The 56,313-nt window shown below is 41.4% G+C and carries 65 protein-coding genes and 3 pseudogenes (1 of these 68 only partly in view); 56 read left to right on the forward strand and 12 right to left on the reverse strand.

The window, feature by feature from the left end:
* Nucleotides 1-149: 149 nt before the first annotated feature.
* From ruvB to EAI83_RS17270, 10 genes are all read left to right on the forward strand, one after another.
* Nucleotides 150-1,160 (forward strand): Holliday junction branch migration DNA helicase RuvB, encoded by a 1,011-nt coding sequence (ruvB, locus tag EAI83_RS11555; RefSeq protein WP_015524888.1) that lies wholly within the window; start codon nucleotides 150-152, stop codon nucleotides 1,158-1,160.
* A 130-nt stretch (nucleotides 1,161-1,290) separates the two neighbouring features.
* Nucleotides 1,291-1,698: a cell division protein ZapA gene (locus tag EAI83_RS11560; RefSeq protein WP_015524889.1), complete on the forward strand. Its 408-nt coding sequence runs from the start codon at nucleotides 1,291-1,293 to the stop codon at nucleotides 1,696-1,698.
* An 88-nt stretch (nucleotides 1,699-1,786) separates the two neighbouring features.
* Nucleotides 1,787-3,946 (forward strand): peptidase U32 family protein, encoded by a 2,160-nt coding sequence (locus tag EAI83_RS11565; RefSeq protein WP_021651505.1) that lies wholly within the window; start codon nucleotides 1,787-1,789, stop codon nucleotides 3,944-3,946.
* A gap of 6 nt (nucleotides 3,947-3,952) precedes the next feature.
* A complete protein-coding gene (locus EAI83_RS11570; RefSeq protein WP_015524892.1) occupies nucleotides 3,953-5,332 on the forward strand; it encodes an FtsW/RodA/SpoVE family cell cycle protein in 1,380 nt (459 codons plus the stop codon).
* Nucleotides 5,235-6,728, forward strand: coding sequence for a peptidoglycan D,D-transpeptidase FtsI family protein (locus EAI83_RS11575; protein ID WP_118753142.1), 1,494 nt, complete (start codon nucleotides 5,235-5,237; stop codon nucleotides 6,726-6,728). Before EAI83_RS11570 ends, EAI83_RS11575 begins: the two co-directional genes overlap by 98 nt.
* A 100-nt stretch (nucleotides 6,729-6,828) precedes the next feature.
* A complete protein-coding gene (locus EAI83_RS11580) occupies nucleotides 6,829-7,284 on the forward strand; it encodes an NUDIX hydrolase (protein WP_015524893.1) in 456 nt (151 codons plus the stop codon).
* Nucleotides 7,285-7,347: 63 nt separating this feature from the next.
* Nucleotides 7,348-7,659 carry a hypothetical protein gene (locus tag EAI83_RS11585; protein ID WP_110103921.1) on the forward strand — a complete coding sequence of 104 codons (312 nt, stop codon included), beginning with the start codon at nucleotides 7,348-7,350 and terminating at the stop codon, nucleotides 7,657-7,659.
* 4 nt (nucleotides 7,660-7,663) lie between these two features.
* On the forward strand, nucleotides 7,664-8,725 hold the full coding sequence (locus EAI83_RS11590) for a DUF2953 domain-containing protein (RefSeq protein WP_110103923.1): 1,062 nt from the start codon (nucleotides 7,664-7,666) through the stop codon (nucleotides 8,723-8,725).
* Entirely contained in the window at nucleotides 8,709-9,080 is a 372-nt protein-coding gene (locus tag EAI83_RS11595) for a GerW family sporulation protein (protein WP_015524896.1), read from the forward strand. The genes EAI83_RS11590 and EAI83_RS11595 overlap by 17 nt, the downstream gene beginning before the upstream one ends.
* Before the next feature lie 59 nt (nucleotides 9,081-9,139).
* Nucleotides 9,140-9,277, forward strand: a complete 138-nt coding sequence (locus EAI83_RS17270) for a hypothetical protein (RefSeq protein ID WP_173740860.1) — start codon at nucleotides 9,140-9,142, stop codon at nucleotides 9,275-9,277.
* 97 nt (nucleotides 9,278-9,374) lie between these two features.
* On the opposite strand, the gene rpmB is transcribed toward EAI83_RS17270, so the two are convergent.
* Nucleotides 9,375-9,563, reverse strand: coding sequence for a 50S ribosomal protein L28 (gene rpmB / locus EAI83_RS11600; protein WP_015524898.1), 189 nt, complete (start codon nucleotides 9,561-9,563; stop codon nucleotides 9,375-9,377).
* A 392-nt stretch (nucleotides 9,564-9,955) separates the two neighbouring features.
* Here rpmB and EAI83_RS11605 point away from each other — a divergent pair, with 392 nt between their 5' ends.
* The 9 genes from EAI83_RS11605 (at nucleotide 9,956) to EAI83_RS11650 (ending at nucleotide 21,205) form a co-directional block, all read left to right on the forward strand.
* Nucleotides 9,956-10,330, forward strand: coding sequence for an MmcQ/YjbR family DNA-binding protein (locus EAI83_RS11605; protein WP_110103925.1), 375 nt, complete (start codon nucleotides 9,956-9,958; stop codon nucleotides 10,328-10,330).
* A complete protein-coding gene (locus EAI83_RS11610) occupies nucleotides 10,327-10,758 on the forward strand; it encodes a flavodoxin family protein (RefSeq protein ID WP_129975405.1) in 432 nt (143 codons plus the stop codon). The genes EAI83_RS11605 and EAI83_RS11610 overlap by 4 nt, the downstream gene beginning before the upstream one ends.
* A 202-nt stretch (nucleotides 10,759-10,960) precedes the next feature.
* Nucleotides 10,961-11,320, forward strand: a complete 360-nt coding sequence (locus EAI83_RS11615) for an Asp23/Gls24 family envelope stress response protein (protein ID WP_015524900.1) — start codon at nucleotides 10,961-10,963, stop codon at nucleotides 11,318-11,320.
* 20 nt (nucleotides 11,321-11,340) lie between these two features.
* The gene (locus EAI83_RS11620; RefSeq protein WP_129975407.1) at nucleotides 11,341-12,993 is read left to right on the forward strand and encodes a DAK2 domain-containing protein; all 1,653 of its coding nucleotides are present in this window, start codon (nucleotides 11,341-11,343) and stop codon (nucleotides 12,991-12,993) included.
* A gap of 12 nt (nucleotides 12,994-13,005) precedes the next feature.
* Nucleotides 13,006-15,066: an ATP-dependent DNA helicase RecG gene (gene recG, locus EAI83_RS11625; RefSeq protein ID WP_129975410.1), complete on the forward strand. Its 2,061-nt coding sequence runs from the start codon at nucleotides 13,006-13,008 to the stop codon at nucleotides 15,064-15,066.
* 78 nt (nucleotides 15,067-15,144) lie between these two features.
* Nucleotides 15,145-18,600 carry a BspA family leucine-rich repeat surface protein gene (locus EAI83_RS11630; RefSeq protein WP_161206365.1) on the forward strand — a complete coding sequence of 1,152 codons (3,456 nt, stop codon included), beginning with the start codon at nucleotides 15,145-15,147 and terminating at the stop codon, nucleotides 18,598-18,600.
* A gap of 95 nt (nucleotides 18,601-18,695) precedes the next feature.
* On the forward strand, nucleotides 18,696-19,295 hold the full coding sequence (locus EAI83_RS11635) for a DUF6465 family protein (RefSeq protein WP_192926489.1): 600 nt from the start codon (nucleotides 18,696-18,698) through the stop codon (nucleotides 19,293-19,295).
* A gap of 158 nt (nucleotides 19,296-19,453) precedes the next feature.
* Entirely contained in the window at nucleotides 19,454-20,077 is a 624-nt protein-coding gene (locus tag EAI83_RS11640) for a GDSL-type esterase/lipase family protein (RefSeq protein ID WP_015524905.1), read from the forward strand.
* A gap of 459 nt (nucleotides 20,078-20,536) precedes the next feature.
* A complete protein-coding gene (locus tag EAI83_RS11650) occupies nucleotides 20,537-21,205 on the forward strand; it encodes a DUF4417 domain-containing protein (RefSeq protein WP_129975414.1) in 669 nt (222 codons plus the stop codon).
* A gap of 876 nt (nucleotides 21,206-22,081) precedes the next feature.
* Here EAI83_RS11650 and EAI83_RS11655 read toward each other — a convergent pair.
* The 4 genes from EAI83_RS11655 to EAI83_RS11670 form a co-directional block, all read right to left on the reverse strand.
* Complete coding sequence (locus EAI83_RS11655) at nucleotides 22,082-22,474, reverse strand: hypothetical protein (RefSeq protein WP_129975416.1); 393 nt, start codon at nucleotides 22,472-22,474, stop codon at nucleotides 22,082-22,084.
* Nucleotides 22,474-22,704, reverse strand: a complete 231-nt coding sequence (locus EAI83_RS11660) for a hypothetical protein (RefSeq protein ID WP_129975418.1) — start codon at nucleotides 22,702-22,704, stop codon at nucleotides 22,474-22,476. The genes EAI83_RS11655 and EAI83_RS11660 overlap by 1 nt, the downstream gene beginning before the upstream one ends.
* Nucleotides 22,705-22,793: 89 nt before the next feature.
* On the reverse strand, nucleotides 22,794-22,997 hold the full coding sequence (locus tag EAI83_RS11665; RefSeq protein WP_129975420.1) for a hypothetical protein: 204 nt from the start codon (nucleotides 22,995-22,997) through the stop codon (nucleotides 22,794-22,796).
* A 72-nt stretch (nucleotides 22,998-23,069) separates the two neighbouring features.
* Nucleotides 23,070-23,441: a hypothetical protein gene (locus tag EAI83_RS11670; protein WP_129975422.1), complete on the reverse strand. Its 372-nt coding sequence runs from the start codon at nucleotides 23,439-23,441 to the stop codon at nucleotides 23,070-23,072.
* Between the two features lie 357 nt (nucleotides 23,442-23,798).
* On the opposite strand from EAI83_RS11670, the gene EAI83_RS11675 reads away from it, so the two are divergent.
* The 6 genes from EAI83_RS11675 (at nucleotide 23,799) to EAI83_RS11700 (ending at nucleotide 27,353) form a co-directional block, all read left to right on the forward strand.
* Complete coding sequence (locus EAI83_RS11675) at nucleotides 23,799-24,017, forward strand: helix-turn-helix domain-containing protein (protein ID WP_129975424.1); 219 nt, start codon at nucleotides 23,799-23,801, stop codon at nucleotides 24,015-24,017.
* A gap of 213 nt (nucleotides 24,018-24,230) precedes the next feature.
* Nucleotides 24,231-24,503 (forward strand): hypothetical protein, encoded by a 273-nt coding sequence (locus EAI83_RS11680; RefSeq protein WP_129975426.1) that lies wholly within the window; start codon nucleotides 24,231-24,233, stop codon nucleotides 24,501-24,503.
* Nucleotides 24,504-24,521: 18 nt separating this feature from the next.
* Nucleotides 24,522-24,815, forward strand: a complete 294-nt coding sequence (locus EAI83_RS11685; protein ID WP_129975428.1) for a hypothetical protein — start codon at nucleotides 24,522-24,524, stop codon at nucleotides 24,813-24,815.
* Nucleotides 24,802-25,146: a hypothetical protein gene (locus EAI83_RS11690; protein ID WP_129975430.1), complete on the forward strand. Its 345-nt coding sequence runs from the start codon at nucleotides 24,802-24,804 to the stop codon at nucleotides 25,144-25,146. The genes EAI83_RS11685 and EAI83_RS11690 overlap by 14 nt, the downstream gene beginning before the upstream one ends.
* The gene (locus EAI83_RS11695; protein ID WP_129975432.1) at nucleotides 25,143-25,835 is read left to right on the forward strand and encodes a hypothetical protein; all 693 of its coding nucleotides are present in this window, start codon (nucleotides 25,143-25,145) and stop codon (nucleotides 25,833-25,835) included. Before EAI83_RS11690 ends, EAI83_RS11695 begins: the two co-directional genes overlap by 4 nt.
* 924 nt (nucleotides 25,836-26,759) lie before the next feature.
* Nucleotides 26,760-27,353 (forward strand): hypothetical protein, encoded by a 594-nt coding sequence (locus EAI83_RS11700; RefSeq protein WP_129975435.1) that lies wholly within the window; start codon nucleotides 26,760-26,762, stop codon nucleotides 27,351-27,353.
* 621 nt (nucleotides 27,354-27,974) lie between these two features.
* Here the strand turns inward: EAI83_RS11700 and EAI83_RS11705 are convergent.
* Nucleotides 27,975-28,208: a DUF6471 domain-containing protein gene (locus EAI83_RS11705; protein WP_158526498.1), complete on the reverse strand. Its 234-nt coding sequence runs from the start codon at nucleotides 28,206-28,208 to the stop codon at nucleotides 27,975-27,977.
* Nucleotides 28,209-28,349: 141 nt separating this feature from the next.
* Here EAI83_RS11705 and EAI83_RS11710 point away from each other — a divergent pair, with 141 nt between their 5' ends.
* The 7 genes from EAI83_RS11710 (at nucleotide 28,350) to EAI83_RS11740 (ending at nucleotide 33,046) form a co-directional block, all read left to right on the forward strand.
* Nucleotides 28,350-28,934, forward strand: a complete 585-nt coding sequence (locus tag EAI83_RS11710; protein ID WP_129975437.1) for a recombinase family protein — start codon at nucleotides 28,350-28,352, stop codon at nucleotides 28,932-28,934.
* Nucleotides 28,934-29,401, forward strand: a complete 468-nt coding sequence (locus EAI83_RS11715) for a hypothetical protein (RefSeq protein ID WP_129975439.1) — start codon at nucleotides 28,934-28,936, stop codon at nucleotides 29,399-29,401. Before EAI83_RS11710 ends, EAI83_RS11715 begins: the two co-directional genes overlap by 1 nt.
* A gap of 171 nt (nucleotides 29,402-29,572) precedes the next feature.
* The gene (locus EAI83_RS11720; protein WP_129975441.1) at nucleotides 29,573-30,001 is read left to right on the forward strand and encodes a hypothetical protein; all 429 of its coding nucleotides are present in this window, start codon (nucleotides 29,573-29,575) and stop codon (nucleotides 29,999-30,001) included.
* Nucleotides 29,998-30,243 (forward strand): hypothetical protein, encoded by a 246-nt coding sequence (locus tag EAI83_RS11725; protein WP_129975443.1) that lies wholly within the window; start codon nucleotides 29,998-30,000, stop codon nucleotides 30,241-30,243. Before EAI83_RS11720 ends, EAI83_RS11725 begins: the two co-directional genes overlap by 4 nt.
* Nucleotides 30,244-30,305: 62 nt before the next feature.
* Nucleotides 30,306-30,509 (forward strand): hypothetical protein, encoded by a 204-nt coding sequence (locus tag EAI83_RS11730; RefSeq protein ID WP_129975445.1) that lies wholly within the window; start codon nucleotides 30,306-30,308, stop codon nucleotides 30,507-30,509.
* A 378-nt stretch (nucleotides 30,510-30,887) separates the two neighbouring features.
* Complete coding sequence (locus EAI83_RS11735; RefSeq protein WP_129975447.1) at nucleotides 30,888-31,286, forward strand: hypothetical protein; 399 nt, start codon at nucleotides 30,888-30,890, stop codon at nucleotides 31,284-31,286.
* A 344-nt stretch (nucleotides 31,287-31,630) separates the two neighbouring features.
* The gene (locus EAI83_RS11740; protein WP_129975449.1) at nucleotides 31,631-33,046 is read left to right on the forward strand and encodes a GH25 family lysozyme; all 1,416 of its coding nucleotides are present in this window, start codon (nucleotides 31,631-31,633) and stop codon (nucleotides 33,044-33,046) included.
* 223 nt (nucleotides 33,047-33,269) lie between these two features.
* Here EAI83_RS11740 and EAI83_RS11745 read toward each other — a convergent pair whose 3' ends face one another.
* The 3 genes from EAI83_RS11745 to EAI83_RS11755 all read right to left on the reverse strand — a co-directional run bounded on the left by EAI83_RS11745 (nucleotide 33,270) and on the right by EAI83_RS11755 (nucleotide 36,063).
* Nucleotides 33,270-33,971: a LytR/AlgR family response regulator transcription factor gene (locus EAI83_RS11745; protein ID WP_129975451.1), complete on the reverse strand. Its 702-nt coding sequence runs from the start codon at nucleotides 33,969-33,971 to the stop codon at nucleotides 33,270-33,272.
* A 244-nt stretch (nucleotides 33,972-34,215) separates the two neighbouring features.
* Nucleotides 34,216-35,046 (reverse strand): hypothetical protein, encoded by an 831-nt coding sequence (locus EAI83_RS11750; protein ID WP_129975453.1) that lies wholly within the window; start codon nucleotides 35,044-35,046, stop codon nucleotides 34,216-34,218.
* A 657-nt stretch (nucleotides 35,047-35,703) separates the two neighbouring features.
* Nucleotides 35,704-36,063 carry a helix-turn-helix domain-containing protein gene (locus tag EAI83_RS11755; RefSeq protein ID WP_161206366.1) on the reverse strand — a complete coding sequence of 120 codons (360 nt, stop codon included), beginning with the start codon at nucleotides 36,061-36,063 and terminating at the stop codon, nucleotides 35,704-35,706.
* 165 nt (nucleotides 36,064-36,228) lie between these two features.
* On the opposite strand from EAI83_RS11755, the gene EAI83_RS17275 reads away from it, so the two are divergent.
* Entirely contained in the window at nucleotides 36,229-36,384 is a 156-nt protein-coding gene (locus tag EAI83_RS17275) for a hypothetical protein (protein WP_161206367.1), read from the forward strand.
* A 69-nt stretch (nucleotides 36,385-36,453) separates the two neighbouring features.
* Here EAI83_RS17275 and EAI83_RS11760 read toward each other — a convergent pair whose 3' ends face one another.
* Entirely contained in the window at nucleotides 36,454-36,993 is a 540-nt protein-coding gene (locus EAI83_RS11760; RefSeq protein ID WP_129975457.1) for a hypothetical protein, read from the reverse strand.
* Between the two features lie 49 nt (nucleotides 36,994-37,042).
* On the opposite strand from EAI83_RS11760, the gene EAI83_RS11765 reads away from it, so the two are divergent.
* The 14 genes and pseudogenes from EAI83_RS11765 to EAI83_RS17605 all read left to right on the forward strand — a co-directional run.
* Nucleotides 37,043-37,807 (forward strand): phage antirepressor KilAC domain-containing protein, encoded by a 765-nt coding sequence (locus EAI83_RS11765; protein WP_129975459.1) that lies wholly within the window; start codon nucleotides 37,043-37,045, stop codon nucleotides 37,805-37,807.
* Between the two features lie 31 nt (nucleotides 37,808-37,838).
* Nucleotides 37,839-38,015, forward strand: coding sequence for a hypothetical protein (locus EAI83_RS17280; RefSeq protein WP_158526463.1), 177 nt, complete (start codon nucleotides 37,839-37,841; stop codon nucleotides 38,013-38,015).
* Entirely contained in the window at nucleotides 38,012-38,314 is a 303-nt protein-coding gene (locus EAI83_RS11770) for a hypothetical protein (RefSeq protein WP_129975461.1), read from the forward strand. The genes EAI83_RS17280 and EAI83_RS11770 overlap by 4 nt, the downstream gene beginning before the upstream one ends.
* Nucleotides 38,314-38,475 carry a hypothetical protein gene (locus EAI83_RS17285; protein WP_161206368.1) on the forward strand — a complete coding sequence of 54 codons (162 nt, stop codon included), beginning with the start codon at nucleotides 38,314-38,316 and terminating at the stop codon, nucleotides 38,473-38,475. Before EAI83_RS11770 ends, EAI83_RS17285 begins: the two co-directional genes overlap by 1 nt.
* Before the next feature lie 134 nt (nucleotides 38,476-38,609).
* Complete coding sequence (locus EAI83_RS17290) at nucleotides 38,610-38,759, forward strand: hypothetical protein (protein ID WP_161206369.1); 150 nt, start codon at nucleotides 38,610-38,612, stop codon at nucleotides 38,757-38,759.
* Entirely contained in the window at nucleotides 38,756-39,007 is a 252-nt protein-coding gene (locus EAI83_RS17295) for a hypothetical protein (protein ID WP_161206370.1), read from the forward strand. Before EAI83_RS17290 ends, EAI83_RS17295 begins: the two co-directional genes overlap by 4 nt.
* Nucleotides 38,964-39,587, forward strand: a complete 624-nt coding sequence (locus EAI83_RS11775; RefSeq protein WP_161206371.1) for a single-stranded DNA-binding protein — start codon at nucleotides 38,964-38,966, stop codon at nucleotides 39,585-39,587. The genes EAI83_RS17295 and EAI83_RS11775 overlap by 44 nt, the downstream gene beginning before the upstream one ends.
* Complete coding sequence (locus tag EAI83_RS11780; protein WP_129975465.1) at nucleotides 39,553-41,547, forward strand: hypothetical protein; 1,995 nt, start codon at nucleotides 39,553-39,555, stop codon at nucleotides 41,545-41,547. The genes EAI83_RS11775 and EAI83_RS11780 overlap by 35 nt, the downstream gene beginning before the upstream one ends.
* Before the next feature lie 25 nt (nucleotides 41,548-41,572).
* Entirely contained in the window at nucleotides 41,573-42,019 is a 447-nt protein-coding gene (locus EAI83_RS11785) for a hypothetical protein (RefSeq protein ID WP_129975467.1), read from the forward strand.
* A gap of 996 nt (nucleotides 42,020-43,015) precedes the next feature.
* On the forward strand, nucleotides 43,016-43,699 hold the full coding sequence (locus EAI83_RS11790) for a hypothetical protein (protein ID WP_129975469.1): 684 nt from the start codon (nucleotides 43,016-43,018) through the stop codon (nucleotides 43,697-43,699).
* A 291-nt stretch (nucleotides 43,700-43,990) separates the two neighbouring features.
* Nucleotides 43,991-44,191: a hypothetical protein gene (locus EAI83_RS11795; protein WP_129975471.1), complete on the forward strand. Its 201-nt coding sequence runs from the start codon at nucleotides 43,991-43,993 to the stop codon at nucleotides 44,189-44,191.
* A gap of 2 nt (nucleotides 44,192-44,193) precedes the next feature.
* Nucleotides 44,194-44,676, forward strand: a complete 483-nt coding sequence (locus EAI83_RS11800) for a hypothetical protein (RefSeq protein ID WP_129975473.1) — start codon at nucleotides 44,194-44,196, stop codon at nucleotides 44,674-44,676.
* Nucleotides 44,669-44,884 (forward strand): hypothetical protein, encoded by a 216-nt coding sequence (locus EAI83_RS11805; protein ID WP_129975475.1) that lies wholly within the window; start codon nucleotides 44,669-44,671, stop codon nucleotides 44,882-44,884. Before EAI83_RS11800 ends, EAI83_RS11805 begins: the two co-directional genes overlap by 8 nt.
* A gap of 308 nt (nucleotides 44,885-45,192) precedes the next feature.
* Nucleotides 45,193-46,302 (forward strand): annotated as a pseudogene (locus EAI83_RS17605) (recombinase family protein); the annotation flags it as partial.
* 494 nt (nucleotides 46,303-46,796) lie between these two features.
* Here the strand turns inward: EAI83_RS17605 and EAI83_RS17905 are convergent.
* Nucleotides 46,797-46,982: pseudogene (locus tag EAI83_RS17905) on the reverse strand (small, acid-soluble spore protein, alpha/beta type); the annotation flags it as partial.
* A 475-nt stretch (nucleotides 46,983-47,457) separates the two neighbouring features.
* Here EAI83_RS17905 and EAI83_RS11815 point away from each other — a divergent pair.
* From EAI83_RS11815 to EAI83_RS11835, 5 genes and pseudogenes are all read left to right on the forward strand, one after another.
* Nucleotides 47,458-48,087, forward strand: a pseudogene (locus EAI83_RS11815) (DNA/RNA non-specific endonuclease); the annotation flags it as partial.
* Between the two features lie 172 nt (nucleotides 48,088-48,259).
* Nucleotides 48,260-48,655 carry a methylglyoxal synthase gene (locus tag EAI83_RS11820; RefSeq protein ID WP_129975479.1) on the forward strand — a complete coding sequence of 132 codons (396 nt, stop codon included), beginning with the start codon at nucleotides 48,260-48,262 and terminating at the stop codon, nucleotides 48,653-48,655.
* Complete coding sequence (gene rsmD / locus EAI83_RS11825) at nucleotides 48,652-49,200, forward strand: 16S rRNA (guanine(966)-N(2))-methyltransferase RsmD (protein ID WP_015524909.1); 549 nt, start codon at nucleotides 48,652-48,654, stop codon at nucleotides 49,198-49,200. Before EAI83_RS11820 ends, rsmD begins: the two co-directional genes overlap by 4 nt.
* Before the next feature lie 15 nt (nucleotides 49,201-49,215).
* Entirely contained in the window at nucleotides 49,216-49,710 is a 495-nt protein-coding gene (coaD, locus tag EAI83_RS11830) for a pantetheine-phosphate adenylyltransferase (protein WP_015524910.1), read from the forward strand.
* 12 nt (nucleotides 49,711-49,722) lie between these two features.
* Nucleotides 49,723-50,361: a hypothetical protein gene (locus EAI83_RS11835; RefSeq protein WP_015524911.1), complete on the forward strand. Its 639-nt coding sequence runs from the start codon at nucleotides 49,723-49,725 to the stop codon at nucleotides 50,359-50,361.
* Here the strand turns inward: EAI83_RS11835 and EAI83_RS11840 are convergent.
* On the reverse strand, nucleotides 50,338-51,273 hold the full coding sequence (locus EAI83_RS11840; protein ID WP_021651491.1) for a sporulation integral membrane protein YlbJ: 936 nt from the start codon (nucleotides 51,271-51,273) through the stop codon (nucleotides 50,338-50,340). The genes EAI83_RS11835 and EAI83_RS11840 overlap by 24 nt on opposite strands.
* Nucleotides 51,274-51,355: 82 nt before the next feature.
* Here EAI83_RS11840 and EAI83_RS11845 point away from each other — a divergent pair, with 82 nt between their 5' ends.
* From EAI83_RS11845 to EAI83_RS11860, 4 genes are all read left to right on the forward strand, one after another.
* The gene (locus EAI83_RS11845; protein ID WP_129975481.1) at nucleotides 51,356-52,801 is read left to right on the forward strand and encodes an aminoacyl-histidine dipeptidase; all 1,446 of its coding nucleotides are present in this window, start codon (nucleotides 51,356-51,358) and stop codon (nucleotides 52,799-52,801) included.
* Nucleotides 52,802-53,079: 278 nt separating this feature from the next.
* Nucleotides 53,080-53,892 (forward strand): GTP pyrophosphokinase, encoded by an 813-nt coding sequence (locus tag EAI83_RS11850; RefSeq protein ID WP_015524915.1) that lies wholly within the window; start codon nucleotides 53,080-53,082, stop codon nucleotides 53,890-53,892.
* Nucleotides 53,893-53,938: 46 nt separating this feature from the next.
* A complete protein-coding gene (locus EAI83_RS11855) occupies nucleotides 53,939-55,813 on the forward strand; it encodes a YgiQ family radical SAM protein (protein WP_022426339.1) in 1,875 nt (624 codons plus the stop codon).
* A protein-coding gene (locus tag EAI83_RS11860) for a hypothetical protein (RefSeq protein WP_021651487.1) crosses the window boundary here: on the forward strand, nucleotides 55,776-56,313 show its 5' portion. The gene runs 83 nt beyond the window's last position; the window shows 538 of its 621 coding nt (coding positions 1-538); its start codon is at nucleotides 55,776-55,778; its stop codon lies beyond the right edge, outside the window. The genes EAI83_RS11855 and EAI83_RS11860 overlap by 38 nt, the downstream gene beginning before the upstream one ends.

A 56,313-nucleotide genomic window follows, 5' to 3' on the forward strand; every position in this document is an offset into this window, starting at 1 on the left:
GGATAGCCTGTTTTAGCTTTGCCCTAAAGGGTAATCGAGCAGGAAGCCCCCACTTCAAAATCGTAAGATTTAAGTGGTGGGAGCATGTCACCGCCGTGAGTAAGAGCAAACATGCTCGCACTGAAATGAAATAGAACGGAGCATAGCAAATGGAGAACAGGATCATTACAACAGATGTTACAGAAGAGGATTTTTCCCTGGAGGGAAATTTAAGGCCTCAGAGTCTGGATGAGTATATTGGTCAACAGAAAACAAAAGATACCCTGAAAATTTATATCGAAGCAGCAAAGCAGCGTCATGATTCACTGGATCATGTGCTGTTTTATGGACCTCCGGGGCTGGGAAAGACTACACTTTCCGCGATCATTGCCAATGAGATGGGAACACATATGAAGGTAACATCAGGTCCTGCGATTGAAAAGCCAGGCGAAATGGCTGCGATCCTGAACAACCTTCAGGAAGGAGATGTGCTGTTTGTAGATGAGATACACAGACTGAATCGACAGGTAGAAGAGGTTCTTTACCCGGCAATGGAAGATTTTGCTATCGATATCATGATCGGCAAGGGAGCATCCGCCCGTTCCATTCGTCTGGATCTTCCGAAGTTTACATTGGTAGGTGCAACAACGAGGGCAGGTCTTCTTTCCGCGCCGCTTCGTGATCGTTTTGGCGTAACACAGAGACTGGAGTTTTATGATAAAAAAGAACTGACGACGATCATTCTACGTTCCGCTCAGGTGCTTGGCGTGGAAATCGAACCCAATGGAGCTGCCGAGATCGCCAAGCGTTCCAGAGGAACCCCCCGTCTGGCCAACCGTCTTCTGAAGAGAGTACGTGATTTCGCCCAGGTGAAGTATAATGGTGTGATCACCTACGATGTTGCCTGCTTCGCATTGGATCTTCTGGAAGTAGATCAGTATGGCCTTGATAAAACAGACCGCCGCATTCTCCAGACCTTGATCCTGAATTTTCAGGGCGGACCAGTGGGGCTTGAAACACTTGCCGCATCAATCGGAGAAGACTCCGGAACACTGGAAGACGTGTATGAACCCTATCTTTTGCAGACAGGTTTCCTTAACAGAACTCCACGTGGAAGAATGGCTTCCGTGCTGGCATATACCCATCTTGGATATCCTCGTCCTGATTTATCGACAAAATAATAGAAAAACTTCTATACATTTTTGCGGGAATCAGTTATAATAAAAGAAATTGCGGGTTGTAAGACCGGCAATGCAGAGGAATGTTATTGAGGAAATTACCAGTAACAGATAAATTCAGGAGGCTTTACGAATGGCGGTAAAGAATACAGCACAGGTTGTTATCGATGGAAAGATCATTACTCTGGGCGGGTATGAGTCCGAGGAATATTTTCAGAAGGTTGCAGCCTATATGAATAATAAGATCAGTGAGCTGAGTCAGATGCCGGGATACTCCAGACAGGCCATGGAGACCAAGCATACACTGCTCAGTCTGAATATTACAGATGATTATTTTAAGGCAAAAAAACAGGCGGAGATTTTTGAACAGGATCTGCAGCAGAAAGACCAGGAGATGTATGATCTGAAACATGAACTGATCTCTTTGAAAATGCAGATTGAAGAGGCGAAGAAGGCAGAACAGGAAGCTCAGGAACAGAAGAATCTTCTGGACGGTAAGGTGAAGGAGCTGGAGAAAGAACTTGATGAACTGCTTAAATAAGGAGGGGGGATTGCTTCGGTAATCCTCTTTTGTTTTATGGTCATCGGATTGATTAACAGATGGGAGATGAGGGAATACTGTGAAAAATATGATAACAGAACTGCTCTCGCCGGCAGGTTCTTATGAAAGCTTTGAGGCAGCTATTGGTGCCGGGGCTGATGCGGTATATGTAGGGGGACCGGCTTTTGGAGCAAGAGCTTATGCGCAGAACTTCACCCAGGAAGAGCTGATCACTGCCATTGAGACCGCACATATCCATAACCGTAAATTATATCTTACTGTGAATACACTTTTGAAGAACCGTGAACTGGATGATCAGCTGTTTGAATATCTGCTTCCGTATTATGAGGCAGGGCTGGATGCGGTGATCGTACAGGATCTGGGAGTATTTTCTTTTATACGCCGGAATTTTCCGGATCTGGATATTCACGCAAGCACACAGATGACAGTAACCGGACCGGAGGGAATGCGGTTTCTGGAGGAAAAGGGAGCAACGCGTGTGGTTCCGGCCAGAGAGCTTTCCCTGGAAGAGATATCTGCCATGCATAAGGCAAGTCCTCTGGAAATAGAGACTTTTATCCATGGAGCTCTCTGTTACAGCTATTCCGGCCAGTGTCTGATGAGCAGTATTTTCGGTGGAAGAAGCGGAAACCGTGGCCGCTGTGCACAGCCATGCAGGCTTCCTTACAGTGTAACCATGGATCACAGAAAATATAAAGGAGACAAGGATTTTTGTGCATTAAGCCTGAAAGATATCTGCACTCTGGATATTCTTCCGGATATCCTGGAGGCGGGTGTTATGTCTCTGAAGATCGAAGGGCGTATGAAACAGCCGGCGTACACAGCGGGCGTCACGGCAGTATATCGAAAATATCTGGATATGTATTTAAGTGGAAAAGAATATCACGTTCAGGAAAACGATCGGAAGTATCTTCTTGAGCTTTTCAGTCGGGGAGGATCCTGCAAAGGATACTATGATATGTATCGCGGGCCGGAAATGATGGCTTTTGCCAATGAAAAAAAATCCGGTAATATCCAGCCGGAGATCAGAAAAATAAAAGAAAAAATTCATGGGAATTTAATACTTTCTCCTGAAAGTCCTGTTATACTGGAAATAACCTGCAAGGGCCAGACAGTAACTGCTATGGGCGGTGAGGTACAGTTTGCTAAAAATCAGCCAATGGAAGAACAGAGGATCCGTCAGCAGATGGAGAAACTGGGAAATACAGATTTTCAGTGGGAGGATCTGAACATTGAAATAAATGGAAGGATTTTTGTTCCGGTTAAAGTTCTCAATGAAGTACGAAGAGATGCTCTGAGTCAGCTGCGAGAAGCACTGATCGGATGTCAGAAGAGAGCACAGGTTACGAAGCAGCCGACGAAATCTAAGGATCAGGCTGCCTGCCACAGAAGGGTAACAGACAGCCTGCCTGTGTATGTATCCTGTGAACGTTCGGATACTGCGGAAGTACTTTTGAACGAACCGGGGATTACAGGTTTTTATTTTCCTTTTGATACTATGGAAAAATATTTTTCACCGGAACTTGCTGCAAGCAGTGAATTATATCTTTCTACTCCACATATCCATCGCGGAGAAATCCCCGAAAAGTGGCTTCGATCAGCTCAAAAATGGTTGGAGCAGGGTATGAAGGGCTTTCTGGTAAGAAACCTGGAATCTTACGCCGTACTGAAAAAAATGGGATATGGCGAAAAATGTATCCTGGATGCATCCATGTATACCTGGAATGATCAGAGTGTTGATTTCTGGCGGGAAGAGGGAGTTCTTCGAAATACAGTCCCCCTTGAGTTGAATGAGGGTGAACTGAAACATAGAGATAATACTTCTTCGGAGCTGCTTTTATATGGTTATATCCCACTGATGCTTTCCGCGCAGTGTGTAAGGAAGAATCTTTTCGGATGTACAGGAAAATATGAGACGGCTTATCTGAAAGACCGCTATAACAGTGAATTTCCGGTAAAATGCAGTTGTGATCCATGGGGAAAAAACATCTCCGAAAAAGCAAAATACTGTTATAATATCATTTATAATAGCATTCCTTACGGACTTCCGGGTGAAAAAGATCAGGTAAAAAAACTGAACCTTCACTCTTTGCGACTGGCATTTACGATCGAAGAGCCAGAGAAAGCAAAAGCGATCCTGAAAGAATTCCGGACGGTTTATCAGGAAAACGGAAAACCTTCCGGACGCAGGTATACAAAAGGCCATTTTAAAAGAGGAGCCGAGTAAAAGTGTATGATTAATGTAATTACAGAATTATCTAAGTATGTGATCCTCACATTGATGATCGTCTATACCTTTCATTGTTTTTATATGGTGTGGCGGCAGGATGAGGAAGAAAAGAGAGAACTGCTCCATCAGCAGCTGACCATGATCTTTTTTATTGATTTTACAGCATTTCTTGTGATCTATTTAAAAAGCATGGATTTCAGGGTCATCCTGTTCTATATCGAAATGATGATCTTTTTTGCAGCGATCCAGATCCTTTATCGAATTATTTATCAGAATGCATCGCTGCTTCTTTTAAATAATATGTGTATGCTCCTGAGCGTAGGATTTATCATGCTCTGCCGGCTTTCACTTCCGTCTGCAACTAAGCAGCTTCTGATCGTGGCCGCAGGTAGTGCAGTATCACTGGTAATACCGGTAATGATACGAAAAATGAAATTTTTAAAGGATCTTACATGGGCTTATGCCGGAATTGGTATTGTACTTCTGGCGGCAGTTCTTGTTCTGGCAAGCACAAGCTACGGTGCAAAGCTTTCTCTTATGGGAATCCAGCCTTCCGAGGTGATCAAGATAACCTTCGTATTTTTTATGGCATCACTTCTGTGTACCAAGGTGGATTTTCGCAAAGTAGTACTGGCTACGATCGTTGCAGTGATCCATGTAGGGATCCTGGTTCTTTCCAGGGATCTGGGTAGTGCAGTAATCTTTTTTGTCACCTACCTTGTACTGATCTATGTGGCAACCAGGAATCCGAGCTATTTATTTTTGGGACTTGGCGGAGGATGCGTTGGTTCGGTGATCGCATATCATCTTTTTGGACATGTCCGTCAGCGAGTCAGTGCCTGGAAGGATCCGATGGCTGTCTATCAAAATGAAGGTTATCAGATCGTGCAGTCTCTGTTTGCAATCGGAACCGGAGGCTGGTTTGGAATGGGACTTTGCCAGGGCTCTCCGGAGAAGATTCCGGTCGTAAAAAATGATTTTATCTTCAGTGCTATTTGTGAGGAACTGGGTGGCATTTTTGCCATCTGCCTGATTCTTGTATGCACAAGCTTTTTTCTGATGATCGTTACTATTGCACTAAAGATCAGGAATCCGTTTTATAAACTGATCGCACTGGGGCTCGGAACGGAATATGCTTTTCAGGTATTTCTGACCATTGGCGGTGCAACCAAGTTTATTCCAATGACAGGAGTTACACTTCCGCTGGTGAGTTACGGAGGCAGTTCTGTCATGTGTACCATCCTGATGCTTGCGATCATTCAGGGACTGTATATTCTGAGGGAAGATGAGGACGAACAAATTGAAACGCAGCGAAAAGAAACGATTGAAAGAAGAGGAAAGAGAGCAACGCCTGAGAGAAAGAGAAATCGCCAGACTCCGTAGAAAAAAGAACCGGCCTTTAACTTTTGTATCGGCCTTCTTTATATTGATCTTTGTCAGTTTGATCGGATATCTGGTCTATTTTGACGCCATAAAAAGCGAAGATTTTATCAACAGCCCGTACAACACCCGTCAGGATACATTTTCGGACCGTGTAGTACGTGGAAGTATCCAGTCTTCGGATGGTGAGGTCCTGGCACAGACCAATGTGTATGAAGATGGAACAGAAGAGAGAACGTATCCGTTTTCCAATATTTTTGCACATGCAGTAGGATATGATACCAATGGTAAGAGTGGTTTGGAATCGGAAGCAAATTTCCAGCTTCTCACTTCCCATTCATTTTTTCTGGAACAGATGAAAAATGAATTCCTGGGAAAAAAGAATCAGGGTGATACCGTGATCTCCAGTCTGAATGCAGATCTTCAGACAACGGCATACAATTCTCTGGGAGACCGCAGAGGAGCGGTAGTTGTACTGGAACCATCCACCGGACGTATCCTGGCTATGGTGAGCAAACCGGATTTTGATCCGAACACGATCGCACAGAACTGGGATACCCTTGTTAATGATGAAAGTAACAGCAGCCTTTTAAACCGTGCAACCAATGGAGCTTATCCTCCGGGATCAACATTTAAGATTGTCACGGCACTGGATTATTTCAGGCAAAAGGGATCACTGGAGGGATATTCCTATCTGTGTCAGGGAAGTATCACAGTGGATGACCACACGATCCAGTGTTACAATGGTGCAGTACATGGACAGGAGGATTTTTATTCCGCATTTGCACATTCCTGTAACTGTGCATTTGCAGATATGGGACTTGGTCTGGGAGGAGGTACTCTGAAAAGTACTGCAGAGGATCTGCTCTTTAATAAGGCTCTTCCGCTGAATTCCTATAAAACCAGCCGTTTTACCCTGGATAATGATTCTCCGAACGCACTTGTGATGCAGACCTCGATCGGCCAGGGTAACACTCTTGTTTCTCCGATGCATATGGCATTGATCACAAGTGCCATCGCCAATGATGGTGTACTGATGAAGCCAACTATGATCGATAAGATCGTGAATAATTCCGGTGATACGGTCAGGGAAACAGAAAAAACAGAATACAAACGTCTGATGACAAGAAATGAAGCCAATATCCTTGGAAAACTAATGAAAAATGTAGTTGAAAACGGTACGGCTTCCGCATTGAACGGACGAGGATATACTGTTGCCGGAAAGACCGGTTCTGCGGAGTTTGATGAAAATGGCTCCAGTCATTCCTGGTTTGTGGGTTATTCTAATGTAGATGACCCGGATATCGCCATTGCAGTGATCGTGGAAAACGGCGGAACCGGAAGTGAAGCGGCAGTTCCCATTGCGGCAGATGTTTTTGATGCATATTATTTCGATTAAATTGAGAACAGTATCTGCTTCTTGCCCCTTGCCTATAAGGTAAAAAAGAGGTATACTATAGCCAGTGCAAAAGACACACGCATTACAGGAGGATTGCAATATGATAGAAGCAACAAGCTGTGGCGGTGTGGTAATTCATCGGGGTAAGATTCTGGCATTGTATAAATCCTACAGGAACCGTTATGAAGGATGGGTGCTTCCCAAAGGAACTGTAGAAAAAGGAGAGACTTTTGAACAGACTGCTTTACGTGAAGTAATGGAAGAAGCAGGTGTTCGGGCCTCTATCGTGAAATATATCGGTAAGAGCCAGTATAATTTCACCGTTCCGGAGGATGTGGTAATGAAAGAGGTACACTGGTATCTCATGATAGCTGATAATTATCATAGCAAACCCCAGCGAGAGGAATATTTTGTAGATTCCGGATACTATAAGTTTCATGAGATCTATCATCTTCTCCGTTTTTCCAACGAGAAGCATATCGTGGAACAGGCCTATCAGGAGTATCTGGAAATGCGAAGTGAAGGCGTCTGGGCGAAACAGCAGAAGTATTTTTAACAACAGGACAGGGCTGTGTACATACGCAGCCCTGTTTGGCATTATAACGGAGGTGAGGGCAGATTGCTGAAATGGATGAAAAACTATTACATAGGAAATGATGTAAAAAATCCTACTAGAATAAGAACCAGGATCACTGCTGGTAAATTCGTGCCGGATATCTACGTTGTTACTTTGTCTGATAATCCCGGAAATATTTTGGAAATTCTTCCCGCAGGCATGCTTGTACAGCGAAGCGCCAGAGCCACCTGTCCTTTGATCGTTGGAATGGCTAGAGGAAAATCCGGTGCTATACAGATGGTACAGGATATGATCGAACAGGTTTATACCGAAACTGGAAATTTTAAAATAAAAGAATATCTGAAAAACAGGTGAACCAATGCTGCATATATTATGGCTGATAATAAAATGGATATTGATCCTTCTGGGGATTCTGATCGGGCTGATCTTTCTGATCCTGCTGCTTCTTTTATTTTGTCCAATCAGATACAGAGGGAATTTAAAAAAAGACCGTACGGATAGTCTTCGGGAAATACATGCTTTCGGTGAAGTGAGCTGGCTGCTTCATATAATTTCTGCACAGGTATTCTGGGAGCAGGGCGTTCTGAAAACAAAAATATGTTTGTTAGGGATTCCTTTGGAAAAATTTAAAAATCTGTTTCGTAAAAAAAAGAAACCAAGAGCTCTTTCCAACTCCGGAAATCAAAATGCAAAAAAACAGACAGAGGCTTCTGGAAGTCATGAAAAGACATCAAAAAGCGAAAATCAGAACGATACCGCAGAGCTGCAAATGTCTGAGCCTCAGGAAGATACTGTTGAAGATATAAATGAAATTTCGGAAAATGTAATAATGGAGCCGATATCGATTTCCGAAGAAATATCGGAAGATGAAAAGAGGCTTCGGACAAAGATTGCAGATTTAATTTTGAATATAGTGGGAAAAATAAAAATGACAGTTGGAAAGCTGTTCCGAATCGTACAGAATTTTCTTGGAATCCCCAAAAGGATTCTGAAAAAAATTCAAAGTCTTGCATTAACAATCCGGAATTTCTGTGATAAGATAAACTGGTGGAAGGAATTTTTAGACCATCCCCGAACCAGAGAGGCTCTTTCCTTTCTGTGGAAAAATGCAAAAAAACTGATTTATCATGTGCTTCCGACAAGGATCACCGGAAAGATCACATTTGGCAATGAAGATCCGGCAGTTACAGGTATGGTATTGGCTGTATTAGGAATGACGATTCCTTTTCATAAAAACAAGATCGAAGCAGCGCCCCTTTTTGATAATGAAAATGTTCTTGAGGGAGAGATCATGTTAAAGGGAAGGATTTATGGAATTGTAGTTCTCACAACAGCAGCGAAGCTTTATTTCAATAAAAATATAAAATACGTCATCCACCGATGGAGACATAAGGAGGTAAATCATGGAGAAAGAGAATAATTTCAAAGATACCGTGAATTCATTATTTAAAGGAATGGATGGCTTTGTATCGGCCAAGACAGTGGTTGGCGATGCCATTCATGTAGGCGATACCATTATCCTTCCTCTGGTCGATGTATCCTTCGGCGTGGGAGCCGGAGCTTTTGAAGGGGACAAGAAGAACAATGGCGGCGGAGGTCTTGCCGGAAAGATGTCTCCCTGTGCAGTGCTTGTGATCCAGAATGGAAGCACCAAACTTGTAAACGTAAAAAATCAGGATGGCCTTACCAAGGTTCTGGATATGGTGCCGGATTTTGTGAACCGTTTTGCACCAGGTGCAGGCAATGCCGAGGATACAGACGGGAAAGAAGAGTAGTATTCCATTTAGATTTCATGCATATACTGTAATAAAAAACAGGAAATGAGCAGACAGGAGTGGGAAAGCTAACTGGTTTTATGCTGTTTTTTATTGGTGTGGGCATGGTTCTTGGTATCCTTATTACAGAGAATTTTATTGTGATCGCAATGGCAGTCATATGTCTGCTATGCGGATATCATATGTTTTGCAGATAAGCGGGAAGTGTGCACCTGGCATACTTCCCGCTTGTAATTTATCTGTCTTAAAGATAAAAAAACAGCCCCCGCATTCTACGGGGGCATACGATATTACTTACGCTCTTTCAACTTTTCCGGATCTTAAACAAGAAGTACATACATACATTTTCTTTGCTCCGCCGGCAGTTGTTTTTACTCTGACGGATTTAACGTTAGATTTCCACATTTTGTTGGATCTTCTATGGGAATGACTCACATTGTTTCCGAAATGAGCTCCTTTATCGCAGATTGCACATTTAGCCATGAATAGCACCTCCTTTTATCAACAGTCACCATTTTAACAGATGAATTGCTCTTTTGCAAGCAAAAAAAGGAAATTTATCAAAAATTCTGCAAAGAGTTTTAAGGAAAGTATTCCATACCTCCGGGAACAGGGCGGATCATGGTGGAATTAAGCGTTGTGTGTATGGTTTAGATCAATTTGAAACATAGAAAATTACCCAGTGCGAATTAATTTATCGTTTTTTCTTTGGCCTGGTCTCTTTCCTGAAGCTGAATAGAACATATTCTTGCTGAACTGGCATATGAGAATAGGAAAACCGGGAAAATGCAAAAGAATTTGGCAGGTAGTTCGGAATCCGAAAATGTGGTATGATTATAGGCAGGATATCAGAAACGTCAGGAGTTGAATAGATTGTGAAGACGGAAGAAATCTTTAAATATGTGCAGAAACAGTACGGAACAGTCCCAGAATATTTATGGAGTAAATCGCCAGACAGTGCAGTACTCCGACATAAAAACGGAAAATGGTATGCAGTGATCATGACTATTGAAAAATCAAAACTGGGATTAGAAGGAAAAGATCCGGTTGATATCATGGATGTAAAGTGTGATCCGGACATGACGAATATGATTATTCAGACGCATGGATTTTTACCTGGATACCATATGAACAAGCAGCACTGGATCACGATTTTACTGGATGGTTCGGTCAGTAAAGCAAAGATACTGGACTTTTTGGACATGAGTTATGACCTGATTGATGGCGCAGGCAGAAAGGAAAACAAATGAGAAAAGCAATCGTATATGCATCTGTACATCATGGAAATACAGAAAAATTAGTAAAAAGTGTATCAGAAGCGTGCCAGATCGATTTGATCGATGCTGTAAAACAACCCGATGCAGATCTGAGCAGTTATGATATGATTGGGTTTGCATCAGGAATCTATTTTTCAAAATTTCATCAGTCGATATTGGGATTTGCAGAGAAGAATCTACCGGATGACAAAAAGGTATTTCTGATCTGTACTTATGGTGGAAGTGCCAATTATAAATCCATAGAGCAGATTTTGGATAAGAAGCGTTCTAAAGTGATAGGAAAATTCGGGTGCAAAGGTTATGACACATTTGGTCCATTTAAACTGGTTGGTGGAATTGCAAAAGGGCATCCAGATGAAGAAGATATAAAAAATGCAGTTGCGTTTGTAAAAGGATTATAAGTAGATAAACGAAAAAGAAAAACCGGCTTCATAGTATCGGTCGGCATGCTCCATCACAATCCGGGGTTTCCCTTCAATAGAGTGGATGAGCTTAATTTTCTATAAGATAAAACAAGTTGAACTCTATCATTGCGTAATTATAAAAAAAAGGTTATAATAGTTTTATATAATTTAATCTGAATGAAACAATGGAGGTAACCATATGAATGGACGTATAGATTCCGGATTGGGTCAGATCGTAATTGATACAGATGTCATTGCGACTTATGCCGGCAGTGTGGCGGTAGAGTGTTTTGGTATCATCGGAATGGCAGCTATCAGTATGAAGGATGGCCTGGTCAAGCTTTTGCGTATTGACAGCCTGAAACATGGTATCAGTGTTAAGATCACGGATGATAATAAGATCCGGCTGAATTTTCATGTCATCGTAGCATATGGCGTGAATATCAGTACTATTGCGGACAATCTTGTCAACAATGTAAAATATAAAGTCGAAGCCTTTACAGGAATGGAGATTGAAAAGATCAACATTATGGTTGAGGGCGTGCGTGCAATAGATTAGTTTTAGAGGAGGAACTTGTGGTGAATAACAAAACCATAGATGCTAAAATACTTTCCAGAATGTTTCTGTCCGGAGCAAAGAATCTGGAAGCGAAGAAAGAGTGGATCAATGAACTGAATGTGTTTCCTGTACCTGATGGAGATACGGGAACCAATATGACGCTTACCATCATGTCTGCTGCTTCTGAAGTAGGTGCTCTTACAGATCCGGATATGGAATCCCTGGCAAAGGCAATTTCTTCCGGTTCCCTCCGTGGAGCCAGAGGTAATTCTGGTGTTATCCTGTCACAGCTTCTGCGCGGATTTACCAGAGGTGTGCGTAAACTTACAGATCTGGATGCACCTGCCATTGCCGCAGCTATGGAGCGAGGCGTTGAAACTGCATACAAGGCAGTTATGAAACCAAAAGAGGGAACCATTCTTACTGTAGCCAGAGCTGCAGCAGACAGAGCAGCAGAGCTTGCTGATGCTGCAGAAGATCTGGATGCTTTTTTCGACGGGATCTTTCAGCATGCAGAGGAAACTCTTGCCAGAACACCGGAGATGCTTCCAGTCTTGAAAGAAGCAGGTGTTGTGGATTCTGGCGGACAGGGACTTCTGGAAGTTTTCCGTGGTGCCATCGACGGATATCATGGAAAAGAAGTGGATTATTCCCAGTTTGAAGCAGCAGCTCCTAAGATCACAAAGATTTCTCCTCAGGCAGAGGCAGATATCAAATTTGGATATTGTACAGAGTTTATTATCCTTCTTGAAAAACCGCTTCCACAGGATGAGATCGACCGTTTCCGTGAATTTCTGGATTCCATCGGTGATTCCATTGTTTTGGTAGCTGATGATGAGATTGTCAAGGTACACGTACACACCAATCATCCGGGACAGGCTTTTGAACGCGCACTCACGTATGGTCAGCTTTCCCGTATGAAGATTGACAATATGAGAGAAGAACATCAGGAAAAACTGATCAAAGATGCGGAAAAACTTGCAAAAGAACAGGCAGAAAACAAAGAACCACCAAAGGATCATGGATTTATTTCCGTATCCGTAGGTGAGGGACTTTCTCAGATTTTCCGTGAGCTTGGCGTAGATTATCTGATCGAAGGCGGTCAGACTATGAATCCGAGTACCGAAGACATGCTCAATGCTATTGAGAAAGTAAATGCAAAAACAATTTATATTTTCCCGAATAACAAGAATATTATCCTTGCAGCTAACCAGGCAAGAGATCTGACTGAGGACAAGGAGATCATTGTAGTACCAACCAAGACAATCCCACAGGGAATTTCCGCAATGATCAGCTTTGTTCCGGAGAAGGGCAGCGAGGAGAACCTTGCTTCCATGACCGATGCGATTTCCAGAGTGAAGACCGGACAGATTACTTATGCAGTCCGTGATACACGTATTGATGACAAGGAAATCCATGAGGGAGATATCATGGGAATCGGTGATGCAGGTATCCTTGCAGTAGGCAGAGATCGACTTCAGGTAGCGGAGGAGATGGTAGCAGAGATGGTTGACGAGGAATCTGAGATCATCAGTGTTTACTATGGTGAAGATGTATCTGAGGAAGATGCAGAGGCACTTTCTGATTCTCTTACCGAGAAATATCCGGAGTGCGAGGTTGAGCTGAACCAGGGTGGACAGCCAATTTACTACTATCTGATTTCTGTAGAATAAAGAGCACAAAAAATGAATGATAAGACACCTTTACGTGAATTAAAAGGCGTGGGTGAGAAAACAGAGAAGCTTTTCCAGAAGATCGGGATCACGACTGCGGAAGAGCTTCTCCGTTATTATCCGCGGACTTACGATATATATGAGGAGCCTGTGGAGATTGCATCAGCAGAGGAGGACAAAACAGTCTCTATCCGTGCCACTATAGCAACAGGTATTTATATTAACCAGATACGCAATCTCCAGGTTCTGACAACAACTGTGGCAGATGCAAGCGGCCGATTGCCGGTTGCCTGGTTCAATGCGCCTTATTTGAGGGGAACACTCAAAAAGGGCAGTGTGTTTATCCTCAGAGGAAAGATCATCAGAAAAAAAGGCCGTCCGCAGATGGAACATCCGGAGATTTTTACCCCGGCAGCTTATGAGGAGATCATTCACAGTATGCAGCCTGTATATGGTCTGACGAAAGGACTTTCCAACAAGATGATCACGAAGTTGGTCCATCAGATTTTGGATACAAGGCCTCTCCATGGGGAATATCTGCCGGAGGAGATACGGGAACGCTATCAGCTCGCAGATGCTAATTATGCGATCCGGACTGTTCATTTTCCGAAAAATATGCAGGAGCTTCTCACAGCCAGGAAACGTCTGGTATTCGATGAATTTCTGCTTTTTGTGCTGGCAATACAGCTCTTGAAGGAGAAAACAGAAGAGGCTCCAAACACTTTTCCAATGAAACCAGTATGGACAACCGAGGAGATCATAGAAGGGCTTCCCTATGACCTGACCGGAGCCCAGAAGAATGTCTGGCATGAGATCGAACGGGATCTGAGCGGTCATAAGCTGATGTCCAGGCTTGTACAGGGGGATGTTGGTAGCGGCAAGACCGTGATCGCATTTTTAGCTATGGTACTTTCAGCAGAGAATGGATTTCAGAGTGCATTGATGGTACCGACAGAGGTTCTGGCAAATCAGCATTACGAAGGCTTTCTGAGGCTGATGGAAGAACAGAATATCGCTTCCTGCCATCCGGTGCTTCTGACAGGATCTACCACAGCCAGACAGAAGCGTGAGATCTATCAGAAGATTGCAGACGGTGAAGTGAATGTGATCATCGGAACTCATGCCCTGATCCAGGAAAAGGTGGAATATAAGAATCTGGGGCTTGTGATCACAGATGAGCAGCACAGATTCGGCGTTCGCCAGAGGGAAGCGCTGACGACCAGAGGAAATCCGCCTCATGTACTTGTTATGAGCGCAACCCCCATTCCCCGGACACTGGCGATCATTTTATACGGAGATCTGGATATTTCGATCATTGACGAGCTTCCTGCAAAAAGACTTCCGATCAAGAATTGCGTAGTAGGAACTTCCTACCGTCCCAAGGCGTATTCTTTTATTGAAAAGCAGGTGCAGATGGGAAGGCAGGCTTATGTGATCTGTCCTATGGTGGAAGAGAGCGAAGGCCTGGAGGCAGAGAATGTTACAGATTATGCCAGAAGGCTTCAGGAGATCCTTCCGGGGGAGATCAAAGTAGAAATCCTTCACGGAAAGATGAAGCCAAAAGAGAAAAACAGGATCATGGAGGCGTTTGCTTCCGGCGAGATCCAGGTACTGGTATCTACCACAGTTGTGGAGGTTGGAGTGAATGTGCCAAATGCTACCGTCATGATGGTAGAAAATGCAGAACGTTTCGGGCTTGCCCAGCTTCATCAGCTTCGGGGCCGTGTAGGGCGTGGAGAGCATCAGTCTTACTGCATTTTTATCCAGGGAAATAATGAAGAAAATACTTCTAAACGTCTGAAGATCCTCAATGAATCCAATGATGGATTTTATATAGCCGGAGAAGATCTGAAGCTTCGGGGCCCAGGAGATCTTTTCGGTATCCGCCAGAGCGGACTGATGGAATTTAAGATCGGTGATATCTACAATGATGCGGGAATCCTGAAAAATGCAAGTGAAGCAGCTGGTGAGATCCTGGCACTGGATTTTGATCTTATCCTGCCTCAGCATAAGGCTTTAAAGGAGCATCTCAAGGGGTATATGAGTGAAGAACTGGAAAATCTGGGGATCTAATTGGATGGAGCAAAGCGAAGAATCAGAACTTCGTTTTAGTATAAAAAGAAAAAGGGAGAAAACAGGATGAGGAGAAAAATGATCAAAAAACTTCTGTGTGTCGTTTTATCAGGGTCTATGATCTTTGGCAATGCAGGGATAACCATGGCTTCAGAGACAGAACCGGAAACAGTCCAGGAAAATGTAAATGAGGAGACTGACAGTCCAGAGGAAAGTTTTTCTGAGGAAGATATTTTTGAAGATGGAATCTCAGCAGACGATGAAGCAGCAGAATTACCTGATAGCACAGAACAGGAATTAGAAGAAGAGCCGGAAGAAGCGGATAATATAGAAATGTCGGAGGACACTGAAAATCTTTCGGAAGAACCGGAAACAGAAGAAATGGCAGAAAGTGATGACTTTTCTGATGGAGAAGAAGATGCTGTAAGTGCTTCCGCAAGCATGATGGATGGAGGAATCACCGGAGATATTGCCTGGTCAATTGATACATCCGGATGTCTTACATTAAAAGGAAACGGTGACTATGATACCTCAGATTATTATTGGGATGCAGAAAGGGGCTGGAGTAAATGGCAGGATGATATTAAAACAGCCATAGTTGAAATTTCCGGAATCACAAAGACAAGAGCTATGTTTAAGGGATGCAGGAATCTTACCAGGATCACTTTTAAAAACTGTGATTTCAGTAAGGTGACAGATATGGCCTTTATGTTCTCAGATTGTGAAAGCCTTACACAGCTGGATACTGGTTCATTGAAAACCGGAAATGTATCTCATATGCAGGGAATGTTCCGAAATTGCAGTAAATTAAAAACTCTGGATGTCAGTAAATTTGATACTTCAAAAGTTAATGATATGAATAGCATGTTTTTAGGCTGTGAAAGCCTTACACAGCTGAATGTCCGGAATTTTAATACTTCCAGAGTGACAAGGATGAGCGGAATGTTCCGTGAATGTCGGAATCTTAAACAGTTGGACGTCAGTAGATTTAATACAGCGAATGTTACGACTATGGAGGAGATGTTTTATTGCTGTGAAAGCCTTACACAGTTGAATGTCAGTAATTTCAATACAGCAAATGTTGTATATATGAACGGTATGTTCGAACGGTGCGAAAGTCTTACACAGTTAAATGTACGAAACTTTAATACATCAAATGTAGAAGATATGGGCAAAATGTTCTGTACTATGAGCAAGCTCAAGTCTCTGGATCTGAACAGTTTTAATACTTCTAATGTACAGAATATGTATTTCATGTTTTATGGAAATGAGTCTTTAACAAGCCTCAATATTAAGAATTTTGATACATCCAAGGTAGTAGATATGAATTCTATGTTTGGCGAGCTTAAAAAAATGACTTCTCTGGATGTTTCTGAATTTAACACATCAAAAGTAAAATCTATGGAAGGAATGTTTTCACGCTGCTATGCGTTAAAAGCTGTGGACGTGAGCCATTTCAATACTTCTGAAGTGGTAAAGATGGGATATATGTTTAACTCCTGTAGCAGCCTGGAATCTCTAAACCTCAGTAAGTTTAATACATCTAGCGTCAATGATGCAAGATATATGCTGTACTATATGGATAATCTTAAAACACTGAAAACAATCCCGAACCTGAAGTGCTCTATAGAACTTCCATTTACCATGTCAGACAGCTCAGGCAAAAAATATACGACCATGCCAACGAACAGTAAATGTATCACTTTAAAGGTAGTTGCTTCAAAACCAGTAGTTAGAAAGAGCATCAAAACGGCAAAGGTAACTGTAAAAACTGCAACTTACAATGGAAGTCCGCAGAAGCCAGGTGTAACTGTTAAACTTGGAAATACAACATTAAAAAGCGGCACAGATTATACAGTAACTTATTCTAATAATACAAAAACGGGAACAAAAGCTGTTGCAAAAATCACAGGAAAGGGAAGTTACAAAGATTCTGTTTCTAAATATTTTACCATCAAAGCATGCAGTCTTGACGGTAAAGTTCAAGTTAATTTGAAGACAACGATTTACACCTGGGATGGACAGGCAAAAACTCCCGCATTTTCTATTTATATGCCGAAAGCCAATGCGGCCGGAATGATCTCATTACAGAATGAAAAAGATTATACATATAAATATCTTAATAATAAAGAACCTGGAACAGCAACCTTACAAATCACAGGAAAGGGCAATTTTACAGGTACAAAAAAAATAGCTTATAAGATCAGCAAAGCAAAACAGCCGGTAAAAGTTACACCAGGAAGTATTACAAAACTTTATACAGACAAAGGCAAATCCTACAAAATCAGTGTTTCAGGAAAAAAAGAATTTGCAAAAGTGACATATTCAACCACTAATGCAAAAATTGCATCTGTAAAAAATAGCAAGATTATGCTTAATGGAGAGGGAGTGGCAACAGTTACTGTAAAAGTTGCGGCGACCAAACATTATCAGGCACAGAATATTGCAATTAAGATTAATGTGCTGAAAAGACAGAATATTACCACAGCTGTAAAGAATGGGGCAAAAATAGCGTATTCCACTACAATGAAATCTCTTGGTGCCAAAGTTCCTTCAGAAGGTGGGAAACTTACTTATAAGTCCTTAGATACCAGTATTGTTTCTGTGGATTCCAAAGGTAATTTGAACTTTAAAAAGGCAAAGAAGCTTGGAAAAGTTACAATCCAGATCACTGCAGCGAAATCTTCTTCCTATGCTCCGGCAACCAGGAAACTGACGATCACTACGGTAAAAGGAACTCCATCTGTCAGCTGTGTACAGCAGCAGGAACGTAAGATCTATGATGGAGCATTCAATCTCGGGGCAAAAGCAGATCAGAATGCGACATTGGTTTATTCCAGCAGCAACAGTGCTATTGCATCGGTAGCTTCTGATGGAACGGTTACTTTGAAGGAATGGCAAGAAAACGATATTCAGAGAGAAGTGCAGATCACAGTTACTACAAAAAGTACAACGTTTTATAATGCAGCGAAGCCGGTAATTGTTAATCTTACTGTTATTAAAAAGAAAAATCTGCAGCAGAGAATTGAAGATGAAAAAATCAAATTTCCTGATGGGAAATTTTGGAACCATGTTGTAAACAGTTATTCAGATCTGACAGATAATCTAGACAGCAGCGGAGCTCCTGAAAGATTTCAGGATACGATCAGTGATGTTCCATGCAAACATCACGGAACTCAGAGCGGAATTGATCCGATACCAGGTAATGGCGAGTATGATTGCAATAAGTTTGACGGGGCTATCCAGTGTGATGGGTTTGCAAGAAAAGTATTTTATGATATCTGGGAAGGGCAGAGAGTATCAGGCCTTCAGAGAATATATGATAATAATGTTCAGGTAGGAGACTATGTGCGCATCAATAATAATGGACATTCGGCTATCGTTACAGAAGTTTACAGTGATTCATTTAAAGTGATAGAGTGTAATCTGGATGGGGACGGACGTCATCATAATTGTCTGCTGCGTCATAACTGGACATATAGTAAAAGCAGTGTAACTTATCGTGTACATGCTGTAAATTACAGCCTTAACTAATAGACTTTTGAAACTTTTCTTTACAAAACTTTCAAATCGTAGTATTGTATTGCATGAGAAAAGATTAACAAATCCCTTGTAAGGAGGCTATAAACATGGCTAGAACAAAGAAAGCTGCAACCAAGACAACTGTAAAAACGGCTTCAGTAAGCGAGACTCCTGCAAAATCTGTAGTAACCGCATCCGAAGAGAAAGCTGTTAAGGCTGAGACACCAAAGACAGACGATGCAAAAGTTTCTGTAGAGACAAAAGCAGCTGAGAAGACAGCAGAGGTAAAACCTGCTGCTGCGAAACCAGTAGAAGTAAAAGCAGCAGAAGTAAAATCTGATGAAGAGAAAACAACAGCTGTAAAATTAGAAGAGCCGGCTAAGAAAACAGCCGCCAAGAAGACAACAACACGAAAAACAACTGCTGCTAAGAAAACAACAACCAAGGCGGCTGCTAAGACAACAGCAACTAAAACAACAAGAAAGACAGCAGCCAAGAAAGCTGAGCCAGTGACAGAAGTATATGTTCAGTACTGGGGCAAAGAGATACATACTTCAGAGGTTGCTGACAGGATCAAAAAGATCTGGACAGAGGATATGGGCAAAAAAGCTTCTGAACTGAAAGATCTCAAAATCTACATTAAACCCGAAGATAATGGTGCACATTATGTGATCAACGGAGATGTTACAGGATTTATCGGACTGTAAACAAAATCTTCATCGAACAGTATTTTAAAATATATATATTGGCCTGTTATAGAGAATGCCTATAGCAGGCTATTTCTTTTGCATATTTGACCAATTCCAAATAGCATGTTATTATTCATTCAAGTAATAACATACTAAATAGATAGGGATATGGTAAAATGAAACAGATATTATGCTTTGGAGATTCCAATACATGGGGATATGACGGAGAGAGCAGAGAGAGACTACCGTGGGGAGTACGCTGGACAAGCCTTCTCCAGGAAAAACTGAATAAAGAAGAATATCGCGTGATCGAGGAAGGACTGTGCGGAAGAACAACGGTTTTCGAAGATCCGCTCCGCGACGGAAGAAAAGGAACTGCACTTCTTCCCACACTTCTGGAAACACATGCCCAGGCGGATGTGATCACTCTAATGCTGGGAACCAATGACTGCAAAACTGTTTTTGGAGCATCCGCAGATGTAATCGGAAAGGGAATCACAAGACTGCTGGATCAGATCCAGGAATACGCACCAAGAGCGAAAGTCCTTCTCATGTCTCCCATCTATCTGGGAGAAAAAGTATGGCAGGAAGGATATGACCAGGAGTTTTCCAGAGAGTCTGTGATCGTTTCCAGAAATCTGCAGCCTGTTTATGAAAAAATCGCAGCTGAACGTCATATCAGTTTCCTTCCGGCAGCATCCTATGTACATTGCTGTGACGCAGATCAGGAACATCTGAATGCAGCAGGACATAAGAAATTTGCAGAGGTTGTATATCGAAAAGTACAGGAATTGCTGTAAATGAATATAGGATTTTAAGACTTTTGGATCTTATATAAAATAAAAAGATGTTGCCTGGCAGGTTTTCAGTTCTGTCAGACAGCATCTTTTTTTGCATGAGCTTAGATCAACTCAGCATAGCAATGAAACTACCTGCGCGTACAGATTTAGTACTGCTGGCCGCCCTGGGAACTGCCGGACATCTGACGCTCCTGCGCCTCGATCATCTTTTTAAATAAGTTCTCAGAACGACACGCCGTATTTTACAGGAAAATCAACTATGTGGATGGATGCGAAAAAGAATTTAACTACACTTACGCATTTGCAATCTAAATAATATACAAAAGATGAACGGAAGAGCAGAGATGTAATTTTTTGACATTTAACTAAATATCTGGTAGTATGAAAACATACTAATGACGACATCGGTTCCAATTCCCGGAACAGGATGTCTTTTTGTGTTTTTAAGGGGTGATAACCATGAATCATACCGCATATGACGTAATGAGAGAATATATGATCGAGGGAGCAGAGCTGGACAGACCATACCAGTTCCCCATGATGCCACGGTATACCGGCAGACCTGGAACGGATACTGTAGATTTCAAGGACAGCTTCGACCGGCGGATAAAGAACCACAGGGACTTGACCGTCAATTTCTACATCCACGACAACCAATTTGAGAAAATCTGGAATTGTCCAGACAAATATATCGAGCATCTAAAATGCTTTAACAGTGTGATCGCACCGGATTTCAGCATGGCAGTCGGAGAAGGTGGCATGCCATTTGCGATGAACATCTGGCAGAAGTACCGCAATCATGCGATAGCACATTATCTGTATATGAACGGAATCCGCATGATTCCAAACGTGAACATACCACCAGAATACTGCTATGATTGGATTTTTGACGGAATACCAAAAAGAAGCACGGTTGCCTGCTGCACCAATGGGCGAGTGAAGTCGAAAGCATCACGACTGGAATTTTGCAAGGGGTTTCAAGAGATGGTCCGGAGATTGGAGCCACTGAGAGTAATCATCGTTGGACGGATACCGCAGGAACTGCAAACAGATATAGAAATTATCAACTTCAAAAGCAGAAACCAGAAGATTAAGGACAGGGAGGGAAAATATGGGATTCTCAACTGAGCGATCATCACACAATAAAGTACGTAGGAAGAAAGATAAGACGGAACAGAAGATGAAAGTCCGGAAACAACGGACCACATACAAAACGAAGAATACGGCTAGGAGAAAATCTGAGGGATTAAATAAATTGAACTGATTCGTGTTTTTTCACAGTCCCTCGGAAGATGCTATGAATTAATATATGCAAGATAGACAAAATGGAAATCCAGAAATAAAGGTTATTTTCCAGCTGTTCTTTTTTTCACCGTTTTTCGGCATTTTTCTGTGTCTGAATATTGCAAATATTCAAGAACCGCCAGAAATATTGTTCGTTTCACAACTGGCATGAACATCCTGCAAAAGACTGCGGACCGGTGCCGGGATTTCCCAGGCATCAATAACTGGCACTCTAATTTCGCCCACAACGCCCGCAAAACGAATAAGGCTACACTTCTTCGACCGGAATCTAAATGGCCGTTAAAAAGCCGAATAGGGCGGTTGTACAGTAGATCCAAAACGGAACATACTTTTGCCACTGGTCGGACACTGCGCCCCGGATCGGTGCCAGCTGCACAGAGGCACGACAAAAAGAGCCGGAAACGGCTATATATAATCATAGTATCACCATACCGGAGCCCCGTCAACTGTGAGTATTGATTGACGAAAGCACGCAAAAACGGCTTGTAAATCCGGCAATGGTAAAAACATCAAGGAACGCCAAAAAGACGGAAAACGGTGAAAAAAGCAAATCAACAACCGCATTTCTAGACAAGAAAAATATTAAGTTGTCAAGGCACACGGCTTGTAGATAGATTTTACAAGTCTGATCCGCTCCCCAGGCCGTGAACCTGGCGCCGGACTGGATACCGGAAGAGTAGCAGAAAAAGAGCAGCGTTTTCACTGCTCTAAAAAATTAACATCAATTGACCGGGGCAAGTCCCGGAAAAACTCCGAAAAACCGCCGTCAGTGGTGTTGTATTGCCTGTCAGAAGTCGGGATGGTCTGCTCGTTTTTAAGCTCCATGCAAGACAGCTGTAAAAAACCGTCTTTTTTCGTTGACCGGTGCAGGGCGTACCGCATGACGGACACGACCCCAGACTGACACCGCACCGGCGGAAGGTCGTACCAGATCAACGGCACAGAACCGGAAGCGACCGCAAGAAAAACCTTTGCCGCTTCCTGGCGTGCGGTATCCTCTATCTTTTCAACTTCTGAAAAATCACCGCTTTTTATAGCGGTGATGGTTTGCTTTTGCGTGGGTTTTCTGATTCCGATTATTTTTTCGCTCATTAGCAGAACACCTCTCCGAACATATAAGAACCATTGCTTTTGAAACATTCGTTCCAGGCTGTAACAACTTCTTCAGCTTCTTTCCTGGATCCGCAAAGGTTCGCCGCTGCGATGCCTTTTATCGCCAGTTTTGAAAGTAAGTTATCACTTTCAGAAACCTTGATAGCGTAAGAATAGTTTTTTCCGTTCTCTGTCACCTGTACGGCGATATAGCTGTTTTTCTTCTTCATGTCTTTTCTTTCTTCCCTGTACCCATGGGAGCCGGGTGTTAAAATAAAAGGGCGCCGTCGGGAATCGAACCCGGCCGGAACCATTACGCCTAGTTTAAACAATCATTGATTTTCTTTTCCAGATGCGGGAACGCTCCGCAAATTTCTTGCACGCTGTCGACGTAATAATCGCCCACTATTTTTCCAAAAATTGTAATATTTCCAGAATAAAAACAACCGAGATCGTTAAACCAGATATCAAGTCCTGTTGCCTGTTCCTTTTTATCGCCGTACCACATGTAAATTTTAATCATTTTCTTTTCCTCCTGATTTTTTATTTTAAAGGGCCGCCGGGGAAATACTCCCCGGTACGCTTGCCGGCCCTGTTATGCGTAAATAGTACCAAGATTTTTGAACCGCCACATTGCAATAGCTAAATCCATTGCGCTATTAATCCAGTATGTAGGTTTATATTTATAAGCGGCGTTTTTATCTTTTTCAAACTCCGCAAGCGTCCATTGCACGCCCTGATAGTGAATGATGTGAACGCTTTTTTCTTTGTTGTCTGCGATTGCGTGACCACTATATTTTTTCTTGTTGCTCAATACCATTTCAGCAACTGGGAGAAGATCGGCGGCAGCATCTTTGAAAATTCCATATTCGTATTGGCAATGCACATAAACATTGCATCCCGCCAGAATTTCGCCGCTGTGCTCGTCGTAATCGACTTCAGAAAATTTTTTTGCAATTTTCTCCACTTCCGAAAGCCTTACAAGTGGACTTTGCTTTCCTCTCTAAATGTGTATTTGTCTTTACCTGTCGCTTTCATCCAGATGATTGAATAAAAGCAGTTGATATTTGATAAAGCTTTAAGGATAGTGTCTTTCATTTTATTCCCTCTCTTTCTCCCGGATCAGCGTCCGGGGGTGAATGTTTTTTGTTTTCCTTTGATGGTTATATAATACACGATAATAGACTAAAAGTAAATACACAAGATACACGAAAATAGACCATATAACACAGCTTATTTTTGTGCAAATAGTACATAAAAATAGACATTGACTTAATGCCAAAAATCTATTATCATATATTTATAAATAAGGAGGTGAAAAACAATGGCCGATTATGGAAAGAATGGTTATATTGATTTTTCAAAGCTATGGAACGTATTAAAAAAGAAAGAACTTAATAAACAGTGGTTAAAAAACAACGGATTACATTCTAATACAGTAGCAAAGCTGACTAAAAACGAAAATGTAACTTGTGAAGTCATCTGCACATTATGCAAATTATTGAACTGTCAACCGTCTGATATCATGGAGTATAAAAAATAAGTAAAATACATGGAAATAGACTATTGACAAATACACGAAAATAGACTATACTGTAACCATAGAAAGGAAGTGGTTATAATATGGCAAACTTGGAAAAATTTTATTTTGAAAAATACGGAAAACATTATTGTTATGATGTGAAAATAGCAAATAACTGTAAGTGAATAAAAACCAAGCAAACAGCCCTCAGCGGGGCGGATCAGGAGGGGTGAAATGAAAAATACAGAGGCTGGAAAAGCTACAAGAAGGGTACAACTTAAAAACATGCCGTTCGATCGTTTCGAGGACGGCGTTGGATTCATCCACGCAACCGGATATGATTGCCTTGTAGACGGTCAGTGGATGACCGAATACGAAGATAACATCTTTGAGGACGCTGCCGGATGTTCCTACGAGGTTGAGCCGGAAGAGGAGCCGGAGTGGACGGAAGAAGACGAGGCACAATGGGCTGAAACTTTCAAGCCGTATCCGGGATTTGAAGAATAGAACAAGGAGGGGAAAGAAATGAGAATCAACGGAATCGGAGTTGTTAGCAAGAAAGAAGCAATGTCCATCTTGACAAAAGAAGGACGGGAAGAAGTTAAAAACGGTGGAATCACCGTAGAAGAGCTTGGAGAAATGTACAAGCTCGAGCAGGTCAAAAAAGCCTGCAAGATAGGAAAGTGTCGTGATACTTTTGCGGCCAACTACAGCCGTATCCCGGACAGCTTAAAAGAAAAGCTTACGCCGCAGGAACTGGCGGAGCTTACAGTGGCGTTTTATAAATGTTACGGGGACGGGAAAAATGCAAAAGAATAAAGAGCCGGAAATCAGCTCTTTACACTTAAAATTATTGTTTCAACCCTCGGCGACCGGAATTGTTGGTCGCTCCACTTACAGAACATCCTCTGTAAGCGACAATAATATTATACCACAAAGAAAGGAAAAAGACATGAAAAAAACAATCAATCTTTTAAACGAAGTTGTAAAAATGGGCTTCAGTAGGGAAAAGGCTCTCAGAGATATCGACGCAAGTCTTGACGAAGAGCTTAGAACCGAAAACCGAAAGCCACTGATGGAAGAGGAAATTCCCGATCAGCTTTACGAAGATATCCTTTTCGGCTTCAGATGCGAGGCCGAAGAGCCATGAAGACAGTGTTAATAGAGGGCTATATGGAAAAGGGCGTTTTCGCAACGCCTTTTTCACACGCCGGGAAAAGGGTATATACGTACCCACTGCCGCCTTTTTCTACAGTTGCCGGGATGGTCCATTTTTTGTGCCGGTGGAGCAGCTGGCACGACATGAATATATCAATATCCGGGAATGGAACGATGAACGAACAGGAGTTTACAAAACGCTGGAAGGGAGGAGCTTATGCCGGATCAGAAACGGAAGAATTTAAAAAGCGTTTTCCCGTCCGAGTGAAAAACGGCCCGGGGTTCACAGGCTGGGTTAATACGCCGGTTTTAGTTGATTTTGTTGCAGATCTGAATTTGCGTTTACACATTCAGCCAAAAAGCGAAAAGGAAGTTGACATAATTTATAAAATGCTGAAGTATCCGAGGCGGTTTCCAAGCCTGGGCCGACATGAGGATTTGCTGAGAATTGATAATGTCGAAGTTGTTGACATTTTGCCACCGGAAAAAGTGGCGCTGAGTTTGCCAGCTTATGCGCCGGTACTTCCGGGAATCTCCGGCACTGTTTACGCACTGCATAAAAAATACACGATAGACAGAGAGCGACGAATTTTTGAAGATGTAAAAACAGTGTATCTTGACGCAGGGCAAGAAGCCACAACCGAAATTGACAGCTGCGGAAACCCGGTGTTTTTAATGTGATTATTGACAGTTGACAATGATTATACTATTATAACTATAACGTCATTTTTATGACGAATGTAAAATTGGATCATTAGTTATTAAGCTAACAAAACATTAATAGTCCCATTTTGGAACAGGCGTTTTTGCCTGAATGTAAAGTTAGACTGTTAGCTATTAAGCTAATACCCGAAATTAATAGCCCCATTGTGGAAAGAAAAAAGCCCCTGGACAATCTCCAGGGGCTTAAACTCGTTTTTTTGTGGCGGCTAACGAGGGGAGAACAGACCCGCCGCCGAGATCTGTTAAATTATTCATAGCACACAAACGTTTGTTTTGTCAAGAAAAATATTTTTTGCTTTTGGCTTGACAGGTTTTTGTAAAATGTGCTATCGTGTCATCAACGAGGAACTCAGGAGGGGCGAGCTAATCGAAATTAATAAAAATCATTCAGCCAGGTAACCGGATCAGACGCCGGAAGCCTGGCTTTTTCTGTGCCAAAACGCCCTGTAATTATATTATATATATAATCCCCTATTAATTAATTCTATACAGTACCGTATAATAACATCTTTTAAGCCCCTCCTAGATTCTGAGTTTATTAATATATACTTAGATACACTATATTATAATATATATAGCTCTATAACACTGTATATTGAGTTATAACGGATTATTTTATCAATAGGTATTTTATTATACCTTGAGCAATAAAAATAAATTTATGCTTGCATTAAAGGTTTATATGTGCTATTGTAAATGGCAGATAAGCAAATACATTTACGATTTTTAAACAAAGGACGATATAAAAAACTGAAAAGCATTTATGGAACTTCCGGCACTGGTTGTAGCTGCTGGGCGTGTTCTTCGATTGCTGACCGGTTTATTATCGTCCTTTTTATTTTGCTAAATTAATAGATTAACGTTGTAAAGTGAGGTGATACAGTGAAAGATAATACTATCAAAACAGAAAAGGAAACAGAAGTATATTTGAGCAATATTAATATATATGCTGATGAATATATTAATACAGTGTTATGTGTATCACCTGATAGTGAGAATTACAGAAAAGAAGTAGCTGACAGTTTTGTTGATATGATATTTTATATTGCTGATCACATACAGAAACCTAGTAACGATGATATAGAGTTATTAGATCATATGTTTAGCGTGTTTGTAAGGCTATGCAGTAAGTATCATGTTTTACCAACTTTGGAAGTATTTAGCTTTCTGGTAGGAATTAACCGCTCAACGTTTAGCGATTGGATGCGCGGGGACTATAGAACCGCCACAGCACATAGCAACACGGTGAAAAAATGGTTCGATATTTGCAAAAACTGCACGCTTAATAGACTGCATAACCAACCCGGAACAAATGCAAACCTGATCTTCGTTGCGAAAGCTGCATACGGCATGGCAGAGACAGCACCGGTCCAGGCGGATCATGTGCAAGGTATCCCGCAGCAGTCAGCGCAGCAGATCGCGGACCGGTACAAGGACGCGCTGGAGCTTCCAGAGATGGAACGGCCGAAGCTGTAAGCACGAAAGCAGCAAAAACACAATATATTGTATTAATCAAGACGGAAACACAATATATAGTTTGTTGCGATGTATAAATAGGGTGTACTTAAAATGTACAATGAACAGCGTGAGAAAATTTGTGCAATATGACGAACGAAAAGCGGCGTCAACTTCCTCTGACTACTGCCGAAGGCCGAACAACAACAGCGTGATCCGGTGCAGCGGGTCCCATGGGGCGGCGGGCTGACCGGATAGCGTACGGATGAGACGGGGACCCCCTTGGAGGAAAAGCCACCAGAAGCCGGGTGAGCCCCCAAAGCAAATAAAACAACAAAAAGGCCCTTTTCACATGGCAGAGATAGTGATTGCAACACGACAAGCCGTAAGCCTTAACGGTTTCTCTGCCAACACAAAATAAGGCAATACCAAGAAAGGCAGGTATGAAGAATGAATGAAATGATGCAGAATTTGGTAATAAGAATTGCAATGATACTAGTGATCATGCACAGTAAAAGATTGTGATTGACGAATCGGGTGCAGCTCCTGACTTCTCCGCAGCGGAGAGCTTAAATATGAGCAGAATAAACTTTAGCTGCAATTTCATCCCAGACAGGGAGGGGCAATAAAAAAAGAGAACCATTACGGTTCCCTTTTGAGATCATCAGTGGTCAGTTTGATTGACACATCTGGTTTTGGCTCAATTATCAATTGACATTCCAGAAAATCAAGAATCTGAATTAGTTCATCTGCGGATATGCTTCCTCTTGAAAATTTATTTGCAAGTGATTGCGGGAGCATCCCAAGGTGCTGAGCTAATTGAACACTGGTTACTTTTTTCATCTTCATTATTTGCTTTATCTTATCAGAAACCATATAAATACCTCCTATTAACATTATCATAATCAAAAACGTTTCAATAGTCAATAAAAAATACTCATAAATGTGTATGAGCTACTTGCAAATATAATCAATTAGATGTATAATTGACTTATAAATAAACGGGAGGGATTATACATGAAAATTGGATATGCAAGAGTATCAACAGTAGAGCAGAACGAAGCGAGACAGATGGAGGCATTGAGAGAAGAAGTCGTTGATAAAATTTATATGGATAAGAAGTCCGGCAAGGATTTCAACCGTCCAGAGTATCAGAAGATGATCGCTTCTCTTAAGAAAGGCGATGTGCTGGTAGTCCATTCGATTGACCGACTTGGCAGAAACTACGATGAGATTACAGAAGAGTGGAGAAAAATCACTAAAGAGATTGGAGCAGACATTATTGTACAAGATATGCCATTACTTGATACTACGCGGAATAGAGACTTGACTGGAAAATTAATCGCAGACATCGTTTTGCAGGTCTTTTCATACGTGGCACAAAGAGAACGAGAAAGTATCCACCAGCGTCAGAAAGAGGGTATCGCAATCGCGAAAGCTCAGGGCAAGTATAAAGGACGAGCAAAAAAAGAGGTAGACAAAGAACTCTTCGAGAAAACAAAGCAAAGATGGCAGGCTGGGGAAATTACCAAAGTTCAGTTTGCCGAAATCATGGGAGTGTCAAGAGGAACACTATATAAAATGTTGGGAGGAGAACAGTAATGATAGACTTTACAAATAAGTGTGTTATCACAGAAAGTGATGTTGAATCAGCGAAACTTCTTAAGATGGCAATTTCTCAAGGCTTTGCACTTCCGAAAGGCGAAAAAGTAATGGAATCATGCAGATTTTTCCGCTTTATCGGAAGCCCATATAAAAGCGTGATTGCGCTGTCAGCAGTAACACAGGAAATGTATGATCGAGCTATATTATATTCGCACTTATTCGGGAATGAGTTGGAAGAATTGATGAAAATTTCTGATTTGGCTGCTAGGTGGTGCCGTACATATGGATATAATCATCTCAGTGTATACGCTAATGAAGAAGCTGATATATACACTGGGCGCGGGATTGCCAAAAACAAAGATGGTGCGGTACAAGATGTGAAAATCAAATTAAATAAGCCACGCAAAATAACGGTAGCTGAGCTTGAAGAAAAGCTAGGATATCCAGTGGAAATAGTAAGTTGAGGATACATCCCATGAAAAAGAACAATCCACAAGGTGAATCCATCCGCATCCGGTTGCCGTACCAACTGGAGCAAAGACTTATAGCTGAAAAGAACCGAACCGGCAAAAGCGTGTCACAGATCACCCGTGAAGCCTTGACACAGTATTTTCGGAAAAGGTAGGTAAAAGACGATGCTTGAAAAATTTTTTAAAAAACAAAAAAGGTCTTCTGAATGCCATCCGCTTGAAAAGCCTTTAGCTCATGACCGCTCGTACGAGTATCATCACAAGAAAGCTGTTCTGGAGGACGGAATGCTGTACGATACAGAATCGGCGAAAAAGGTTTTTACGGACGAAGCTAGTTTGGAATATATCGCACTCGGAAGAGCAGTGCAAAGAGCTTACTTCTTAACCCCGAACGGAAACTGGTTTTCAGCTAAAGAAAAAATCGAGACTGAAAGCGGAATCACTGACGTCGGCGATTATCGTATACAGGCCACAAAAACCATTTACACATACAGTAATCTTCAAATGGAGCAAAAATACAAGGTTAAAGACCTGATTGGAAGAAATGACTATGAGCTATACAAAGAATATTTTGGAGAGGTAGAAGAGGCATGAATAAAGAAAAAGGAATCTATGAACTGTTACCGTCAGAACCAGTTGACGTAGCAGCTATGTTGATAAAAGCAACGATTGTTACGGACGCACCGGTATTCGCACTATCCCCAATGCTTGAAGGCAAAATGGTTGCAATTCCGAAATACGATCCGGTTCAGCTTCAGGAAATCGCAGAGCACCTTCTGGTGTACTGCAATGCACAGGAAAGGGGCTGCGAGTATGAACTTAACGACAGCGAATAGCAACACCAGTTCTCAATCAATTACTGATGCGATTTCGGTTTTAAGACACGAACTGCTTCAACATGGAGAAATATACCAAGGAAGAAATGACACAGGCGGTAACACAGGGCGTTGCCATGGCGATGATGAACATGAATGCCGGTGGAAGCTCATCTCCGCAGTACATTTCCAACACGATCAATCTGGACGGACGTGCTTTTGCGAAAGCTATCACAAAAGCCCAGAACGACAACAACCGGCGGAAAAATCCTAGCCCAGCGTGGTAAAAACCATTGCTATTTTTGCCGGGTTGCGGTATAATGAATGAGTAACGAGTAGCACCTATATCTTGTTATATTGTACGAAAAACAAAATATTGAGCAGACTTTTAAGATGATATTTACTTGGGTTGAAACAGTGACCCGTTTCCCGTGATACCGTCTTGGAGTCTGCTCTTTTTTTGTTTCCAAGCTGGTAAAACCAACAGGCTTACCCGACGGGGGACAAGCGGAAATGCCTTGCCGCCTGCCTGTTGATTTACATACATTTCAAGGCATGCTCAAGGTTTCACTGTACTTTGACCAGTCAAAAACCAAGCTTGCGGACTATCAGACTTTTTCCGTTGCGGTTGATGTGGCATCACTGACACAGGAACAGATTCCTTAATGATTTACGATGCAGCGGCAAAGGCAAACAAGCTTTCGCCGTTCAGCGGAATCTGGAACTGGATTGTTGAGAAACTGACCAATGCGGTCATCAGCAACTTGCAGACGAGCAACCAGACGGTGATTGGGGCACTTAATGAATTAAATAGTAACCTGCCAGGAATAGAGTTTTTAACAAGAACCATCACTGCGAAATCCGAAAAACAAGCATACGATTTGCAAATTAATGTTACGGAATACATGATCATCTCAATCTGGTCAGAAGATCGAATGGGGTGGAAGTATACTGTAACTCGTGGAGTAAGTGGAACAGAAGCTACTCAAAATTGGGCCATTTGTTTTTTAGGAAATCCGACAGGTAATTTTACTTTCAAAGTTGCAGTTTTGAAGATTAAATAGTAAGGCGCTGAATGGCTATTTTCATTACGAAAAATTTGCTGATATACCTAAAAGGAACATTCTGTGCGATGTTCGTTATGAGTCAGCTTCTGATCCAGAAGCGCCTGATGCTACTATGGGAACGTACTGGTGGAATATCATTCAAGTTTGTCTGGCAGAAAATCGCATTCTTCAAATAGCATCTAGTGCGTTTAACCAAAGAGATGTTTTGTATTTTCGCGTAAAACATGATAATAACTGGTATGGATGGTACTATGTTATAGGCCAAGAAAAAAGATAATTTCCCGTATTCCCATTTTGTTGATTAAGAAACTTTGAAAATTTCATAAAAAGGAGTTGATAAATTGGAAATTAAAGGAATTGACGTATCATCCAATCAGGGGAAACCAGACTGGGCGAAAGTGGCTAAATCCGGCATTAAATTCGCAATCTTGAGAGTGCATCAGAGGTCCGGCGTTGACAGCTCATTCGAGTACAACTACAAGGGATGCAAGAGCAACGGAATCCTTGTCGGCGGTTACAAGTATTCATACGCTCTGACACCGGCACAGGCGATTGACGAAGCGGAAGATGTGATTGCCGCACTGAACGGGCGAGGACTGGACTTCCCGGTGTTCTACGACCTTGAGTGGTCTAATCAGCGAAAACTCGGCAAACAGGCAGTCGAAAACATTGCAGTCGCATTTCTGACAAGGATGAAAAAAGCTGGTTATAAGGTCGGTATCTACTGCAATCTGGACTGGTACAACGGCGTTCTGACTGACGCACTCAGAAAGTATGAGTGCTGGATTGCACATTACCCAGACCCCGATAATGGAACAATGCAAACAAGGGTAAAACCAAAAGCAGGAATTGGATGGCAGTATTCCAGCAAAGGAAAAGTATCCGGTATCAGCGGAAATGTTGATATGGATGTGTTCTACAAGGATTATAGAGGAACGGCACAGAAAGGAGAAACTAAAATGGTAAAAATCAGTAACTGCGGACATGACGAAAATGGAAGGTATGCAGGTGGGAAAGCAGGAGATCAGACTGGTACAGAATATCGGATTATGAACTGGTACAGCAGACCGTGGCTCTGTGTCCTGAGATTCAATGACGCAAAAATCGCAGCCATGATTGCAGATATGGCGACAAAAGCGGCCCAGAACAATCTCATCGGGTACGATCAGGGTACTGCCGGAAACAGCAATGACCGATATTCATTCTGGCAGCACTTAAAGGCAAGTAATTACGATCCAGCACAGATCACGGTAGCTTGCGAATCTGATTGCAGTGCGAGTACAGCAGCTATCGTCAAGGGGGCTGGGTATCGCTTAAATAACGCAAAACTCAAAGCGGTCAGCATCTATCTGACAACACGGAACATGAGAGCTGCAATGAAGGCTGCTGGCGCAAAAGTACTGACGGATAGTAAGTATCTGACATCTGGTGACTATTTAAAGGCAGGAGATATCCTCCTGAACGATAATCACCACGTGGCTATTGCTGTTACCACCGGTGCAAAAGTAAGTACACCTTCAACTACGCTTACCGGTACCTTCCAGACAAGACTTCCGATTCTGAGAAAGGGCAGTTCCGGTACAGCTGTGGCAATGCTTCAGGCGATGCTGGGAGTGGAAGTTGACGGACAGTTCGGGAATGACACATATGATTCCCTCAAAGTTTTCCAGAAAAATGTTGGCGTAAAGGCAAATGGAACTTGCGGCATTGATACCTGGAAGAGAGTGATTGAGCATATGAAAGCAAATACGAAATAACGTTCTGATTGATTTTTCCTTCAGAACAAGGTATACTATCAACAGCCGCACAGGGGTTGAACTTATGATGTAAAGTTTCCTGTGTGGCTACGCACAAGTGAAGAGTGCAGACTGATTCCACCGTGCATGAACGGAAGAGCTGTATGTCCCAATTCGAGGCTGTTAGCAGCGGCACGAGTGGACAGTCAGGAAAAGAGTTGGGCATAAAAACCCGACTCTTTTCTTATTCTTCGAGATATTCCTGATATATCTGTTCTATTTCTCTTTTTCGGTTCTGCGATATTGAAACGATATCACCGGAAATCATCTTGATGTCAGATGCAATGTTTGCGATGTAATCCATGTTTACGATATAACTGCGGTGACACCGGACAAAACGCCGATCCAGAACTTTTTCTATCTCATGCAGACGCCGGTAAAAACCATACTGATGCCTGCACGTGCGATGGATGATGCACATTTGACCACGGCTTTCTATATATTCGATGTTACGAAAGAAAACCCTGTGGAAATCACCTTTGAATTTTACAGTGAGCATCCGTTCTTCCAATCTTCCAAGTGTAGTATCAATTACGGAAAACACCCTTCCATCTTCATGCCCTTTGATAACATACTGTGTTGCCTGAACATCAAAAGCATCACGCATGTAGCCGGCATGAGCTGTCCAGAACATCAGACTTCCGGAATAACCAGAGCCACGTAACTTATATGCTACATCAATACCATTTTCGCCGTCTTTTAAAATGATGTCCAACACGATCAAGTCAAACCATTCACCGTCTTTCACATCATCCACAAGAGGGACACCAGAAGTGTATTCTGAAATCTGGTACGTTCTGTCGCCCTTTTTCTTCAAAAATGACTCAGCCCTTGCCTTGAAATAATCAATATCAAGCTGGTTATCGTCAAGTATCGCTATTCGCATTTATATCACACCCTTTTTTCGTTATGCGAAAACATGCTATTTATTCAATTTACCAATTTTTACGGTGAAATGTTGTAGAATTTACAATGTAGATAGTATTTATACAGATATTATACTACAGCAGTTTAATACTGTAAATGGGCTGAATTGCCGGAAATTTATTAAAGCTGCTCTCCTGTGTTAATAAAAGTGCTTAAATATCCGGCAGTCAGTCCATAAATAAAAGATATGAGAAAATTATATTTTACTTCTGATATGATATTAAATCTGTAGTATATTCACCTTCATATTCAGCCAACGGTCTGATTGTTAATGCGAAATCTACTTTTGATATTTCAGAAATCTCGTTCATTGAAAGGAAATCGTCAGTTGGAGTTAAGGTTATAATTGTTTTACAATTATTCAGCAAATATTTGTTGCACAGTTCATAATTCACATCGGAAGTTGTAAAGTCATTATAAGTTTCAGAAACTACATCGTAAACAAAATACTGACCCGTTGTATTCGTGATGCAAAACGTGAAACTGTTCTCTTTTGATGATACAAAATCAACGCTAATACCATCTTTATCATATATGTTTTGAACGTTACTTAACACAGGTGAAGATGTTTCCGTGGCTCCAGTTACATCAACATGCACCTGACCACTATCGAAAGCTTTAAAGCTTTTTGAATTATCATAAGCCCACAGCAAAATATCGAAGCTGCTCAATTCATCCATTTGATAATCTTTATAAAAATTGGTTTTTTCCCAAGCACTGGTAAGTTCTATAGTAGAATTTGCTTTTTTACCTGGCGCAACATCGGCAGAATTAAGACCATATTGGTCGCCACCAGCCATGATGCCGTTTATGGCATATGCGTAAGGTGCAATACCTAAATTCAGATCAGAATTGTTTTCGATATACAAACCAATGGTTCCTTTTGATGGCGACTCTGTTAAGCCTTTTGTTTCGACGTGTACTCCGTTTTCATCATATAAAACAAAGTCTTCTGCAAACGTCGGGATAGAAGTGGATGAAACCAAAATGCTTGTGACACCAAGCGCCGCTAATAATTTTAAATGCTTTTTCATAGTAAATCCTCCTTAGTAAAATTTGTATACATTATATCATTTAAAGCACAAGTAGTATAGTGAAATATAATAAAATTCGAGGTGTTATCAATGAAAACATTCAAACAAATTCTGGCCATTATCGGAATTATATTATACGTCAACTACATCATCAGTTCACCGGTATGCGTAGAAGAATATACAAACAGAGGTACTAGCATTTGTTCCGAACAACATATGCACAGACAACCAACAGTCAAAAGAAATGTCACGAAACAGATGCAGCATATTCCTATGCTTGTATTTTATTTTGCTCCAAAGAGGAATGATTTTACCTTTGCTATCACGAATAATTTCTATGCGATTGTAAATATTCCGGTATACCATTGGCAATTACCTCGTGGAAATATTATTTCATCCCACTTATTCCGCTTTATTAGACATATTATAGGATATAATGCAAACATAAGTTCGCGGTATTCCATCTGCTAATCGAGCATATACTTTAATGTAGGCAGTAGTTTGCAAACAGGGAGGGTTATTTTATGGACTATAAGAAAGAAATTATTAGTATGATACAAAAGATAGAAAGCGTAAGATTCTTGGCGATGATTTATAGCTTTACACATACTCTTTTTGAGAAAGAAAAGAAGCAGGGAGATTAATCCCTGCTTCTTTCTATTTGGCGAACCTTTCAATGAACTTCCAAAACAATTCTTTGTCTTCTGATGATAATTGATAGTATTTCATAATAGCTTCTTTTGCCTTGGAATCCTCAGTGCCTATTTCAGCACATATAGAAGAGAAATCTTTGTCCAATTTTAGATCCTTGGGTAATTCTCCTTTATTGATCCAGTCTTCGTTAATCCCGAATGCTTGGCAAATGTCTTTGATAACGCTTTTACTTGGATTAGCATTGTCGTCATTCAAAAGTTTCCAAACATACTGAGGAGTTTTTCTGATTGCTTTCCCTATCTCAGTTTGGGATTTTTGACTTTCCAAAAGTACCTCTCGGACTCTAATGAGAATGTCCGTCATTTCCTCACCTCCCAATATCATAATACATCTTAGAGAAAGAAAAGTCAATAAAAATTAAACTGAGTTTAAAATTATGCTTGACAGATAAACTGAGTTGTAGTAATATTAAACTAAGTTGAAAAGCTGATACAAAAAAACAACTCACTAAACAGAAAGGAGAAAAATATGGAAGTATTAAAAAACAAAGATATTGAAGACGGAAAACGAATTGCCGATATTTTCGCAACATTATCAGAAGAAAACAAAAATATGGCAATCGTTTATCTGTCAGCCCTTAGAGATAAGGAAATTGCCGATTCCAGTAAAAAGGAGGTAAATTAGATGAATTTATACGATGTAGTGCTTTTCTTTTCTATTGCAGCAATCATTTTAAATATAATCACTTTTTTCTTAAATCGAAAGTAAATCTTTGCTTTCTTTTGGTACTTGAAGAGTATATATTTTATTCTTCTTGTTTGTGATTATTTTTAATGTGATAAAATCTTTGCTCAATTTAATATTAGCAGGAATGTCAAATAGGACAATTTCAAATATTCCTTGTGATGATTGCAAAGAGATCGGAAAATCCGCACTGAATATTCTTTCAGTGATGGGAATATCTGTTTCATTGTGCTTTGGATAATAACGTTCAGCAACCCATCTATGGGTTAGAACACATGAATACGAAGCGCGATGATTCAAAAGTAAAGAAACTTTGGTAATAATTATAGGAGAAGATGAATTGTTCTGAAAGATTAAACCTAGTTTGATAGACTTTTTGTTTTCTACATTTAAAGTGCACAGTGTTTCCAATGAAACAGAAATATTTGTTCGTTTACTCCAAAGTGAATGAATGAATTGAAATAGAGAAAGAACAAATCCTGCGATCGCAATAACGGTTGTAAGCAAAGACTTATTTTCTACAACAAATTTAATAATAGTGTTTGGCATAATTAACCCTCCGTTTTTTTTATTAAAGTATAACACAGAAAGGAGAACAATGAACGAATTAATACCTATTAATTACAGTGGTGAAGAACCAACTGTATCAGCAAGAGATTTATATAACTCTCTTGAAATCAGTAAGCGATTTTCGGCATGGTTCGAAACAAACTCTCAGGGATTCGTTGAAAACGAAGATTTTACAAGTGTACTTTCAGGTACGGTTGTAAATAACGGAGCGCACAGAGAAATACAGGATTATTCTTTATCAGTAGATATGGCGAAACACATTTGCCTTATGAGTAGAACTGAAAAAGGAAAAGAATGCCGACAGTATCTCATCGATCTCGAAAAAGCCTGGAACACGCCGGAACAGGTATTTGCCAGAGCATTAAAGATGGCGGACCAGACGATTGCGAAGCTGAAAGACTCTGTTAAGTCGCTGTCAACAGAAGTTAATATGAAAAATCAGATCATCGGAGAATTAAAACCGAAAGCTGACTACTACGATGAAATCTTGAATAATCCAGGGCTTGTAACAATCACCCAGATTGCAAAAGATTATGGAATGTCCGGTAAAAGGATGAATGAAGTCCTTCATGATCTGGGAATCCAGTATAAGCAAAGCGACCAGTGGTTATTATACAGTAAATATCACGGAATGGGATATACGCATTCCAAAACAGTTGACATTGTGAGATCAGATGGCAGACCGGATGTGAAGATGAATACCAAGTGGTCACAGAAAGGAAGAATCTTTCTTTATGAGACGTTGAAAGAGAACGGAATTCTTCCGGTGATTGAACAGATAGCAGCATCATAAATCAGATGCACAATCAGGAGGTAAAAATCAGATGATTAAATGTGAAAAAGGAAACGTATCAATCAACGGTGCGGGAAATGAAGTCATCCACGATCTTTCGGAGATCATATCTCGTACCTACAGTTCCTTTTCGAAAGCGTTCGGAGAGGAAAAAACAAAACAGATGATCTTCAAGGCGGTAAACGCCGGGATGGGAGCGGACAAATGACGAAAGCAGAGAAATTTAACCTTTATGCTGATACCTTATACGGAATGTGCCGGAAAGCACAGGACACAGTTCCAGAAGCAAATGTGTGCTTTGAATGTAAGGTTTTCAGCAGTGAAAAGTTGGGGACGTATCGCACGATATGCGTCGGCATCACAACGACTGAAGGAAGCAGAAAATATTATGATGTGTGCGAAGCATTACGTGATATGGAGGAAAACTTTGTATCTGTAAAAGCGGTGCTGAACAACCTGTTACTTAATGCCCCATGTCCATACTGTGAAAAGGAGGAAGAAAATTGATGGCTGTAGAAAAAGAAAGCTCCGTGGATTTTATCCCGGAGACCGTTGAAGAAGAATATGCCATGCTGGCAGGCAGATTGAAAGCCGTTGAAGCTTATCTTGATGCTTCAGATTACGATTACATCGACAAAAACGTTCTGGCTGCCATGTTAGGCATTTAAGTTGTAAGCAGCCCCGGCGGTGCAGGAACACCAACCGGAGCACGTATCTAACTTAGCTTGAGTAAGTTAAATACAGGTTGATTATATCACACCTTCCTGTATTTGACAAATAAAAACACAGGAGGGCATTTTTAATGTCTAAAATCACTAAAGAAACTAGTAAAACACTTGCTTCTGAGATTATCGAAGACCTTGAGAAGGAAGCAAGGAACAAAGATCTGGCAATCATTGCTCTGCTGACTACAGTGCTGGCAATGGGATTGCTGGGGAAAGGAAAACAGTGAGAACTTATTTAGAAGGGCTTGCAGTGTTCGGAGTTTCTGGTCTGGCAATCGTGTTCTTTGCCGTATGTTGGGCTGTGACTGATTTGGATGCACTCACGATTCTGGCATTAGATTACATCTTAATGAGTACAGTCGGACTGGCAGTGATGCTTAAAATCAATGACTTCGTACACGACATTAAAAGGAAGGAAAAAGAGAATAGAAATGCAAGATTTAAACAGAGCAACACTGACCGGATTCGTAACTGATCCGGCAGAAGTCAAATTTAAGCCAAGGAAGGGCAAAAGTTTTCTGGTCGTCAGAAGTGATCGGTTCAGCGGAACACCGGACGATATCATTGTTGAGATCCCGAACAGACTCAAAGGTACGTTCCGGGAATGGAATTGGATAAAAGTTTCGGGAAGAATCCGTTCCAAATGGGTCAGAGCGGATCACCAAGAGAAAAAGTACATGTATCTGGAAGCATACGATGTCAGCACAGAAGGGACGCTTCTTGTGAATACGGTAGAAATGACTGCAAACATTTGCAAGAAGCCGGTGCTGAGAAAAACACCATTAGGAAAGACAATCTGCGAAGTTTGCGTGGCAATTAATGGATACAAACGGTCAGAATATATCTCCTGTATTTGTTGGAGAGACCTGGCGGTGAAAGCTTCTGAATGGAAAGTAGGTACAAAAGTTAAATTAAAGGGACGTATGCAGAGCCGTGACTATTGGAAGAAGCAGTCAGATGGTTCCTATGTTAGAAAAACAGCATACGAAGTTTCAGTAATGGAGATGGAGGAAATCAAAGATGAAAAAGGTAACTTTGAAAAAACTCAGCGTTGAAAACTATAAGAAATTTGAAGCAAGAGAATTTGATTTCGCAGGAAGAACAGAAGTTTCCGGAAGAAACAGACAGGGCAAAACTTCTCTGATGGACGCATATTTTGATGTTCTGACCGGAAAACTGGCAGACGGAACACTCCCGAACAATATCCGCCGGAAGGTTGACGGTGAAGAAGTTAATGATCCAGTGGTGAGAGAACTGGTTATTGACGTTGACGGAACGGAATATGTTGTCCAGAAAAAGACCAAGAAAGGAAAATCATCTAATACGGTTGAATATTACGTCAACGGAATTAAGCGAAACAAAACCGAGTATATGGAGATTCTTAAAAGGATTGCCGATCCTGATACGATTGCCATGTGCAGCAACGCCAGAGTGTTTTTGAATGAGATCCAGAAAGCAACAGCAAAAGCAAGGGAAACACTGGGGGGAATAGCTGGATTCAGTGAATCACAGTTCAGAGCAGAGCATCCGGAATATGAATGGATAAAGAACGAAGGTGTGGAAGGAGATTCTATCGAAGAAATCTTAAAAGCCCGCAGAAGAGACCTGAGAAAAGCCAAGTCAGATGTTGATGATATTGCAAAGCAGATCAGAAAAGAGCAGGGCCGACAGGTTGAATGCGATGAAACACTTCCGGCGCAGAGAGACGATCTTCTTGACTTGCTGAAAGAAAACGAGAAGCAAGAGGAAGTACTCTGTAATGCTTCAAGGGAATACGACCGGATTTCTATTGAGCTGGCAGGACTGAAGCGTTCACGTGACGCACTGGTTGAGAAAGCTGGTAAAACAGCTAGAGAAAAACATGACAGAATAACTTCCTTATTATATACGCTGAAATCCGATAAGAAAAATGCCGAGAACAAATTAAGACTTGCCGAAATGGATCTGGAACACGCTAACAAAGGAATTGAACGCCACAAAGCAGCATTGGCGCATGCTAAAAAGAAATATACGGAAGCATTAAAAGAGAAGTGGGGCGGCGATACCGAACTTACTGCAATCCGTGGAGAAGAATTTGACCCGGCATTAGCTATTTGTCCGACATGCGGACAGACGCTTCCAGAAGAACAGGTGGAAACTGCGAAACGCAAGTTTGAGTTTAATAAGCAGTCCAGGATATCCAAAAAATTAGGAGAGAAAGAACAGTTTGAGAAAAATAAACGCACCAAACTGGAGCAGATCACTGAGGACGGCAACGAAGCTTCCGAGGGATTGAAAACAGCGAATGAAACTAAGAAAGAAGCCGAAGCAGCTATTGAAACTACCAAGAAAGAAATCACATCTCTGGCACTTGAAATCGCAGAAACAGAGAAAGAAGCGGAGAAACCGATTCCAGAACCGGATATGTCTGATGATGAAGAATACAAGGCTGTTTGCGACAAAATCTCAGCACTGGAAGAAAGTCTCAATGGCATCGGAAACGGCGAAAATGACAGGATTTTATTTAGCAACAACCGTCATTCTCTGGAAGCAAAGCTCAGAGATGTTGAAGCAAAGATTAAGACTCAGACCGCAAGGCTTGAGGAAAAAGCTAATAACCTTGAAGCATTACAGGAAGAACAGAAGAAGCTTTCACAGAAACAGGCAAACATTCAGCAGAAAGTAGATCAGTTGACCGAGTATTCCATTGAGAAGAACAAGGCACTGGCAGCAGTGATTAATCCGCACTTCAAACATTTTCAGTTCCAGTTCCTTGACTACACACAGGATGGAGAACCGTTGGAAACTTGCCGGATGATTTGCAACGGTATTGATTACGCAAACGGTCTGAACCACAGCGATCGGATTCTTTGCGACATTGACCTTGTGATGGGATTACAGGAGATGAATGACTTACGGCTTCCGGTTTGGGTTGACGATACCGAAAGCATAAATTCGGACAGGATTCCAGGATTAGATACACAGATGATTTTGCTGAGAGTTTCGGATGGGGAATTGAAGGTAAAAGGGATTTGAAAATTAAGAAAAGGAGGAGAAGAAAATGCAGTTAGCCACATGGGGAACATACAGATTCAAAGCCGATGCACAGAAATGCGCAGATGAAATCATGGAAATCTGTGAAGAATTGGAATCGGCTACGCCACAGCAGATTCTTGAAAAAGCTAGAGATGGGAATACTGAACTTCATAAGTGCTTTACGTGGGATGACACCGAAGCAGCAGAGAAATGGAGAATCGCAGAAGCCAGATCAGTTGTAAGAAATCTCAAGATTGTTGAAATGAAGCCGGATAAAGAGTCGGAGCCGACAACAATCAGAGTTTTCTACAAAACTGACAGTTCATCTGGATATAAACCAACAAAGCTGATTTTAAATAAACCAGACGAATACAAAGCACTCGTAGAACGTTGCAGGAGTGAACTTCTGACAGTGAAACAGAAATTCCAGAACATCTCGGAATATGAAGAAATATGGGAAATGATTAATTAAATATGACAGCCGTTACTGCACTGATATGCCTATGAGAGTAGGAGCATAAGAAAGCACAGCACAGCGCAGAATATTATAGCACAAGACAAAACATAACAAAATATTTGTTATCTAAAACTTTTATTCTTGTAGGTTTATGAGTGCAGTAGCGGCAAACTTCCTACGTTGATATGCCTGTAAGATAGGCAAGAAAAAATAGCGCAATATAACACATAACAGAACACAACATGGCAGAACTTATTTTACAGGTTTATGAGCGTAGGAAAACATAGTATTTATTAGTCTGCATAAGCAGAAAGATAGGATAACTCACAACAAAACAAAATAAAATAATTCAGTATAGTGCAGGACCTCTTTCTCTTGTGCAGAGTGATAAGTGTTGTGGAACACTTAATAAAAAATAAATCAAAAAACAATAGGACATAAGGTCATAGAACATCAAAGCACAGCACTTCAATGGAGGACTGTTTTACAGGCGGTATAACCGTCAGGACATTACAGGAAATAAAAGCAAAGAATACTATATGACACCACAGTTTATATCGTCTATAAAGCAGTTCTCCAAACAAAGTTGAATATTGGGTAGGTGGCATGAAAAATGTCACAGGAAAGTAAAGAATAACTCAGTATATGACAGCATAGGACACTATAGGACAATTCATGTTACCTACCGAGCATTCAACTCGACTAGATGTATTTAACTGGCAGTAGAAACTGTCATAATAGGAAACCGCAAAACCTTATATGCGAGAACAAAATAATACAGTAAACAATAGCATAGCACAAGACATGATTTCTATTGTCAGCTAAGTGCATCTGGAATTTGCGTAAAGATTCAAGCGGATTAACCGCAATATAGGATGAGACATTATAGAACAGCACATAATAAAACAGCATAATATATTACAAAAAATATTTATTGTGAATTAATCTGCTTGAGTGTTTGCGCAAACAGAAACTATAAAACAAATCATAAAATTTCGGAGGGAAAACATTATGGCAAAATCAAAAACATTTACAATCGAACCTTTAAAGGAAACAACATTAAGACTGGAACTTATCGGTGATACAGACCTGATCCTTCACAAGAGAAGCAGATATTACGAGCAGGCTGAATGCTGGAAACAGGCTCACGATAAAGGCACAAAAATGCCGGAAATATACAATCAGGGTAAAAACATCTGGGAGGGACTTATCACAGGCATTCACTGGGAGAAACCGATTACTTTCCACGATGAAGATATTTCTCTCTATACACAGGAAGAATGGGAGTCATACATGAAAGATAATCGCCCTTGCATTCTTACTCAGGCATTTAAGAAAGCGTTTACGGAAACATTTATTACTTTCTTCAAAGATTCCACAGGTAAGAAAGGAACAGATATTAAGCGTTCTCTTTCAATGACAGGATCAATTTGTCCAGTAGACTTTGAGAGCGTTGAAGTGGTAAACAACATTGTTCCTACATCTGGAATCAGTGCAAGCCCAGTTCTTTGCAGCAGTAATGTGTTCCATAATTGGAGAACCACTATTGAAGTATCTTGCCCGGATATTGTATTTCCACATGAGACAGTTTTGCAGCTGATTGAAACCAGTGGAAAATATATCGGTATCGGAACACAGCGAGCAAACGGAAACGGAAGATATCATATTAACCCAGAAAATGTAACAATCAGTTAAATAACAACAGTTCGGTGGCATATGAATCCGGGTGAATGCCCGGAAAACACAGAAAAATATAATACTTTAAAACAACAAAAAATAGAAAATTATAAAACATTCATTCTGTTTCATATGCCACTGAGCATAACTCTCAGGTGCATTCACGGTGGATTGAGATTCTATCAAAATAGGGCACTACATAATAACACAACAAGGATTAGAACAGCGTAGCATATATTTTTATTTTGAATTTCGATTCACTATGTATGTGCCTGCGAGGAAGATAAAAAATAGAAAAGGAGAATTAAAATGGCAGAAAACACACAGGTAGCAAATTTCAACACGCAACTTTCCTACTACACAAATCGTTATGTCGATTTAATGGAAAGAGATTTAACTTCAAGAGGAATGGAGTTTGATTCTTATTCAAAAGATTGCGTAGTGGCAGCAATGGGATCTATTTTCCAGATGGTGCACGAGAGCGGCGTTAATTTTGACGCAAACCGGTAACTATGCCTTATTCAGCTGCAAAGATTGAAAAAATGCAGCGGATGTTTGACGAGTCCAGAGAAAAAGTTTTGGCAGCCAGAAATGAAGAGATTGAAAAAGCGTACCAGAAAGGCAAGGAAGACGGGATCAATAGAACCGTGAGCGTTTTGAACAAAGTTGTAGAAAACGCAAGGGAAGAAGAAAGAGAGAAAAGCTACAACGCCGGTTTCGAACAAGGGTTTACGGAAGGGCAGGACTGGGCGAATGTTGAGAACAGTGTAACATTGCTTTTGGCACTGCATAGAGCATACGACTTTGAACCGGAACAGCTGATGAACGTAGTGAAAAAGAGTAACAAATATGTGCATCAGGCAAATGAAGGAAAACCGACTATCGGTGCTCTTGCACGGCAGTTGTACAATGAATGCCAGATAAAGTTGTGCGAACACGAAGTGGAAATTTTAAGAAAGTACAGTTTATTTGAAGAGGGTGATCCATATGATTAAGATAAGCGCAATGTACAAAGATTCCGGCGGAACAAACCCGTATCACAGATGCGATGAATGTTTACGGTACCGGCCCGGAAAGCATCCGAGGTGTCTGAACTACAATGGAGATGTGGATTGGAAACCAAACTACATTGCTTGCAAGTTCTTCACAGATGAAAAGGAAGATGAAATCAAAGGACAGATGGATATATTTGATTTTTTGTAAAACAAAGTAATTGATTAACTAAAAAACGCTAGAATCCATTTTACATAAGTTTACATAGAAATATATGCCTAAAATGTTTTAAAAGGATTCTGGACCTTTTCGTCAAAGAAAGGAGTGCGACATGAACAAAGCGTTATTACTGGCGTTGAACGAACGCATATACCTTCAGGGACTGATCAGCAGAGAAATGAAAGAAAAAATTGATATTCAGATTCTTTCTGAAAATTGAACCAAACTATTGAGCGGAGATGAGATTAAAGGTATAATAATCTTATCTCTGCTCTTCCGACTAGAAGGGAGAACGGGGCATGAACGTTTATCGTACTAGAGAAATACTAAAAACTTGCAGCATTTTTGACTTGAAATTAAAAGTGGCGTTTTACGCAAGAGTAAGCACAGAATCAGAAGACCAACAGGTTTCTATACATCACCAGGATGAATATTACAGAAACTTCATTGCACAAAATAAAAACTGGGTGTTTGTTGGTGCGTACATTGACAACGGAATATCGGGAATAAGAACTGAGAAAAGGGACGAATTTCAACGCATGATGGCAGATGCCAAAACTGGAAAGATTGATATGATTGTAACGAAAGAAATTACCAGGTTTGCGAGAAATACGCTAGACAGCATAAAATATACAAGAGAATTACTGATGTATGGTGTGTGTGTATGGTTTCAAAACGACAACATCAATACGATTGACGAAGATAGTGAGTTACGACTTACTATAATGTCCGGAATTGCCCAAGATGAATCAAGAAAACTCTCCAATCGAATAAAATTCGGACATGCACAGTCAATAAAAAATGGTGTAGTCCTCGGATCACGAATATACGGTTACATCAAGAAAGACGGAAAGCTTACAGTTGATCCCAAAACAGCTCCGATGATAAAAGAAATATTTGAAAAGTATTCTACCGGAGAATGGTCTACGTCCACTATTGAAAAATACCTGTACAAAAAAGGATATCGAAATTACAAAGGCGGAAAACTCAGCCGAGATAATATCAAAAAGATAATCAAAAATCCGAAATACAAAGGTTATTATTGCGGCGGTAAAGTAAAAGTTGTCGATATGTTCACTAAAAAGCAAGAGTTTTTGCCAGAGGACGAATGGACAATGTACAAAGACGACGGGAACCATGTTCCGCAGATTGTAGATGAATCTGTATGGAATAAGGCAAATGTCATTATGCAAACACGGAGCGATGCGATCAAATCCCATAGAACGTCTTTCAAACAAAACAATTTGTTTACCGGGTATATCTTTTGCGGGGACGATGGAGCGCCGTATTGGATGAAACAACGCACTGCAAGAGGACGTGAAGATGTAAGATGGGTATGCAGTTATCGCATAAAAAATGGAGCACAGAGCTGCAATTCTTTCGGAATACATGAAAAAGAATTAAAAATAATGCTTGCAGACCTTATCAACAAATCTGGTGATATCCAAGCAGCTATTGAAAGATATATAAGTTTGGTCGAAAAGAACATAGACTTCAGCAACGATGGGGCTGAGATAAACCGACTTAAAAACATGGTTCTTCAGCTAGAGAAAAAGAAAGACAAACTTCTCGACCTTAATCTGGATGGAATCATAACAAATTCTGAATACCTTGAAAAAAGCGAAAAATTCAAGAATGAAATCCAAAACATAAACAATAAACTTTCCGAACTGGAATCAAAAGAAGAAGCCAATAAAGATTCCCATTTGAAATTAAAAGAAATCGGCAAGATATTAAATGATTTACAAGGAATTGGCCCGGAAGATATTACCAAAACGGTTCTAGGAGAATTTTTGGACAAAATAGTAATAAATCCAAAGCGCCCGCAGGAGTGCGAAATTTTGTTCTTTTTAAAGACCGGAGATGTAAAAAAAAAGTCAATAATCGAGCGGGGTAAACAGAGTTGTTCTGAATACTTTTTTTTGACCATATATCCGCCTACGGATCCGTTCTGTTTGGAAGTCAGGTTTCCGTTGTATCCGTCTGTAAGCGGAACACCCAGCTCGTTTGCTACCTCATATTTGAAACGGTCAAGTGCGCCCTTTGCTTCCGGTACAACTGCTTTGTTAGAAGAAGTGTTACTTGGCATAATTCATTTCCTCCTTGGTTGTTATTTGGTTTGATGTTACATTGCTAGTATGTGAAAACCATAAAATAATACACTGGCAGTTAAAGGAAATTTAACATATAAAAATATTTCTGTTCATAAATTATACCGCAGTAAAAACCGAATGTATGGTTGCTTTTTGACTGGAATTGCGGTTATAATAATCTCTGCATCACATATAATATCTGTCAGACAAAAAAAGTAAGGGGGTCCCGTGAAAAAGAAGCGTTATCCTACATACAAGCGAAAATATAAACGAAAAAAACAGCCCAGGCGAAAAATACTCACAGCCATTATCCTGTGTGTCATCCTTGCAGTATGTAATGGCTGGATGCCGCCGCGGAGCCTGAAAGAGGTAAAAGATCAAAGCCGGATCTTCGGACAGGTATTTCTTACATATATAGAAGAAAATGCGCAGATCCTCTGGGAAGATGTTTCGGAATCCGCTTCCGATGCAGTGGCAGGATTGCTGAAACAATCCCAGACGAAGACAGGAGGGCAGACAGAATCTGTTTCTCTGGATCAGATTCCAGAATACAGTGGCAGTCCATATGTGGAGATCAATAGAAATGTACCCTCTTTTTCTGATAAAAAAAGCGCAGGACCTGCATACGAATTTTATAGTGAACTGGATTCCCTAGGGCGCTGCGGTTATGCAGAATCCAAGGTCACACCGGAGCTGATGCCTGCCGAAGAGCGAGGAGCGATCGGAATGGTGAAGCCTACAGGATGGCATACTGTAAAATATGAAAATGTAGATGGCAGGTATCTGTATAATCGCTGCCATCTTATCGGGTATCAGCTGACTGGAGAGAATGCAAACAAGAAAAACCTTATCACAGGAACCAGATATCTCAATGTGACGGGAATGCTTCCTTTTGAAAATGAGGTTGCAGATTACGTGCACAGTACAGGAAATCCCTGCATGTATCGTGTAACTCCGTTTTTTAAGGGAGATGAACTGGTAGCCCGGGGTGTGGAAATGGAAGCCGAATCCGTTAAAGACCAGAAGATATCTTTCCATGTTTTTGTTTATAACATACAGCCGGGAATTGAAATTGATTATACTACAGGAAACAGCTGGGAAGAATAGAGTATATGGAGTAACGCCGGGGAAAATATTAATTTTTCATGAATTTACATGAATTAAATTGCACTTTTTTGGGCGTTATGCTAGAATCAGTTACAGAGTTATATGATTTTACCTATATAAAGGGGAAAAAGGGATGTAACCCAAGGGCAGAATGGAGAGGTGAATTATGAATTTAGGAATTATTGCGCATAACAGTAAGAAAGTTCTGATTGAAGACTTCTGTATTGCATACAAGAATATCCTTACCAAACATGAAGTATATGCAACCGGAACAACAGGAAGAAGAATTGAGGAAGCAACCAGTCTTCACGTTCACAAGTTTCTTGCCGGAAGTATAGGCGGAGACAAGCAGTTTATGGAGATGGTAGAGCGTCAGGATCTGGATATGGTGATCCTGTTTTATAACCCTGTCATGATGGACCCGGTAGAGCCGGATATCATGAGCATTGTTAAACGCTGCGACCAGTACAACATTCCGGTTGCTACAAATATTGCCACTGCGGAACTTCTGATCCTTGGACTGGCCCGCGGTGATCTGGATTGGAGATTAAATCTGAAATGAGAGTCATAGCAGGAAAAGCACGTAGATTAAACTTAAAAACCATTCCCGGAAATGAGACACGACCAACAACAGACCGTATTAAGGAAACTCTTTTTAACATTCTCCAGCCTGAAATACCGGGTTGTCGGTTTCTGGATCTGTTTTCCGGAAGCGGAGCGATCGGTATTGAAGCTCTGAGCCGTGGAGCCGAGTATGCCGTGTTTGTGGAAAAAAATCCCAAAGCATGTACTTGCATCCGCGAAAATCTTTCATTTACAAAACTCACGGATGGTGGTAAACTGCTGAACATGGATGTGCTTCAGGCACTGCGTTCACTGGAAGGCGGAGAACCATTTGACTGTATTTTTATGGATGCACCATACGAACAGCATCTGGAACAACCAGTCCTTGAGTATCTGGCTGACAGCACTCTTGCAGATGAAAACACGCTGATCGTTGTGGAGGAAGATCTACATACGGATTTTTCTTATGTAGAGGACCTTGGATATCATCTGGTACGTTCCAAGGAATATAAAACCAACAAGCATGTTTTCCTAAAAAAATGAAAGAGAGACAGACATATGATAACAGCAGTATACCCGGGAAGCTTTGACCCGGCAACCTATGGCCATCTTGACATCATTAAGCGGGCAAGCATTTCATTTGACCGGGTTATAGTGGGAGTTTTGCATAATTCTGCAAAAAGTCCGTTGTTTTCTGTAGAAGAACGTGTTAAGATACTAACAAAGGCGACAAAAGATATCCCGAATGTGGAGGTGAAAGCATTCGAGGGCCTGTCAGTGAACTTTGCCAGGGAAAACCATGCCCAGGTGATCGTTCGAGGGCTTCGTGCTGTCACGGATTTTGAATATGAACTGCAGATGGCCCAGACTAATCGTGTTCTGGCACCGGATGTGGACACCGTTTTTCTTACAACCAGTCTGGAATATGCATACTTAAGCTCCACGATCATGAAAGAAGTTGCTAATTTCGGAGGAGATCTGAGCAAATTCGCTCCACGTGAGATTACGGATGCAGTCGAAGAGAAATTGAAAAAAAGAGAAACAGAGAAATAAGGAGAGTGTATTATGAGCAGCAGAATTGAACAGATTATTCAGGAGATTGAAGAGTATGTGGACAGCTGTAAATTCCAGCCTCTTTCCACTACCAAGATCGTAGTGAACAAAGAAGAGATTGAGGAGTATTTACGTGAACTTCGTCTGAAAACTCCGGATGAGATCAAACGTTATCAGAAGATCATCAGCAATAAGGATGCGATCCTTGAGGATGCTCAGGCTAAAGCTGACAGTCTGATCGCAGATGCTCAGGCCAAAGCTCAGGAACTTGTTACACAGCATGAGATCATGCAGAAAGCATATGCACAGGCAAATGAGACCATAAATGCTGCAAACAAGCAGGCTCAGGAGATTCTTGATTCTGCAACACAGGATGCAAACAGCATTCGTCTCAGTGCGATCACATACACAGATGATATGATGGCTAATATCGGTTCTGTCCTGAATCAGACACTTGAAGATGCCGGTGGTAAATACAAAGCATTTATTGATGCTCTGCAGAGCTGCCTTGAGGTTGTTAATCATAATCGTCAGGAGCTTGCACCACAGACTGCTCAGGCAGCGGCAATCTCCAATACCTTCCAGGATGATGACAGTTCTTCTATAACAAAAGAAGACGAAGATCTGTTAGACGATATCGGAGAAAACTAGGATCAGGAATATCGCACTGGCGTTCAGACATTTTGAAATGGCGTAGGGGATCAGTGACAAACTGTTTTCCAATACGCTTTTTGTCTGAGCCATGACGCAAAAGCCACCAAAAGAAGTCAGGAGCATAGAAGCAAGGTATCTGCTTTTCCATGGCAGTGGTGCGCCGGCAATCTGTTTCAGCCCGGTAGTTAGTTCCAGTGGTGCTGTGAACAGCATACAGCTTTGTGCATGAAATGGCCAGTAAAAGCTGATACTGGCGAGTATCAGTGAGAAGAGGAGAATATAGCCCCCGAGACGTGTGATGGTTTCAAATCCGTCCATGATCGAGACATCCAGGATGACTCCTATGGAGTCCTGTTGGTATGTCTCTTTTTTTATCTTGTTTACGCAGACAGAGTCCACGGTATGCCCGCGATATACAACGAAACGAAAAAACAGCATACAAAAGAGATCTGCCGCCAGAAAAGTGAGGATCATCTGTACTGCTGATATCTTATTTTTCAAGAGTATCCCGGAAAGATAGGAAATGATAAATGCGGGACTTGCATTACAGCTAAACGTAAGAAGATATTCCCCTTCTCTGCGGGAAATCTGCTGGTCTATGTACAGATCATGTGCCAGTTTGGCTCCCATAGGATATCCGCATAACAGACCCAGGATCAGAACATAGGCTCCAGCAGGTGAAAGCCCGAAAAACGTTTTCCAGAAGAAAGCAGATGGTTTCAGAAGCTTCCGGATATTTCCAGTTTTTAATAATGCTCCTGTCAGGATCAGAAATGGCAGCAGAGTGGGAATCATGATATTCAACCACAATCCAAGTCCATTTTTTACTCCGGTAAGAGCTTCTTTTGGGTGAAAAAGCAGAAAAAACAACAGGCAGATATAGAAAAATATGATTATTTTTCGTTTCATAAAAACAGGTCCTTGCTTTTTTTACAGTATATGATTATTATAAAAGACAAATGAATTTATGAAGCAGAAGGAGGCAGAATTTATGCCAGTATTAGAAAATTGTGAACCAAAGAGAGTTTTTCATTATTTTGAAGAAATCTGCAAGATTCCTCATGGTTCCAGAAATACAAAACAGATCAGTGATTTCCTTGTGGAATTCGCGAAGGATCATGGATTCAGATATGTACAGGATGAGCTGAATAATGTAGTGATCTACAAGCCAGGCACACCAGGATATGAGAATTCTCCCACAGTGATCATCCAGGGCCACATGGACATGGTATGTGAAAAACGACCGGATGTAGATCATGATTTTACAAAAGATGGTTTGAACATCTCTGTAAAAGATGGTTATATCACAGCCAACGGAACAACTCTTGGCGGTGATGATGGTATTGCAGTTGCTTATGGCCTTGCCCTTCTTGACAGTACAGATATTCCACACCCTCCTCTTGAAGTACTGCTCACGGTTGATGAGGAGATTGGTCTTCTTGGTGCAGTCGGTCTGGACTGCAGCGTGCTGAAGGGAAGAAGATTTATCAATCTGGATTCTGAAGCGGAGGGAAGTCTCTGGATCAGCTGTGCCGGCGGTCTTTCCGGTATCAGCCATATCCCTGTCCAGCGCGTAGAAGGAGAAGGAGAAAAGGTACAGGTCAAAGTCTGTGGACTTATGGGCGGACATTCCGGTGCCGAGATTGACAAGAACAGAGCGAATGCCAATAAACTTATGGGACGGTTTCTTTACGGACTTAAGAAAAAAGCGGAATATGCCCTTATTTCTCTTACAGGCGGACAGAAAGACAATGCCATTACAAGAGAGTGCACCGCAGAATTTCTTACGGATTCCGTTGCTGAGGTAAAAGCTTACGCAAAAGAGCTCCAGGAGCAGCTCCGTGAAGAATATACTGGTTCTGACGAAAACATTACTTTTGAAATAACAGAAAAGGGTACTGCAACAGCAGAGGTTCTTCATCCTACAAGTCAGGAAAAGATCGTATTTTATCTGCAGAATGTACCATTCGGAATCCAGAAAATGAGCGGAACCATCAAAGGCCTGGTGGAAACCTCCAGCAATATCGGTATCCTCCGTCTGGATAGGGACGAGCTTTTTGCAAGTTCCAGTGTAAGAAGCTCTGTAGACGCTGCATGCAGTGCATTATCTGATAAGATTGAATATCTCACAGAAATTCTTGGTGGTGACTATGAAGTACAGGGTGCATACCCGGCATGGGAGTACAGAAAGGAATCTCCATTACGAGATAAAATGGTTGCAGTTTTTGAGGAAATGTACGGACATAAGCCTGAAGTCGTAGCGATCCACGCAGGCCTTGAATGCGGGCTTTTCTATAAAAAAATGGAAGGACTGGACTGCGTATCCCTTGGACCGGATATGAAGGATATCCATACATCCGAGGAGGTTCTCAGCATTGCTTCCACAGAAAGAGTATGGAACTATCTTGTACAGGTTCTCAAAAATCTGAAAGACTGATCCCGTTCGGAGTATGTTCGAACTTTTACCCTGGAGAGACGTAAGGTTTCTCCAGGGTATTTTTATGCCCTGATAAAAAATATTCATAAAATACAGAATTATACATATATATAGATTTGTGGATGCATCACACAAAAAGGAAAATAATTCTATATTTTTTTAATAAAAAATTGATAAACAATCCCTTTTTTTCCAAAACATATGTTATAATAAAAAATGTATGCCGCTGTCACCAAAACCAAAAAGAGACTGGCGGCAGATGATAAGGAGCGAGCAACATGGAAATACAGTTATGGCGAAGTATTTTGTGCCCTTACGAGCTGGCTGTCAAAGAACTGACAGTCAAGTTTAAACATATGATAGAAGAGTATCACGAAAATGATCGTTATTCTCCCATTGAACAAGTCAGTGGAAGAGTAAAAAGCGTTTCCAGTATCCTGGAGAAAATGCAGCGTAAAGATATCCCGATCGAACAGCTGGAAACAGAAATGGAAGATCTGGCAGGAGTACGGATCATATGTCAGTTTGAAGAAGATATCGATACCGTTGCTGCGATCATCCGAAAAAGAACAGATATGGAAGTCAAAAGTGAAAAGAACTATCTGACGCATATCAAGCAGAGCGGTTACCGGAGTTATCACATGATCCTTTATTATACAGTGGAGACTATTCATGGGCCGAAACGGCTTCAGGTAGAAATACAGATCCGTACCATGGCAATGAATTTCTGGGCAACGATCGAACATTCTCTTCAGTATAAATACAAAGGTGATATGCCTCCTCATGTAGCAGAACGTCTTAGTAAAGCATCCGATGCGATCATTTCGCTGGATCATGAAATGTCTTCTGTGCGCAATGAGATCATGGATGCCCAGAATTCATCTCAGATGCAGTCCAATCTTGTAAAGGATATTCTGAATAATATTGAAAATCTCTACCGTGTTTCCAGTGAACGGGAAGTCAGCAAAATACAGGATGAGTTCCTGCGGGTATTCAAAACCAAGGATCTGCGTCAGCTGGAACGCTTCCACAGGCAGTTGGATATCATTGCAGAGGGTTATCGTGCCCAGGCAGTCCATCACAGCATATGAACACAGGGCAGACAGTACTAATACACATACATACGAGGAATTATAAATGCAGGATTTTTTACCAGTTACAAGAGAAGATATGAAGTCAAGAGGCTGGGATGAGTTGGATTTTGTCTACGTGACAGGAGATGCCTATGTGGATCATCCGTCTTTTGGATCTGCGATCATTGGACGTCTTCTGGAAAGCAGAGGATATCGTGTAGGCATGATCCCTCAGCCTGACTGGCGAAAGAAGGAGAGCATCCAGGTGTTCGGGGAACCGCGCCTGGGTTTTCTCGTTACAGCAGGAAACATGGATTCCATGGTGAATCATTATACGGTTTCCAAAAAGCACCGAAGCACAGATGCCTATTCTCCGGGAGGAAAAATGGGATTAAGACCGGACAGGGCTTCTGTTGTATACAGCAATCTGATCCGGCAGACCTATAAACATACGCCTATCATTCTTGGCGGGATCGAAGCCAGCCTTCGAAGAATGGCACATTACGATTATTGGGAAAATAAGGTCAAGCACAGTATTCTGATCGATTCCGGTGCGGATCTGATTTCTTATGGAATGGGGGAACATTCCATCCTGGAGATCGCAGAAGCCCTGCAAAGCGGGATTCCGGTCCAGGAGATCACATATGTGGCAGGGACGGTTTTTAAAAGCCACGATATCAGCAGGGTTTACGATCCGGTGGTCCTTCCGTCATTTGAACAGGTACAGACTGATAAAAAAGCTTACGCGGACAGCTTTGCCATTCAGTACCGAAACACGGATCCATTTACAGCAAAGCCTCTGGCAGAATCTTATGGGAACCGTGGATATGTGATACAGAATCCACCATCTCAGCCTCTGACGCAGATGGAAATGGACGATGTTTACGATCTGCCTTATACAGGACGATATCATCCCATGTACCAGAAAGAAGGCGGGATCCCGGCACTGAAAGAGATCAAATTCAGTCTGACCAGCAACAGAGGATGCTTTGGAAGCTGTAATTTCTGTGCGCTGACCTTTCATCAGGGCCGTATCCTTCAGACAAGAAGTCACGATTCCATTCTGAAAGAAGCTGAAAAGATGACGGAGGATCCGGATTTTAAAGGCTATATCCATGATGTAGGAGGCCCTACGGCTGATTTTCGTTATCCTTCCTGCAAAAAGCAGCTGACAAAAGGAGTCTGCAAGGAGCGACAGTGCCTGTTTCCTTCTCCGTGTAAGAATCTGACGGTAGACCACAAGGATTATCTTCAGCTTCTCAGAAAGGTCAGGAATATCCCCAAAGTTAAAAAAGTTTTTGTCCGTTCCGGCATTCGGTTTGATTATCTGATGGCAGATCCGGATAAAACTTTTCTTAATGAGCTTGTGAAATATCACATCAGCGGTCAGCTGCGAGTAGCACCGGAGCATGTTTCTGATGAAGTCCTGAAGTTTATGGGCAAACCCAGGCACGAGGTTTATGAGGGCTTTCTGAAGGAATATGAAAAAGCAAATGCGCGGACTGGTAAGCAGCAATATGCCGTTCCGTATTTCATGTCGTCCCATCCCGGGTGTACAATGAAGGAAGCCGTGAAGCTTGCGGAATACGTCCGTGATCTTGGATTTACGCCGGAGCAGGTTCAGGATTTTTATCCAACGCCATCAACACTTTCTACCTGTATGTATTACACAGGAATCCATCCGCTGACAGGCGAAAAGGTATATGTGCCGAAAAATCCACACGAAAAAGCAATACAGCGAGCACTGATGCAGTATAAAAATCCGGAAAATCGCGAACTGGTCCTGGAAGGACTTAAGATGACCGGACGTATGGATCTGGTCGGCTTTGGACCGAAATGTCTGATCCGTCCCAGAGAGCTTCATAAAAAAGCCAAAAAAACACAGACAAGGAGTTCGGCACATGAAAGATACCAGAAAAAGAAAAACAAAAAAAGGTGATTTCGGTTATTTTAACAGCGAAAAAAAACGAAGACTCCTGATCACCGCAGGATTATTTTCGCTTCCACTGCTCATTTTCTTTGTGGCGTGGGCCGTCAACGGAACAAGAATGACAGTCTGGACGGTTCTGACCGTAGTAGGCTGTCTGCCAGGATGTAAATCCATGGTAAGCCTGATCATGATCCTGTTACGTCATCCTATGGATGAAAAGCTCTATAAAGAGATCCGCAAGCATGCCGGTGACCTGGTCATGTCCTATGAAATGTACATGACTTTTTATGAGAAAAGCGGTTATCTGGACGCTGTTGCCGTGTGCGGAAATACAGTAGTGGGTTATACCAGTGATCCAAAAGCAGATATCGCCTACCTTGCAGAGCAGTCACAGAAAATCATCCGTAAAAACGGATATAAAGTAGATGTAAAGATCCTGAGGGACCTGAAACCCTATCTGGAACGTCTGGATTCCATGAATGAGCACAAAGAATCTTTAAGAAACGGGA

This window comes from Blautia sp. aa_0143, from assembly GCF_004167315.1.
GTDB classification, from domain to species: domain Bacteria; phylum Bacillota; class Clostridia; order Lachnospirales; family Lachnospiraceae; genus Blautia_A; species Blautia_A fusiformis.

Bases quoted from the DNA above. Each gene is read 5' to 3' on its own strand.
- recG (WP_129975410.1), top strand. From the start codon at position 13,006: ATGAATGATAAGACACCTTTACGTGAATTAAAAGGCGTGGGTGAGAAA.
- EAI83_RS11750 (WP_129975453.1), bottom strand. From the start codon at position 35,046: ATGAAAAAGCATTTAAAATTATTAGCGGCGCTTGGTGTCACAAGCATT.
- EAI83_RS11805 (WP_129975475.1), top strand. From the start codon at position 44,669: ATGATTAAGATAAGCGCAATGTACAAAGATTCCGGCGGAACAAACCCG.
- EAI83_RS11735 (WP_129975447.1), top strand. From the start codon at position 30,888: ATGATTTACGATGCAGCGGCAAAGGCAAACAAGCTTTCGCCGTTCAGC.
- EAI83_RS11745 (WP_129975451.1), bottom strand. From the start codon at position 33,971: ATGCGAATAGCGATACTTGACGATAACCAGCTTGATATTGATTATTTC.
- EAI83_RS11685 (WP_129975428.1), top strand. From the start codon at position 24,522: ATGAGAATCAACGGAATCGGAGTTGTTAGCAAGAAAGAAGCAATGTCC.
- EAI83_RS11695 (WP_129975432.1), top strand. From the start codon at position 25,143: ATGAAGACAGTGTTAATAGAGGGCTATATGGAAAAGGGCGTTTTCGCA.
- rpmB (WP_015524898.1), bottom strand. From the start codon at position 9,563: ATGGCTAAATGTGCAATCTGCGATAAAGGAGCTCATTTCGGAAACAAT.
- EAI83_RS11565 (WP_021651505.1), top strand. From the start codon at position 1,787: ATGATAACAGAACTGCTCTCGCCGGCAGGTTCTTATGAAAGCTTTGAG.
- EAI83_RS11845 (WP_129975481.1), top strand. From the start codon at position 51,356: ATGCCAGTATTAGAAAATTGTGAACCAAAGAGAGTTTTTCATTATTTT.
- EAI83_RS11780 (WP_129975465.1), top strand. From the start codon at position 39,553: ATGAAAAAGGTAACTTTGAAAAAACTCAGCGTTGAAAACTATAAGAAA.
- EAI83_RS11570 (WP_015524892.1), top strand. From the start codon at position 3,953: ATGATTAATGTAATTACAGAATTATCTAAGTATGTGATCCTCACATTG.
- EAI83_RS11790 (WP_129975469.1), top strand. From the start codon at position 43,016: ATGGCAAAATCAAAAACATTTACAATCGAACCTTTAAAGGAAACAACA.
- EAI83_RS11715 (WP_129975439.1), top strand. From the start codon at position 28,934: ATGATAGACTTTACAAATAAGTGTGTTATCACAGAAAGTGATGTTGAA.
- EAI83_RS11835 (WP_015524911.1), top strand. From the start codon at position 49,723: ATGAGCAGCAGAATTGAACAGATTATTCAGGAGATTGAAGAGTATGTG.
- EAI83_RS11690 (WP_129975430.1), top strand. From the start codon at position 24,802: ATGCAAAAGAATAAAGAGCCGGAAATCAGCTCTTTACACTTAAAATTA.
- EAI83_RS11800 (WP_129975473.1), top strand. From the start codon at position 44,194: ATGCCTTATTCAGCTGCAAAGATTGAAAAAATGCAGCGGATGTTTGAC.
- EAI83_RS11635 (WP_192926489.1), top strand. From the start codon at position 18,696: ATGGCTAGAACAAAGAAAGCTGCAACCAAGACAACTGTAAAAACGGCT.
- EAI83_RS11590 (WP_110103923.1), top strand. From the start codon at position 7,664: ATGCTGCATATATTATGGCTGATAATAAAATGGATATTGATCCTTCTG.
- EAI83_RS11760 (WP_129975457.1), bottom strand. From the start codon at position 36,993: ATGCCAAACACTATTATTAAATTTGTTGTAGAAAATAAGTCTTTGCTT.
- EAI83_RS11785 (WP_129975467.1), top strand. From the start codon at position 41,573: ATGCAGTTAGCCACATGGGGAACATACAGATTCAAAGCCGATGCACAG.
- EAI83_RS11770 (WP_129975461.1), top strand. From the start codon at position 38,012: ATGACGAAAGCAGAGAAATTTAACCTTTATGCTGATACCTTATACGGA.
- EAI83_RS11855 (WP_022426339.1), top strand. From the start codon at position 53,939: ATGCAGGATTTTTTACCAGTTACAAGAGAAGATATGAAGTCAAGAGGC.
- EAI83_RS11610 (WP_129975405.1), top strand. From the start codon at position 10,327: ATGAGAAAAGCAATCGTATATGCATCTGTACATCATGGAAATACAGAA.
- EAI83_RS11680 (WP_129975426.1), top strand. From the start codon at position 24,231: ATGAAAAATACAGAGGCTGGAAAAGCTACAAGAAGGGTACAACTTAAA.
- EAI83_RS11580 (WP_015524893.1), top strand. From the start codon at position 6,829: ATGATAGAAGCAACAAGCTGTGGCGGTGTGGTAATTCATCGGGGTAAG.
- EAI83_RS11595 (WP_015524896.1), top strand. From the start codon at position 8,709: ATGGAGAAAGAGAATAATTTCAAAGATACCGTGAATTCATTATTTAAA.
- EAI83_RS17290 (WP_161206369.1), top strand. From the start codon at position 38,610: ATGTCTAAAATCACTAAAGAAACTAGTAAAACACTTGCTTCTGAGATT.
- EAI83_RS11575 (WP_118753142.1), top strand. From the start codon at position 5,235: ATGAGGACGAACAAATTGAAACGCAGCGAAAAGAAACGATTGAAAGAA.
- EAI83_RS11775 (WP_161206371.1), top strand. From the start codon at position 38,964: ATGCAAGATTTAAACAGAGCAACACTGACCGGATTCGTAACTGATCCG.
- EAI83_RS11720 (WP_129975441.1), top strand. From the start codon at position 29,573: ATGCTTGAAAAATTTTTTAAAAAACAAAAAAGGTCTTCTGAATGCCAT.
- rsmD (WP_015524909.1), top strand. From the start codon at position 48,652: ATGAGAGTCATAGCAGGAAAAGCACGTAGATTAAACTTAAAAACCATT.
- EAI83_RS11765 (WP_129975459.1), top strand. From the start codon at position 37,043: ATGAACGAATTAATACCTATTAATTACAGTGGTGAAGAACCAACTGTA.
- EAI83_RS17285 (WP_161206368.1), top strand. From the start codon at position 38,314: ATGGCTGTAGAAAAAGAAAGCTCCGTGGATTTTATCCCGGAGACCGTT.
- EAI83_RS17280 (WP_158526463.1), top strand. From the start codon at position 37,839: ATGATTAAATGTGAAAAAGGAAACGTATCAATCAACGGTGCGGGAAAT.
- EAI83_RS11665 (WP_129975420.1), bottom strand. From the start codon at position 22,997: ATGATTAAAATTTACATGTGGTACGGCGATAAAAAGGAACAGGCAACA.
- EAI83_RS11710 (WP_129975437.1), top strand. From the start codon at position 28,350: ATGAAAATTGGATATGCAAGAGTATCAACAGTAGAGCAGAACGAAGCG.
- EAI83_RS11560 (WP_015524889.1), top strand. From the start codon at position 1,291: ATGGCGGTAAAGAATACAGCACAGGTTGTTATCGATGGAAAGATCATT.
- EAI83_RS17275 (WP_161206367.1), top strand. From the start codon at position 36,229: ATGGAAGTATTAAAAAACAAAGATATTGAAGACGGAAAACGAATTGCC.
- EAI83_RS11650 (WP_129975414.1), top strand. From the start codon at position 20,537: ATGAATCATACCGCATATGACGTAATGAGAGAATATATGATCGAGGGA.
- EAI83_RS11615 (WP_015524900.1), top strand. From the start codon at position 10,961: ATGAATGGACGTATAGATTCCGGATTGGGTCAGATCGTAATTGATACA.
- EAI83_RS11795 (WP_129975471.1), top strand. From the start codon at position 43,991: ATGGCAGAAAACACACAGGTAGCAAATTTCAACACGCAACTTTCCTAC.
- EAI83_RS11640 (WP_015524905.1), top strand. From the start codon at position 19,454: ATGAAACAGATATTATGCTTTGGAGATTCCAATACATGGGGATATGAC.
- coaD (WP_015524910.1), top strand. From the start codon at position 49,216: ATGATAACAGCAGTATACCCGGGAAGCTTTGACCCGGCAACCTATGGC.
- EAI83_RS11755 (WP_161206366.1), bottom strand. From the start codon at position 36,063: ATGACGGACATTCTCATTAGAGTCCGAGAGGTACTTTTGGAAAGTCAA.
- EAI83_RS11820 (WP_129975479.1), top strand. From the start codon at position 48,260: ATGAATTTAGGAATTATTGCGCATAACAGTAAGAAAGTTCTGATTGAA.
- EAI83_RS11725 (WP_129975443.1), top strand. From the start codon at position 29,998: ATGAATAAAGAAAAAGGAATCTATGAACTGTTACCGTCAGAACCAGTT.
- EAI83_RS11675 (WP_129975424.1), top strand. From the start codon at position 23,799: ATGGCCGATTATGGAAAGAATGGTTATATTGATTTTTCAAAGCTATGG.
- EAI83_RS11705 (WP_158526498.1), bottom strand. From the start codon at position 28,208: ATGGTTTCTGATAAGATAAAGCAAATAATGAAGATGAAAAAAGTAACC.
- EAI83_RS11730 (WP_129975445.1), top strand. From the start codon at position 30,306: ATGGAGAAATATACCAAGGAAGAAATGACACAGGCGGTAACACAGGGC.
- EAI83_RS11850 (WP_015524915.1), top strand. From the start codon at position 53,080: ATGGAAATACAGTTATGGCGAAGTATTTTGTGCCCTTACGAGCTGGCT.
- EAI83_RS11655 (WP_129975416.1), bottom strand. From the start codon at position 22,474: ATGAGCGAAAAAATAATCGGAATCAGAAAACCCACGCAAAAGCAAACC.
- EAI83_RS11660 (WP_129975418.1), bottom strand. From the start codon at position 22,704: ATGAAGAAGAAAAACAGCTATATCGCCGTACAGGTGACAGAGAACGGA.
- EAI83_RS11630 (WP_161206365.1), top strand. From the start codon at position 15,145: ATGATCAAAAAACTTCTGTGTGTCGTTTTATCAGGGTCTATGATCTTT.
- EAI83_RS11840 (WP_021651491.1), bottom strand. From the start codon at position 51,273: ATGAAACGAAAAATAATCATATTTTTCTATATCTGCCTGTTGTTTTTT.
- ruvB (WP_015524888.1), top strand. From the start codon at position 150: ATGGAGAACAGGATCATTACAACAGATGTTACAGAAGAGGATTTTTCC.